Annotated in this window: 49 protein-coding genes (1 of these 49 running past the window's edge); 26 read left to right on the forward strand and 23 right to left on the reverse strand. The window is 62.3% G+C overall.

Going from position 1 to position 57,671, the window contains the following annotated elements:
* Positions 1-48: 48 nt before the first annotated feature.
* A complete protein-coding gene (gene ccoO, locus KEC16_RS10705; RefSeq protein WP_211548683.1) occupies positions 49-780 on the reverse strand; it encodes a cytochrome-c oxidase, cbb3-type subunit II in 732 nt (243 codons plus the stop codon).
* A 12-nt stretch (positions 781-792) separates the two neighbouring features.
* Positions 793-2,268, reverse strand: coding sequence for a cytochrome-c oxidase, cbb3-type subunit I (gene ccoN / locus KEC16_RS10710; protein WP_211548684.1), 1,476 nt, complete (start codon positions 2,266-2,268; stop codon positions 793-795).
* Between the two features lie 270 nt (positions 2,269-2,538).
* Here ccoN and KEC16_RS10715 point away from each other — a divergent pair, with 270 nt between their 5' ends.
* Complete coding sequence (locus KEC16_RS10715; RefSeq protein ID WP_211548687.1) at positions 2,539-3,759, forward strand: ABC transporter substrate-binding protein; 1,221 nt, start codon at positions 2,539-2,541, stop codon at positions 3,757-3,759.
* Here the strand turns inward: KEC16_RS10715 and KEC16_RS10720 are convergent, their stop codons facing one another.
* Entirely contained in the window at positions 3,760-4,692 is a 933-nt protein-coding gene (locus tag KEC16_RS10720; protein ID WP_211548689.1) for a LysR family transcriptional regulator, read from the reverse strand.
* Between KEC16_RS10720 and KEC16_RS10725 the strand changes: the two genes are divergently transcribed.
* Positions 4,679-5,341: a CatB-related O-acetyltransferase gene (locus tag KEC16_RS10725; protein ID WP_211548691.1), complete on the forward strand. Its 663-nt coding sequence runs from the start codon at positions 4,679-4,681 to the stop codon at positions 5,339-5,341. The genes KEC16_RS10720 and KEC16_RS10725 overlap by 14 nt on opposite strands.
* Here the strand turns inward: KEC16_RS10725 and KEC16_RS10730 are convergent.
* Positions 5,301-7,307 (reverse strand): YgiQ family radical SAM protein, encoded by a 2,007-nt coding sequence (locus KEC16_RS10730; RefSeq protein WP_211548692.1) that lies wholly within the window; start codon positions 7,305-7,307, stop codon positions 5,301-5,303. The two genes, KEC16_RS10725 and KEC16_RS10730, sit on opposite strands and share 41 nt — an antisense overlap.
* Positions 7,308-7,406: 99 nt before the next feature.
* On the reverse strand, positions 7,407-8,588 hold the full coding sequence (locus tag KEC16_RS10735) for a GGDEF domain-containing protein (RefSeq protein WP_211548694.1): 1,182 nt from the start codon (positions 8,586-8,588) through the stop codon (positions 7,407-7,409).
* Between the two features lie 159 nt (positions 8,589-8,747).
* On the opposite strand from KEC16_RS10735, the gene KEC16_RS10740 reads away from it, so the two are divergent.
* The 8 genes from KEC16_RS10740 to KEC16_RS10775 all read left to right on the forward strand — a co-directional run bounded on the left by KEC16_RS10740 (position 8,748) and on the right by KEC16_RS10775 (position 19,241).
* Positions 8,748-9,377, forward strand: a complete 630-nt coding sequence (locus tag KEC16_RS10740) for a TetR/AcrR family transcriptional regulator (RefSeq protein WP_211548696.1) — start codon at positions 8,748-8,750, stop codon at positions 9,375-9,377.
* Between the two features lie 103 nt (positions 9,378-9,480).
* Positions 9,481-11,565, forward strand: a complete 2,085-nt coding sequence (locus KEC16_RS10745; protein ID WP_211548698.1) for an adenylate/guanylate cyclase domain-containing protein — start codon at positions 9,481-9,483, stop codon at positions 11,563-11,565.
* A 10-nt stretch (positions 11,566-11,575) separates the two neighbouring features.
* On the forward strand, positions 11,576-12,595 hold the full coding sequence (gene dctP, locus KEC16_RS10750; RefSeq protein ID WP_211548700.1) for a TRAP transporter substrate-binding protein DctP: 1,020 nt from the start codon (positions 11,576-11,578) through the stop codon (positions 12,593-12,595).
* A gap of 96 nt (positions 12,596-12,691) precedes the next feature.
* Complete coding sequence (locus KEC16_RS10755) at positions 12,692-13,855, forward strand: isovaleryl-CoA dehydrogenase (RefSeq protein WP_211548702.1); 1,164 nt, start codon at positions 12,692-12,694, stop codon at positions 13,853-13,855.
* Complete coding sequence (locus KEC16_RS10760; protein ID WP_211548704.1) at positions 13,855-15,462, forward strand: carboxyl transferase domain-containing protein; 1,608 nt, start codon at positions 13,855-13,857, stop codon at positions 15,460-15,462. Before KEC16_RS10755 ends, KEC16_RS10760 begins: the two co-directional genes overlap by 1 nt.
* 5 nt (positions 15,463-15,467) lie before the next feature.
* The gene (locus tag KEC16_RS10765; RefSeq protein WP_211548706.1) at positions 15,468-16,337 is read left to right on the forward strand and encodes an enoyl-CoA hydratase/isomerase family protein; all 870 of its coding nucleotides are present in this window, start codon (positions 15,468-15,470) and stop codon (positions 16,335-16,337) included.
* Between the two features lie 19 nt (positions 16,338-16,356).
* Positions 16,357-18,351, forward strand: coding sequence for an acetyl-CoA carboxylase biotin carboxylase subunit (locus KEC16_RS10770; RefSeq protein WP_211548708.1), 1,995 nt, complete (start codon positions 16,357-16,359; stop codon positions 18,349-18,351).
* On the forward strand, positions 18,348-19,241 hold the full coding sequence (locus tag KEC16_RS10775; protein WP_211548710.1) for a hydroxymethylglutaryl-CoA lyase: 894 nt from the start codon (positions 18,348-18,350) through the stop codon (positions 19,239-19,241). Before KEC16_RS10770 ends, KEC16_RS10775 begins: the two co-directional genes overlap by 4 nt.
* 119 nt (positions 19,242-19,360) lie before the next feature.
* Here the strand turns inward: KEC16_RS10775 and aspS are convergent, their stop codons facing one another.
* Positions 19,361-21,148, reverse strand: coding sequence for an aspartate--tRNA ligase (aspS, locus tag KEC16_RS10780; RefSeq protein ID WP_211548712.1), 1,788 nt, complete (start codon positions 21,146-21,148; stop codon positions 19,361-19,363).
* Positions 21,149-21,227: 79 nt separating this feature from the next.
* Positions 21,228-22,154: a hypothetical protein gene (locus KEC16_RS10785; RefSeq protein ID WP_211548714.1), complete on the reverse strand. Its 927-nt coding sequence runs from the start codon at positions 22,152-22,154 to the stop codon at positions 21,228-21,230.
* 171 nt (positions 22,155-22,325) lie between these two features.
* Between KEC16_RS10785 and rnd the strand changes: the two genes are divergently transcribed.
* Both rnd and KEC16_RS10795 read left to right on the forward strand, forming a co-directional pair.
* On the forward strand, positions 22,326-23,534 hold the full coding sequence (gene rnd, locus KEC16_RS10790; RefSeq protein WP_211548716.1) for a ribonuclease D: 1,209 nt from the start codon (positions 22,326-22,328) through the stop codon (positions 23,532-23,534).
* Between the two features lie 272 nt (positions 23,535-23,806).
* The gene (locus KEC16_RS10795; protein WP_211548718.1) at positions 23,807-24,412 is read left to right on the forward strand and encodes a hypothetical protein; all 606 of its coding nucleotides are present in this window, start codon (positions 23,807-23,809) and stop codon (positions 24,410-24,412) included.
* 30 nt (positions 24,413-24,442) lie between these two features.
* Here the strand turns inward: KEC16_RS10795 and KEC16_RS10800 are convergent, their stop codons facing one another.
* Positions 24,443-25,924 carry a Ppx/GppA family phosphatase gene (locus KEC16_RS10800; RefSeq protein ID WP_211548720.1) on the reverse strand — a complete coding sequence of 494 codons (1,482 nt, stop codon included), beginning with the start codon at positions 25,922-25,924 and terminating at the stop codon, positions 24,443-24,445.
* Between the two features lie 3 nt (positions 25,925-25,927).
* Positions 25,928-28,078: an RNA degradosome polyphosphate kinase gene (locus KEC16_RS10805; RefSeq protein WP_211548722.1), complete on the reverse strand. Its 2,151-nt coding sequence runs from the start codon at positions 28,076-28,078 to the stop codon at positions 25,928-25,930.
* A 134-nt stretch (positions 28,079-28,212) separates the two neighbouring features.
* On the opposite strand from KEC16_RS10805, the gene KEC16_RS10810 reads away from it, so the two are divergent.
* Entirely contained in the window at positions 28,213-28,743 is a 531-nt protein-coding gene (locus KEC16_RS10810) for a SixA phosphatase family protein (protein WP_211548724.1), read from the forward strand.
* A 33-nt stretch (positions 28,744-28,776) separates the two neighbouring features.
* Here the strand turns inward: KEC16_RS10810 and KEC16_RS10815 are convergent, their stop codons facing one another.
* Together KEC16_RS10815 and KEC16_RS10820 are read right to left on the reverse strand one after the other, a co-directional pair.
* On the reverse strand, positions 28,777-30,060 hold the full coding sequence (locus tag KEC16_RS10815) for a hypothetical protein (RefSeq protein WP_211548726.1): 1,284 nt from the start codon (positions 30,058-30,060) through the stop codon (positions 28,777-28,779).
* A complete protein-coding gene (locus KEC16_RS10820; protein WP_428846057.1) occupies positions 30,053-31,933 on the reverse strand; it encodes an ABC transporter ATP-binding protein/permease in 1,881 nt (626 codons plus the stop codon). Before KEC16_RS10820 ends, KEC16_RS10815 begins: the two co-directional genes overlap by 8 nt.
* Before the next feature lie 151 nt (positions 31,934-32,084).
* Between KEC16_RS10820 and KEC16_RS10825 the strand changes: the two genes are divergently transcribed.
* Positions 32,085-33,893 carry an O-acetylhomoserine aminocarboxypropyltransferase gene (locus tag KEC16_RS10825; RefSeq protein WP_211548730.1) on the forward strand — a complete coding sequence of 603 codons (1,809 nt, stop codon included), beginning with the start codon at positions 32,085-32,087 and terminating at the stop codon, positions 33,891-33,893.
* Positions 33,894-33,969: 76 nt separating this feature from the next.
* Here KEC16_RS10825 and KEC16_RS10830 read toward each other — a convergent pair whose 3' ends face one another.
* From KEC16_RS10830 to purM, 3 genes are all read right to left on the reverse strand, one after another.
* A complete protein-coding gene (locus KEC16_RS10830) occupies positions 33,970-35,589 on the reverse strand; it encodes a methyl-accepting chemotaxis protein (RefSeq protein ID WP_211548732.1) in 1,620 nt (539 codons plus the stop codon).
* Positions 35,590-35,671: 82 nt separating this feature from the next.
* Positions 35,672-36,316 carry a phosphoribosylglycinamide formyltransferase gene (purN, locus tag KEC16_RS10835; RefSeq protein ID WP_211548734.1) on the reverse strand — a complete coding sequence of 215 codons (645 nt, stop codon included), beginning with the start codon at positions 36,314-36,316 and terminating at the stop codon, positions 35,672-35,674.
* The gene (purM, locus tag KEC16_RS10840; protein WP_249209109.1) at positions 36,316-37,365 is read right to left on the reverse strand and encodes a phosphoribosylformylglycinamidine cyclo-ligase; all 1,050 of its coding nucleotides are present in this window, start codon (positions 37,363-37,365) and stop codon (positions 36,316-36,318) included. The genes purN and purM overlap by 1 nt, the downstream gene beginning before the upstream one ends.
* Before the next feature lie 133 nt (positions 37,366-37,498).
* Between purM and KEC16_RS10845 the strand changes: the two genes are divergently transcribed.
* The 5 genes from KEC16_RS10845 to KEC16_RS10865 are packed head-to-tail and all read left to right on the forward strand — an operon-like array spanning position 37,499 to position 41,872.
* On the forward strand, positions 37,499-38,578 hold the full coding sequence (locus KEC16_RS10845) for a DUF2066 domain-containing protein (protein ID WP_211548736.1): 1,080 nt from the start codon (positions 37,499-37,501) through the stop codon (positions 38,576-38,578).
* Positions 38,579-38,580: 2 nt separating this feature from the next.
* Positions 38,581-39,642: an AI-2E family transporter gene (locus KEC16_RS10850; RefSeq protein ID WP_211548738.1), complete on the forward strand. Its 1,062-nt coding sequence runs from the start codon at positions 38,581-38,583 to the stop codon at positions 39,640-39,642.
* Positions 39,639-40,337: an HdaA/DnaA family protein gene (locus KEC16_RS10855; protein ID WP_211548740.1), complete on the forward strand. Its 699-nt coding sequence runs from the start codon at positions 39,639-39,641 to the stop codon at positions 40,335-40,337. Before KEC16_RS10850 ends, KEC16_RS10855 begins: the two co-directional genes overlap by 4 nt.
* The gene (locus tag KEC16_RS10860; RefSeq protein WP_211548742.1) at positions 40,328-41,107 is read left to right on the forward strand and encodes an SDR family oxidoreductase; all 780 of its coding nucleotides are present in this window, start codon (positions 40,328-40,330) and stop codon (positions 41,105-41,107) included. Before KEC16_RS10855 ends, KEC16_RS10860 begins: the two co-directional genes overlap by 10 nt.
* Positions 41,108-41,110: 3 nt before the next feature.
* A complete protein-coding gene (locus KEC16_RS10865) occupies positions 41,111-41,872 on the forward strand; it encodes a cobalt-precorrin-6A reductase (protein WP_211548744.1) in 762 nt (253 codons plus the stop codon).
* On the opposite strand, the gene KEC16_RS10870 is transcribed toward KEC16_RS10865, so the two are convergent.
* The 9 genes from KEC16_RS10870 to KEC16_RS10910 all read right to left on the reverse strand — a co-directional run bounded on the left by KEC16_RS10870 (position 41,842) and on the right by KEC16_RS10910 (position 49,154).
* Positions 41,842-42,927: a cobalt-precorrin-5B (C(1))-methyltransferase gene (locus KEC16_RS10870; protein WP_211548746.1), complete on the reverse strand. Its 1,086-nt coding sequence runs from the start codon at positions 42,925-42,927 to the stop codon at positions 41,842-41,844. The two genes, KEC16_RS10865 and KEC16_RS10870, sit on opposite strands and share 31 nt — an antisense overlap.
* Positions 42,928-42,983: 56 nt before the next feature.
* Positions 42,984-43,847 carry a universal stress protein gene (locus KEC16_RS10875; protein ID WP_211548748.1) on the reverse strand — a complete coding sequence of 288 codons (864 nt, stop codon included), beginning with the start codon at positions 43,845-43,847 and terminating at the stop codon, positions 42,984-42,986.
* 14 nt (positions 43,848-43,861) lie between these two features.
* Positions 43,862-45,346 (reverse strand): SulP family inorganic anion transporter, encoded by a 1,485-nt coding sequence (locus tag KEC16_RS10880; RefSeq protein ID WP_211548750.1) that lies wholly within the window; start codon positions 45,344-45,346, stop codon positions 43,862-43,864.
* 128 nt (positions 45,347-45,474) lie between these two features.
* Entirely contained in the window at positions 45,475-46,500 is a 1,026-nt protein-coding gene (gene arsB / locus KEC16_RS10885) for an ACR3 family arsenite efflux transporter (RefSeq protein WP_211548909.1), read from the reverse strand.
* 14 nt (positions 46,501-46,514) lie between these two features.
* Entirely contained in the window at positions 46,515-46,964 is a 450-nt protein-coding gene (locus KEC16_RS10890; RefSeq protein ID WP_211548752.1) for an arsenate reductase ArsC, read from the reverse strand.
* Between the two features lie 3 nt (positions 46,965-46,967).
* A complete protein-coding gene (locus KEC16_RS10895; protein WP_211548754.1) occupies positions 46,968-47,465 on the reverse strand; it encodes an arsenate reductase ArsC in 498 nt (165 codons plus the stop codon).
* Positions 47,462-47,878 carry an ArsR/SmtB family transcription factor gene (locus tag KEC16_RS10900; protein ID WP_211548756.1) on the reverse strand — a complete coding sequence of 139 codons (417 nt, stop codon included), beginning with the start codon at positions 47,876-47,878 and terminating at the stop codon, positions 47,462-47,464. Before KEC16_RS10900 ends, KEC16_RS10895 begins: the two co-directional genes overlap by 4 nt.
* 117 nt (positions 47,879-47,995) lie before the next feature.
* On the reverse strand, positions 47,996-48,679 hold the full coding sequence (locus KEC16_RS10905; RefSeq protein WP_211548758.1) for a hypothetical protein: 684 nt from the start codon (positions 48,677-48,679) through the stop codon (positions 47,996-47,998).
* Entirely contained in the window at positions 48,672-49,154 is a 483-nt protein-coding gene (locus tag KEC16_RS10910; protein ID WP_211548760.1) for a hypothetical protein, read from the reverse strand. The genes KEC16_RS10905 and KEC16_RS10910 overlap by 8 nt, the downstream gene beginning before the upstream one ends.
* Before the next feature lie 291 nt (positions 49,155-49,445).
* On the opposite strand from KEC16_RS10910, the gene KEC16_RS10915 reads away from it, so the two are divergent.
* From KEC16_RS10915 to KEC16_RS10945, 7 genes are all read left to right on the forward strand, one after another.
* On the forward strand, positions 49,446-51,452 hold the full coding sequence (locus tag KEC16_RS10915; RefSeq protein WP_211548762.1) for a TonB-dependent receptor domain-containing protein: 2,007 nt from the start codon (positions 49,446-49,448) through the stop codon (positions 51,450-51,452).
* A gap of 20 nt (positions 51,453-51,472) precedes the next feature.
* Entirely contained in the window at positions 51,473-52,465 is a 993-nt protein-coding gene (locus KEC16_RS10920; protein ID WP_211548764.1) for an ABC transporter substrate-binding protein, read from the forward strand.
* A gap of 3 nt (positions 52,466-52,468) precedes the next feature.
* The gene (locus KEC16_RS10925) at positions 52,469-53,305 is read left to right on the forward strand and encodes an ABC transporter permease (protein WP_346344067.1); all 837 of its coding nucleotides are present in this window, start codon (positions 52,469-52,471) and stop codon (positions 53,303-53,305) included.
* An 11-nt stretch (positions 53,306-53,316) separates the two neighbouring features.
* On the forward strand, positions 53,317-54,084 hold the full coding sequence (locus KEC16_RS10930) for an ABC transporter ATP-binding protein (RefSeq protein WP_211548765.1): 768 nt from the start codon (positions 53,317-53,319) through the stop codon (positions 54,082-54,084).
* Complete coding sequence (locus tag KEC16_RS10935; RefSeq protein WP_211548768.1) at positions 54,081-55,232, forward strand: NnrS family protein; 1,152 nt, start codon at positions 54,081-54,083, stop codon at positions 55,230-55,232. The genes KEC16_RS10930 and KEC16_RS10935 overlap by 4 nt, the downstream gene beginning before the upstream one ends.
* Positions 55,233-55,331: 99 nt before the next feature.
* Positions 55,332-56,495 (forward strand): efflux RND transporter periplasmic adaptor subunit, encoded by a 1,164-nt coding sequence (locus tag KEC16_RS10940; protein WP_211548770.1) that lies wholly within the window; start codon positions 55,332-55,334, stop codon positions 56,493-56,495.
* A 9-nt stretch (positions 56,496-56,504) separates the two neighbouring features.
* Positions 56,505-57,671 carry the beginning of an efflux RND transporter permease subunit gene (locus tag KEC16_RS10945; protein ID WP_211548772.1) on the forward strand. Its footprint extends 1,980 nt past the window's final position, so 1,167 of the gene's 3,147 nt are visible here — the first part of the coding sequence; it begins with the start codon at positions 56,505-56,507; the stop codon falls past the right edge of the window.

Raw genomic sequence — 57,671 nt, forward strand, 5'->3', positions numbered from 1 at the left:
AGGGAGCGGAAAAACTCCGAGATGGTCTCGAGAGTCATGCTTCCGCTCCTAGCGCTGGATCTTGGTGTGATCCACGGCCGTGAAATCGACCATGGTGCCGAGAACCTGCAAATAGGCGACAACGGCATCCATTTCGCTGACTTGAGCTGGATTACCGTCGAAATCCCCCACCCGCGCCCCCGGATACCGGGCGAGCAATGCCGCATTGGCATCGGCATCGGGCTTGGCTTGTTCGGCCAGATCCGCCTTGGCGTTGCTGATCTGGTCATCGCTATAGGGAACGCCGACCACCTTCAGGGTGCGCAGATGCGCGTCCGGATCGGTGAAGGCCAATTTGCGGGCCAGATGCGGGTAACCGGGCATCACCGATTCAGGCACCACGTCACGCGGATTGATCAGGTGACGAACGTGCCAATCATTGGTGTACTTGTTACCCACACGGGCCAGATCGGGGCCGGTGCGCTTGGACCCCCACTGGAACGGATGGTCGTATTTGGACTCGGCCGCCAGACTGTAATGGCCGTAACGCTCCACCTCATCCTTGAACGGGCGGACCATCTGGCTGTGACACAGATAGCACCCTTCGCGGATATAGATATTGCGCCCAGCCAGTTCCAGCGGCGTGTAAGGACGAACTCCACCAACCTTTTCGATGGTGGTTTCGATGGTGAACAAGGGGGCGATTTCAACCAGACCGCCGACGATGACGGTTAGCAAAATGCCGACGGCGAGCAGGAATACATTGGTTTCCAGCTTGGCGTGATGTTTGAAGATTGACATGAATTCCCCCCCTTAGCGCGCCATGGCCGCATTCGGTTCGACTTCGCTTGCGCAAACGTCGCCCCGGATGGTGCGGATCATGTTGTAGGCCATGATCAGGGCGCCCAGGACGAACAGAACGCCGCCAATGGCCCGGATCACGTAATAGGGATGCATGGCCTCGACGGTCTCGATGAACGAGTACTGCAAGAAGCCCAAATTGTCATAGGCACGCCACATCAGGCCCTGCATGATCCCCGAAATCCACATGGCGGTGATGTAGAGAACGACACCGACAGTAGCGACCCAGAAATGCGTCCCGATCAGCTTGAGCGAGTACATTTCCCGACGGCCCCACAGCTTCGGAACCAAGTAGTACAAAGCGCCGAAGGAGACGAAGGCGACCCAGCCCAAGGCACCGGAATGCACATGGCCAATGGTCCAGTCGGTGTAGTGCGACAACGAGTTGACGGCCTTGATCGACATCATCGGACCTTCGAAGGTCGACATGCCGTAGAACGCCACCGAGGACACCAGGAAACGCATGACCGGATCGGTCCGCAGCTTGTCCCAGGCACCCGACAGGGTCATCAGACCGTTGATCATGCCACCCCAAGACGGCATCCACAGCATGACCGAGAAGGTGGCGCCCAGGGTCTGGGCCCAATCGGGCAGCGCGGTGTAATGCAGATGGTGGGGACCGGCCCAGATGTACAGGAAGATCAGCGCCCAGAAATGGACGATGGACAACCGGTACGAATAAACCGGACGTTCGGCCCGCTTGGGCACGAAGTAATACATGATGGCCAGGAAGCCGGCGGTCAGGAAGAAGCCGACAGCGTTATGGCCGTACCACCATTGGGTCATGGCGTCTTGGACGCCGCCAAACAGCGAATAGGACTTCATCCACGAATCGCCGCCCATCAGCGCCACCGGCACCGCCAGGTTGTTGCCCAGATGCAGCATGGCAATGGTCAGGATAAAGGCCAGATAGAACCAATTGGCGACATAGATATGCGGTTCGGTCCGCTTCATGATGGTGCCGGCAAAGGCCATCAGATAACAAACCCAGATGACCGTCAGATACAGGTCGATCCACCATTCCGGCTCGGCATATTCGCGGCCTTGCGAAAAACCCAGCACATAGGACAGCGCGGCCATGACGATCAGGCTTTGGAACATCCAGAAGATGGCCTTGCCGAAACCGGCGCCGCCGAACAGCTGTGCCCGACAGGTGCGTTGAACCACATAGAACGAGGTTCCCATCAGCACGTTGCCGCCAAAGGCGAAGATCACGGCAGAGGTATGGACCGGGCGCAGACGGCCGAAAGTGGTCCATTCCAGATCAAGATTCAAAGCCGGAAAGGCTAATTGCCAAGCGATGAAATCGCCGGCGAGGAAGCCGATAATTCCCCAGAAAACGGAAGCCAGGACGAAATTCTTGATGACGTCGTCGTAATACGGCGTCGCCCCCCCTTGCGTCCCCACGGCAGCATTTGCAGCGGACATGCGAAACTCCTTATCAGGTGTCGCGCCGCCGGCCTGGATACAGTGTCCCCCGACCCAAGACGGCAGCCATGTCAACGGATTGATCCGATAACGGCGGCCAGCCTAGGCGTCCGACCGACTTGGAATCATTGTGAATTGTCAGTGGGGTGAAAAAATAGCCGCGCCGTCTTTGCATAATTGCAAAGCCATACCGGCCAATACGCCATTGATAAGGCAGTTTCGTTTCCCCCATTATCAACGGACAAAAATTCCACAGGGAGGAATATAACCATGAGCAAACGGACGCTCGTTTCCATCGGTCTGGCCACCACGGCTTTGTTGGCCGCCGCACCGGCTCAGGCCCAATACGCCGATGGCGGCATCAAGATCGGTGTGTTGACCGATATGTCCGGCCCCTATTCCGCCATGGGTGGTCCGGGTTCGGTGGTCGCGGCGCAGATGGCTATCGATGATTGCCTGGCAGCCGAATGCAAGGGCATGAAGATCGAACTGGTCCAAGCCGACCACCAGAACAAGGCCGATGTCGGCGCCGCCACCGCTCGCCAATGGCTGGACCAAGACCATGTGGACGCCATGGTCGATCTGACCAATTCGTCAGTGTCGTTGGCGGTGCAAAAGCTGATCAAGGAAAAGGGCGGTATCGCCATGTATTCCGGTCCGGCCACCACCCGGCTGACCAACGACGATTGCGCCAGCAATGGTTTTCACTGGATGTTCGACACCTATTCCCAAGCGGCGGTGGGAGCCGCGGCGCTGACCAAGCTGGGCTTCAAGAACTGGTATTTCATCACCGTCGATTACGCCTTTGGCCATTCCTTGGAAAAAGACGCCAGCGAACAGGTGATCGCCAATGGCGGCACCGTGCTGGGCTCGGTCCGCCATCCGCTCAACAACAGCGATTTCTCGTCGTTCTTGTTGCAGGGCCAGGGGTCGAAAGCGCAGGTCATCGGTCTGGCCAATGGCGGCCAGGACACCGTCAACGCCATCAAGCAGGCCAAGGAATTCGGTGTCGGCGGCAAGGACCAAAAGCTGGCGGCGTTGCTGGTTTTCCTGTCTGACGTCAACGCCTTGGGTCTGCAAACCGCCCAAGGCCTGTCTTATGCCGATGGCTTTTATTGGGATGCCGACGACGACGCCCGCGCCCTGTCCGCCCGTTTCGAAGCCAAGGTCAAGGGCACCAAGCCGACCATGGTTCAAGCCGGCGTCTATTCCAGCACCCTGCATTACCTGCGCTCGGCCGCCGCCGCCGGCACCGATGATTGGCAAAAGGTCTCGGCGACCATGCGCCAGCTGCCGATCAAGGATCCGGTGATGAAGAACGCCTCCATCCGCCCCGATGGCCGTGTCATCCACGACATGTATGTCTATGAGGTCAAATCGCCGGCCGAATCCAAGTATTCCTGGGATTATCTGAAGAAGGTCGGCACCGTGCCGGCGGCCGAGGCATTCCAGCCGCTGGCCAAATCCACCTGTCCGCTGGTCAAGGGCTGATTATTGCGGTGACGCCGGTCGATCCGGCGTCACCATTTCCCGGCTTTCCCCCAACAAGAACGCCCGGTTGCGCTCGGCCGCGTCCTTGACGAACAGGCGCAGCGCCTTGATGCGGGCCAAGTTGTGGCGCTCCTCGGGCAAGACCAACCAGAACGAACGCCGAAACAGCACCTGATCCTCCAAGACCGGCACCAGATCGGCAAAGGGCGAAGCCAGGAAGCACGGCAGCACGGCTAATCCGGTCCCTTGGCGCACCGCCGAACATTGCGCCACCACATTGGTCGAGCGATAGCCCACCCGTTCGGCCGGCACGATCTGTTCCAGGTAACGCAGCTCGGCCGAAAACACCAGATCGTCCACATAGCCGATGAAATTATGATGGTGCAGGTCCGAAGCCGAGACGATGGGACCATGCGCGGCCAGATAATCGGGGCTGGCGTATAGTTTCAGGTGATAGTCACACAGCTTGGCGACGGCGTAATTACCGCTGTCCGGGCGTTCGATGGTAATGGCCATGTCGGCTTCGCGCTTGGGCAGATTGACAAAGCGCGACAACGGCAACAGATCCAAAGTGATATGCGGATGGCGGGCGCAGAAATGGGCCAATTGCGCCGCCAGGAAATGGGTGCCGAAGCCTTCGGTGCAGGCCAGTCGGATCTGGCCCGACAGCGCCGCGTTATGGCCGGTCAGCCTTTCTTGGGCCAGATGCATGGTGGCTTCCACCGTCTCGGCGTATTCCACCAAGTGCAGGCCTTGCGCGGTCAACGTGTAGCCCTGATTATTGCGGTCGAACAGCTGGGTTCCCAATTCCCGCTCGAACCGGCGGATGCGCCGCGACACGGTGGAATAATCGATCCCCAACCGTTCCGCCGCATCCATCAGCCGCCGCCCGCGCGCCAGTTCCAGAAAGATTCGCAGATTGTCCCAATCCATCCTGACCTGTCCCGATCCCACCCGCCTGCATCCACTGGATGGCTTCACCAACACTGTCTTCTTGAAACCGCTGTTGGAGCACGAAAGCGCCACCAACATCACTGTCGGCGCCTATAGCTATTACCATGACTTCGACGACCCCAGATCGTTCTTTCGCCGCAACGTCCGCTATAATTTCGGCTTTTCCGGCACCCGGCTGAGGATTGGCAAATACTGCGCCATCGGCCATGGCGCCACCATTTTGATGGCCGACGCCAACCACCCCATTGGCGGCGTCACCGGTTTCCCCTTCGCCATCTTTGGCCAAGACTGGGCCGACCCGCCGCTGAGCGAATACCCCCGCGGACCCGTTGGCGATATCGTCATCGGCAACGACGTGTGGATCGGCTACGAAGCCACCATCCTGCCCGGCGCCCAGATCGGCAATGGCGTCATCATCGACGCCAAGGCGGTGGTCGGCGGCACCATCCCCGATTATGCCGTGGTGGTTGGCAATCCCGGACAAGTGGTCAAGATGCGCTTTGACGACGCCACCATCACCCGGCTGAACCGGCTGGCGTGGTGGGATTGGTCGGCCGAGACTGTCGCCTTGGCCCTTCCCGCCCTGATTAAGGGCGACGTCGCGGAGCTGGAGAGCTTTTGCCCTTGACCGGCCCCCGCGTGTGCTGGGTGCGAAACGGGGTGCCGCCGCTTTTGCCCACCGGGGCGTAATTGCCCGATGGGATCAATTGGTGCTGGCCTGGCCCGATCAGATCGGCGCGGCCCATGTTTTTCAACGCCTCGCGCAGGATCGGCCAGTTTTCCGGGTCATGATAGCGCAGGAACGCCTTGTGCAGCCGGCGTTGCCGCAAGCCCTTGGCCGAGACCACGTCCTCGGTGCCGTTGCGCCGCACCGGGGCCAGCGGGTTCTTGCCGGAATGGTACATGGCGGTGGCCAACGACATGGGGGACGGCAGAAAAGTCTGCACCTGATCGGCCTTAAAATCGTTGCGCTTCAGCCATAGGGCCAAATTCATCATGTCCTGGTCGCTGGTGCCGGGATGGGCGGCGATGAAATAAGGGATCAGGTAATATTTCTTGCCCGCCGCCGCCGCCGCTTTCTCGAACATCTGCTTGAAGCGGTCATAGGCGCCCATGCCCGGCTTCATCATCTTCGACAACGGCCCGGCTTCGGTGTGTTCGGGGGCGATCTTCAGATAACCGCCCACATGATGGGTGACCAGTTCCTTGACGTATTCCGGGCTTCTGACCGCCAGATCGTACCGCAAGCCCGAACCGATGGTGATGCGCTTGACCCCTTTGACCGCACGCGCCTTGCGATAAAGCTGGATCAGCGGCCCGTGATCGGTGCCCAAATTCTTGCAGATATCGGGATAGACGCAGGACAGCCGTCGACAAACCGCCTGAATTTTGTCGTCGTTGCAGGCCAGCCGATACATGTTGGCGGTGGGGCCGCCAAGGTCGGAAATGGTGCCGGTGAAGCCGGTGGTCTTGTCGCGAATGGCCTCGATCTCTTTCAAGATCGAGCCTTCGGAACGGCTTTGGATCACCCGCCCCTCGTGCTCGGTGATCGAGCAGAACGAACAACCGCCGAAACAGCCGCGCATGATGTTGACGGAAAAGCGGATCATCTCCCACGCCGGCAGCTTGGCGTCGCCATACAAGGGATGGGGGGCGCGGGCGTAAGGCAGGTCGAACACCGCGTCCATTTCCACCGTTTCCAGCGGAATCGGCGGCGGGTTCAGCCACACCTCGCGATCACCGTGACGCTGAACCATGGCATGGGCGTTGGAAGCGTTGCTTTCCAGATGCAGGGTGCGCGACGCATGGGCATAAAGCGGCGGATCGGCGGCCACCTCTTCATAAGACGGCAACCGCACCACCACCTGCTCGCCCTTGGGGATGCGCGGGGTATCGTCCATATCCGACCAATCGGCCACCTGCCAGCCATCGGGCACCCGGTCGCGGATAATGACGGTGCCGCGAATATCGGTCATCGCCTTGACCACCTCGCCCGCCGCCGCCCGCCGGGCGATATCGATAATCGCCCGCTCGGCGTTGCCATAGACCAAGATATCGGCCTTGGCATCCAGCAGCAGCGAACGCCGCACCTTGTCCGACCAATAATCGTAATGGGCGATGCGCCGCAAACTGGCCTCGATGCCGCCCATGACGATGGGCACATCCTTGAACGCTTCGCGGCAACGCTGGGCATAGACCAGGGCGGCGCGATCGGGCCGCTTGCCGCCTTCGGCCCCCGGCGTGTACGCGTCGTCGGAGCGGATGCGCCGGTCCGAGGTATAGCGGTTAACCATGGAATCCATGTTGCCGGCGGTGACGCCAAAGAACAGCCGCGGCTTGCCCAGAATTCTGAACGGCTCGGCCGAGCTCCAGTCCGGCTGGGCGATGATGCCGACGCGCCAGCCTTGGGCTTCCAGCAGGCGGCCGATGATGGCGGCGCCAAAGCTGGGGTGATCGACATAGGCGTCGCCGGAAACGACGATGATGTCGCACTGATCCCAGCCGAGACGATCCATCTCGGCCCGCGACAATGGCAGGAACGGGGCGGCGGTATGGCGCGGCGCCGGGGCGGAAACAAGGAGCGATGCGGTCATGTCCCTTACATAGTCGTTCGCACTCGATCTGACGAGGGGGGATGTTGACGATCTCAGGGACGATCACAGGGATGATCGGGGGACGATCGGGAGGGATCGTCAGGAAGCCAGCACCACCACGCGATTGCGCCCCAGATCCTTGGCCTGATACATCGCTTGATCAGCCTGCTTGAGCAAACTCTCCAAGCTGCAATCGCCATCTCGTTCAGCCAGACCGATGCTGACCGTCAGCTTGACGCGGAAACCATCATCGGCGAGGACTTCCTCGGCCTCGCAGGCGGCGCGGATGCGCTCGGCGATCTCGGCCGCCTGATCCGCCTGCGCCCCGGGCAGGATGATGGCGAATTCCTCGCCGCCCATGCGCCCCAGCAAGTCGTCATGACGCAAGGCCTCGCGCAGCAGGCGGGCAAAGGCAATGATCACCCGGTCGCCGGTGGGGTGGCCATGACGGTCATTGATGGATTTGAAGCGGTCCAGGTCCAGCATCAGCACCGATAAAGACCGCTGGTCTTGCTGACGCGACGACAACAAGACCTCGGCCCGTTCGAAAAAGGACCGACGGTTCAAAACCTCGGTCAGCGGATCGACCGAGGCCAAATGGCGCAACGTGTTTTCACTACGGGTAAATTCTTGCAAAGGCAGGCCATAAATCTGCGTGCTCAGGCAAAACAACGCGATCAGCAACGTATAGGACAGCCAAACCGCCAAAGACGGCGCCATCGCCGCCGGCGCCACCCCCATATCCATGACCAGCCCCACCCCGGCACGCCCGAACAGCGTCACCGCCAACACCAGATTTGACGCCAAGGTCATGCGCATGCTGGGTTCGTTCAACGGCAGGTAACGGGCGGTGAAGCCGGCGACCGCCAGATAGAACAAGCCGTTGATGGCCGAAGCGACGATAACCACCAACAGACCGTCCTGCATATGGACGCTGCAAACATATAACAACCCGGCAATGCCCGGTAACGCCCACAACACAGCGCGGTACGCCTGGGGAATGGCATAACATTCCATCAAGGTGATCAGCAAAAAAACCGGGTAGACCAAGATCAGCAGGTTGGCCACCGGCACGCTCAGCCAATTCAAGCCGATATAAGGGCGCAGGAAATAGCAGACGAAACCGGTAGAAAAGGCGGCGCAGCCCAAGGCCAGAATGGCGAAGGCCCGCCGACGCTTGATGCGGTAAAGCTGGAACAGGAAAAAGCCCTGGATGGCGAAGACGAAAATCGTCATCACCATAATGGTCCGCAAATCCGGTACGAACATCAGTTCGGTCATGAAACGATCCCTGGCTTTCCCGCACCCTAACCTCACACCTTTGGCGGGTCAATATATGCATTTATGCCACCACTTATACGCACACCCATCTCCTCGCTTGCGTCGACGGCGTTCCGGGTGGATATACAATGGCTTGTTTATTTGATCGGACCCCGAAGCATGGCGCGCACTGTCGGTTCCAACGGCCCCAAGACCATGGAGGCCATCCGCAAGGCCGGGCTGAAACTGATTCATGAACATGGCTACGAAGCGATGACCTTGCGCCAATTGGCGGCCGAGGTCGGCGTCCAGGTCGGATCGCTGTACAACCACATCGACACCAAGCAGGACCTGCTCTACGACCTGATCAAGACGCATATGGAGGATCTGTTCGCCGAATTGGCCAAGGTCGAAAGCAAAAGCGCCGATCTTGGTCCGGTCGAACGGTTAAAGGCGTTTATTTTCTTCCACGTCACCTATCATATCTTGCGAAAGCGCGAGGTGTTCATCGGCGCCTCGGAATTGCGCAGCCTTGACCCTAATCACTACGAGGACATCGTCGGTCTGCGCCGCCAATATGAAAAACGGCTGATGGCCATCTTGGAAGACGGCCGCGCCCAAGGAGTCTTCCAGATCACCGACATCGCCGTCGCCGCCTATGGCATCCTGGCGATGCTGACCGGAGTCTGTAATTGGTTCCGCCCCTCGGGCCGCCTTAGCCGCGAAGACGTCGCCCAGGTTTATTCCGACATGGTGATGCGCGGATTGGTGCCTGACGCGCAATTGTCGGCAACCTGCACCTTACGTTAGAAACCGCGAAAGTTTCGCTTTACCATACTTCGGAATTACCACATTCTTCCTATGGCTATTTTCCTTTGGATCAGGGGGAAAGCAGGCTTGCTGGAAGGTGCTCATGGATCGGGTTCGCATTCGCCTGCGGTTGGGCATCACCGTGATGTTTTTGTTGATCGTGGTGCCGCTGTCATCGGCGATGATCGGCTTCATCTACAGCCGCAACGCCACCTTGGCCCGGCAAATGGCCGAACAATCCATGGACTTGGCCGCGCGCGAGGTGACCATCAAGGTCAGCGGCGTCATCGACGGCATGGCCCGCGCTTTGGATATGGCCGTGGCCTTCGGCAAGGGCCAGCAAAACGAACTGCGCCGCCCCGAATCGCTCCGCCCCATGCTCGAACAATTGCAGCAAATGCCCGGCGTGTTCAGCCTGTATTTCGGCATGCACGAAGATGGCGCCTTTTATCAGGTCGCCCATCCCGAGGCGGATGACAGCTTCATCAGCCCCAATGGCAACAAAGCGCCAAAAGACGCCAAATGGGCCATTCGCATCATCGACAACAGTTCGGGGCAATGGCGCGATACCGTATTGTATCTGGCCAAATGGGCCAAAGTCGTCGGTCTGGAACGCGCGCGCCCCGCCTATGACCCGCGCCAACGCCCGTGGTACAAGGCGGCATTGACCAGCGACGACATCGCCGGTTCACCGGTCTATATGTTCGCGGGCTCAACCCAGCCGGGCCTGACCTTGTCGCGACGACTGACCACTTCGGATGGGGCCCGTCTGGCGGTTTTCGGCGCCGACATGACAATAGCCGCCTTGTCGGCGTTTCTGCGCGAGCAAAAAGTTGGCCAAGCCGGCCGCGTCTTCATCTTGGACGGTGATGGCCGGATGATCGGTTATCCTGACGAGCACCGGATCATCAAGGCCGATGGCGCGGCGCTCAGGGTCATCGACGCCGCCGAAATCGACGACCCGGTGGTCGCCCAGGCGGTCAAGGGCTTACGCGCCGGAAACGGCCAGCATTTCGCCGTTCGCTCGGCTGCCGACGACAGCGATTGGCTGGTCAGCTTCACCCCCTTCGCCAATCGCTTCGGCAGCACCTGGACCATCGGCGTGGTCGTCGCCGAGGATGAATTCACCGGCCCGATCAAACGGGCCAGCTTGATGATCTTGGTGGCGGGCGGCCTGTTTCTGACCCTGGCCGCCCTGGCCATCTTGTGGGCATCGCGCATGCTGGTGCGGCCGCTGGAAGCGTTGATCCGCGAAACCGACAGCATCCGCCGGCTGGAACTGGACACGCCGGTCAGGGTGCTTTCTCCGGTCATCGAGATCGATTCATTGGCCTCGGCCATCGCCTCGATGAAGACCGGTCTGGCCAGTTTCGGCACCTATGTGCCGAAAAGCCTGGTGCATGACATCATCCGTTCCGGCGCCGGCACCCTGGTCGGCGGTCAACGCCGGCCGCTGACGGTGATGTTCACCGACCTGCAAGGCTTCACCGCCGCCACCGAATCCATGCCGCCCGAACAGGTTCTGCCGTGGCTGTCGTCTTATTTCGATGCCATGTCCAGCGCCATCCATCTGCATCACGGCACCATCGACAAATATATCGGCGATGCCATCATGGCCTTGTGGAATGCGCCGCTTGATGACGACCACCACGTCGCCAATGCGTGCCGGGCCATGCTGGCCTGCCGCGAGGCGGCGATCATGAGCAGCGGCGACACCGCCCTCAAGACACGCATGGGCCTGCATACCGGGACCGCCGTGGTCGGCAATGTCGGCGCCAGCGACCGGATGCAATACACCGCGCTGGGGGCCATGGTTAATCTGGCGGCACGGGTCGAAGGCCTGAACAAACAATTGGACACCCAGTTGCTGATCACCGGGGCGGTGGCCCAAGCGGTGGCCGGCCGCTTCACCTTGCGGCCCATGGGAAAAGTGCTGGCAGTGGGCACCAGCCAGCCCATCGAGGTGCATGAATTGCTGGGCGAAGGCAGCCTTGCCGCCGCAGATGTCCAGATTTGGGGACAAGCCATGGATCTGATCGGGCAACGACGCTGGACCGAAGCCGCCGCCGCCTTTCGCGCGTTCAGCGCTCTGCGTCCGCATGACAAGGCCGCGGCGCTGTACCTTAAGGCGTTGCAAACGGCAGAAGCCGACCATTGGGATGGTGTTTTGCGTTTTGTCAGCAAATAAGGCGATGACAATGGCCCTGGGACGCATTCTTTGCTTTGCCGCGGCGCTGTTGGCCGCCTTGCCGGCGCTGGCGCAGCCGGTCCAAATCTTTCTGGCCCATGCCCAGCCGCAAAATCCGGAAAATGACCCCGTGGCGGCGGTGGCCGAGGAATTCCGCCGCCTGCTGGCGGAAAAGAGCCAAGGTCGGCTGGAGGTGGAAATCGTTGCCGAAAGCCTGCTGGGCGGCAATCGCGACATGACCAATCTGGTCGCCAAGGGGGTGATCCACTCCGCCTTGGTCACCGTTGGCGGCGTCACCCCCCTTTATCCGCCGCTGATGACAACCCAACTTCCCTTCGCCTTCAACCGCGTCAGCGATGCCCGCAATGTCTTGGACGGTCCGTTCGGCCAGGACATGGCCGCCGACATGGCGGCGCGGACCAAGCTGACCCTGTTGGGCTTCGCCGATCCCGGCGGCTTTCATGTTTTGACCAATTTCGATCGCGATATCGTCACCCCCGACGACATGTGGGGCTTGCGCCTGCGCGCCATTCCCGGCTTCGCCCCCTTGGACGCCATGATCACCGCCGTCAATGCCCGCCCGGTTCAGGTGTCGTCACGCGACGAACTGGCCATGCTGTCGGCCGGGGCCATTGATGGTCAAATGAGCCCATCGGCAGTGATCTTGGCCCGTAATTTCGACATGGCCCAACACCATGCCACCTTGCTGGACGCCTTGTATTCCCCCTATGTCTGGCTCTTCAACAGCGCCAAGCTGAAGGCGCTGTCGGCCGCCGATGCCCAAGCCGTGCGCGAAGCCGCCAGCGCGGCGCTGAAAAAGGGCCGGGCCCTGGTCGACACCATGGATCAGTCCGAACGTGGCCGCTCAGGCTTAGCCAAGCGCATGCAGGTGCGCACCTTGTCGGCAGCGGAACGCCAAGCCTTTCGCCAGACCATGCAGCCGCCGGTCGAAGAAGCCATCATCCAGGCTTTGGCCGACGACCATGCCTGGATGGAAAAGTTCAAGGCGGCGCTGCCCTCTATCCGTTAGCCTAAACCCTGGGCGAAGGCATAAAAGCCGCTTGCACTCCGATTAAAAAAACGTATGTTCGTTTTTAGACAAGAAGACCTGACCGGGAGCCGTCCGATGTTCAATGCCACCATGAATTTCGACCTGGGCGAAACCGCCGACATGATGCGCGATCAGATCGCCGCCTTCGCCGCCGCCGAGATCGCCCCCTTGGCCGCCGAAATCGACCACAGCAACGAATTCCCCAATCACCTGTGGAAGAAGATGGGCGACATGGGCCTGCTGGGCCTGACGGTCGAGGAAGAATACGGCGGCGCCGGCATGACCTATTTGGAACACGTCATCGCCATGGAGGAAATCAGCCGCGCCTCGGCTTCGGTCGGCCTGTCCTATGGCGCCCATTCCAATTTGTGCGTCAACCAGATCCGCCGCAACGGCAGCGAGGCGCAAAAGCGCAAATACCTGCCCAAGCTGATTTCCGGCGATCATATCGGCGCCCTGGCCATGTCCGAACCCAATGCCGGTTCCGACGTGGTGTCGATGAAGCTTAAGGCCGAGAAAAAGGGTGACCGCTATATCCTGAACGGCACCAAGATGTGGATCACCAACGGTCCCGACGCCGACACCTTGGTGGTCTATGCCAAGACCGATATCAATGCCGGCCCCAAGGGCATCACCACCTTCATCATCGAAAAGGATTTCAAGGGCTTTTCGGTGGCGCAGAAGCTGGACAAGCTGGGCATGCGCGGCTCCAACACCGGCGAGTTGGTGTTTCAAGATTGCGAAGTGCCGGAAGAAAACGTGCTGGGCACGGTCGGCAAGGGCGTCAACGTGCTGATGAGCGGCTTGGATTACGAACGCGCCGTGTTGGCCGGCGGCCCCATCGGCATCATGCGCGCCTGCATGGACATCGTCGTTCCTTATGTCCACGAACGCACCCAGTTCGGCCAAGCCATCGGCACCTTCCAGTTGATGCAGGGCAAGCTCGCCGACATGTACACCACCATGAACGCCTGCCGCGCTTACGCCTATGCGGTAGCCAAGGCCTGCACCCGTGGCGAAACCAGCCGCAAGGACGCCGCCGGCGTCATCTTGTACACCGCTGAAAAGGCCACCTGGATGGCGCTGGAAGCCATCCAGACCCTGGGCGGCAACGGCTATATCAATGAATACGCCACCGGGCGCTTGCTGCGCGACGCCAAGCTGTACGAAATCGGCGCCGGCACCAGCGAAATCCGCCGCATGCTGATCGGCCGCGAACTGTTCGAAGAGACCAAGTAATGTCCGTCATCAAAAGCGCCATCAACCCCCGCTCGGACGAATTCCGCGCCAACGCCGCCGCCACCACCCAGGTCATCGACGACATGCGCGCGGTGGTGGCCGGGATCAAGCAGGGCGGCGGCAAGGTCGCCAGCGACCGCCACGAAGCCCGCGGCAAGCTGCTGGCGCGCGAACGCATCCGCCGCCTGCTCGACGTCGGTTCGCCCTTCCTGGAACTGTCGCAACTGGCCGCCCACGGCATGTATTCCGGCGATATCGCCGCCGCCGGCATCATCACCGGCATCGGCGCGATCCAAGGCCAGGAATGTATGATCGTCGCCAACGATCCCACCGTGAAAGGGGGATCGTACTACCCGATGACGGTGAAAAAGCACCTGCGCGCCCAGGAAATCGCCCGCGAGAACAACCTGCCCTGCGTCTATCTGGTCGAATCCGGCGGCGCCAACTTGCCGCAGCAAGACGAGGTCTTCCCCGACAAGGAACATTTCGGCCGCATTTTCTATAACCAGGCGCAGATGTCGGCGGACGGTATCCCGCAAATCTCGGTGGTGCATGGTTCATGCACCGCCGGCGGCGCCTATATCCCGGCGATGAGCGACGAATCGATCATCGTCAAGAACCAGGGAACCATTTTCCTGGGCGGCCCGCCGCTGGTCAAGGCCGCCACCGGCGAGATCGTCACCGCCGAGGAATTGGGCGGCGCCGACGTCCATTGCCGCACCTCGGGCGTCACCGATCATTACGCCCTTGACGATGGCCATGCCCTGGCCATTGCCCGCCGCATCATCGGCAATCTGAACCGCTCCAAGCCGGTATCCTTGGATATCGCCACGCCGGAAGAGCCGCGTTACGACCCCAAGGAAATTTACGGCATCATCCCCGCCGACCCGCGCAAGCCCTATGACGTGCGCGAAGTGATCGCCCGCATCGTCGACGGCTCGCGCTTCGACGAGTTCAAGCAATTCTATGGCGCCACCCTGGTGTGCGGCTTCGCCCGCATTTGGGGCTACCCCGTGGGCATTGTCGCCAATAACGGCATCTTGTTTTCCGAATCGGCGCAAAAGGGGGCTCATTTCGTCGAATTATGCGCCCAGCGCGGCATTCCCTTGGTGTTCTTGCAAAACATCACCGGCTTCATGGTCGGCAAGAAGTACGAATCGGGCGGGATCGCCAAGGATGGCGCCAAGATGGTCACCGCGGTGGCCTGCGCCAACGTGCCCAAATTCACCGTGCTGATCGGCGGCTCGTTCGGCGCCGGCAATTACGGCATGTGCGGCCGCGCCTTTCAGCCGCGCATGCTGTGGATGTGGCCGACCGGCCGCATCTCGGTCATGGGCGGCGAACAGGCGGCCGGCGTCCTGGCCCAGATCAAGAAAGATTCCATGGCCGCCAAGGGCGAAGAATGGGATCCGACCGAAATGGAAGCCTTCAAATCGCCCATCCGCGCCCAATACGAAACCCAGGGCCACCCCTATTACGCCGGCGCCCGGCTGTGGGATGACGGCCTGATCGATCCCGCCGACACCCGCACGGTGCTGGGGTTGGGGATTTCAGCGTCGCTCAACGCCCCGATCAAGCCGACCAAATTCGGCGTGTTCAGGATGTGATGGCCATGAGCGAAGCCCTGATCATCCGCCAAGATGGCCCCACCCGCTTCATCACCATGAACCGGGCGGACCGCCACAACGCCTTTGACGACATCCTGATCGGCGAATTGACGGCGGCGTTCAAAGCCGCCGCCACCGACCCCGCCACCCGCGTCATCGTCTTGGACAGCACCGGCAAAAGCTTTTCCGCCGGGGCCGACCTGAATTGGATGCGGCGTATGGCCGAATACGATCACGCCCAGAACCTGGCCGATTCCCAAGCCTTGGCCGGATTGATGGCGGTCATCGATTCCAGCCCCAAGCCGGTGATCGGCGTGGTTCAGGGGCCGGCCTATGGCGGCGGCGTCGGGTTGGCCGCGTGCTGTGACATGGTGGTCAGCGCCGAAACGGCCAGTTTCTGTCTGTCGGAAGTCAAGCTGGGCCTGATCCCCGCCGTCATCAGCCCTTACGTGGTTCGCGCCATCGGCGGCCGCGCCGCCCGCCGCTATTTCCAAACCGCCGAGACCTTCAGCGCCGCCAAGGCCGCCGTGCTGGGCCTGGTCTCCGAAGTGGTGCCGGCGGAGCACTTGGAGGCGGTGCGCGACCGCTGGATCAAGGCGCTGTCCGCCAACGGCCCCATCGCCATGGCGGCGGCCAAGGAACTGGCCGTTCGCGCCACCGAACAAGAACTCAACGACGATCTGCGCGCCTGGACGGCCGAACGCATCGCCTCCATCCGGGCCTCGGACGAGGGACGCGAGGGCGTGCGGGCCTTCTTAGAAAAGCGCAAAGCCGGCTGGATCGGAGCGAGTGAAGCGAGGGACTGGCCCATTGAGGGCCCGCGAGCTGATGCGAGCGCGAGCCAAGCACGCGGAACGCGTGCGCCCGGCGACTGAGGGGCAGAAGGAAAAGACGATGTTTGACAAAATTCTGATCGCCAATCGCGGCGAAATCGCCTGCCGGGTCATGCGCACCGCCCAACGCCTGGGCATCCGCACCGTCGCCGTCTATTCCGAAGCCGACGCCAATGCCATGCATGTGGCCATGGCCGACGAAGCGGTGCTGATCGGTCCGGCCCCCGCGGCGGAAAGTTACCTCAAGGCCGACCTGATCATCGACGCGGCCAAGCGGACCAATGCCCAAGCCATCCACCCTGGTTATGGCTTTTTGTCGGAAAACGCCGATTTCTCCGAAGCCTGCGCCGCCGCCGGCATCATCTTCATGGGACCGCCGGCCCCGGCCATCCGCGCCATGGGCTCGAAGGCCGAATCGAAGCGGCTGATGGAAGCGGCCGGGGTGCCGCTGGTGCCGGGCTATCACGGCCAAGGCCAATCCGAGAGCGAACTGGTCGGCGCCGCCAACGCCATGGGCTATCCGGTCCTGGTCAAGGCCAGCGCCGGCGGCGGTGGCAAGGGCATGCGGGTGGTGCGCCAGCAATCCGAATTGCTTGACGCCATCGCCGGAGCCAAGCGCGAAGCCAAGGCGGCGTTTGGCGACGATTCGCTGTTGCTGGAACGGTACCTGGATCACCCCCGCCACGTTGAAATCCAGATCTTCTGCGATTGCTTCGGCAATGGCGTCTATCTGTTCGAGCGCGATTGCTCGGTTCAACGCCGCCATCAAAAAGTCATCGAAGAAGCCCCCGCCCCCATGCTGGCCGACGAAATCCGCCAGGCCATGGGCGAAGCGGCGGTCGCCGCCGCCAAGGCGGTGAACTATGTCGGCGCCGGCACGGTGGAATTCCTGTACGAGGATGGTCAGTTCTTCTTTATCGAGATGAACACCCGCCTTCAGGTCGAACATCCGGTCACCGAAATGATCACCGGCCAGGATCTGGTCGAATGGCAATTGTTGGTCGCTTCCGGCCGGCCGCTGCCCCTGGGCCAGCATGAATTGGTCCGTCGCGGACACGCTTTCGAGGCCCGCATCTATGCCGAGGATGCCGATCGCGACTTCCTGCCGGCCACCGGCACCTTGGTGCATTTGCAGCCCCCCGCCACCAACGCCCATGTCCGCGTCGATACCGGCGTGCGCCAGGGCGACGCGGTCACCGCCTATTACGATCCGATGATCGCCAAGCTGATCGTCTGGGACGAAGACCGCGACCGCGCCTTGCGGCGAATGCGGCGGGCCTTGGCCGATTATGAAATCGCCGGCATGACCACCAATGTCGCCTTTCTGTCGGCCATCGCCGGTCACCCGGCCTTTGCCGCCTTTCAGGTCGATACCGGTTTCATCGGCCGTCACCGCGACGACCTGCTGAAACCGGCGCAGGCCGTGCCCAGCAATGCCTTGGCCTTCGCCGCCGCCGCCTTGTTGATGGACCGCGAAGCCGCGCCGGCCCGTCGCGACGACCCCCATTCCCCCTGGCGGCTGACCAATGGTTGGCGGATGAATGACGACAACCACCATGATTTCCGCCTGATCGACAACGAGATCTTGCGTCTTGTCACCGTCCATTTCCGCCGCCTTGGCTGGGACATGGATATGCCCGACGGTCAATGCGTGGTACGCGGCGCCAGCCGCCAAGGCCGCACCGTCACCGCCGAAATCAATGGCGAACGCAAATCGGCCACCGTGGTCATCTTGGGCTTTGACATCACCGTTTTGGAAGCCGGCAATGCCTGGAAGCTGAAACTGGACGATCCCTCGGCCAAGGCCGCCGATCAGGACGCCGATGCCGGCGGCAGCTTGACCGCGCCGATGACCGGCACGGTGGTGCAGGTTTTGGTGCGTGCCGGCGACGCGGTGGAAAAAGGCCAAGTGCTGATGGTGGTCGAGGCCATGAAGATGGAACATTCCATCAAGGCCCCCACCGACGGCATCGTCAAAGAGGTTCTGTTCGCGGCCAGCGATCAGGTCTCGGACGGGGCGCAATTGGTTACCTTCGAAGCGGCGGAAGACAAATGACCCTGCCGTCTTACGTCAAAATGGTCGAGGTCGGCCCCCGCGACGGCTTGCAGAACGAAGCCAAGCCGGTCGCGCTGGCAACCAAGATCGGCCTGATCGACCGCCTGAGCGCCGCCGGCCTGCCGGTGATCGAATCGGGCAGCTTCGTCAGTCCCAAATGGGTGCCGCAGATGGCCGCCAGCGCCGAGGTCCTGGCCGGCATCGTCCAAAAGCCGGGCGTGATCTATCCGGTGCTGACCCCCAACCTTCAGGGGCTGGAAGCCGCCTTGGCCGCCGGCGCCCGCGAAGTGGCGGTATTCGGCGCCGCCTCGGAAAGCTTTTCGCAAAAGAACATCAACTGTTCCATCGCCGACAGCCTGGACCGCTTCGCCCCCGTCATCACCCGCGCCCTTGCCGAGGGCGTCAAGGTGCGCGGCTATGTCTCTTGCGTGCTGGGCTGCCCCTATGAAGGCGCCATCGCCCCCGCCGCCGTGGCGCAAGTGGCGAAAAGACTGGCCGACATGGGCTGTTATGAAATCTCGCTTGGCGATACGGTCGGCGTCGGCACGCCGTTGAAGGCGCAAGCCATGCTCGACGCGGTCGCCGCCCATCTGCCGATTTCCATGCTGGCGGCGCATTTCCACGACACCTATGGCCAAGCCCTGGCCAATATCTTGGCGGTGTTGGAACGCGGCATTGCCGTTATCGATTCGTCGGTGGCCGGATTGGGCGGTTGCCCCTATGCCAAGGGCGCCGCCGGCAACGTCGCCAGCGAAGACGTGGTCTACATGCTGCACGGCATGGATATCGACACCGGCATCGACCTGCCCAAGCTGATCGAAGCCGGCGCCTATATTTGCGACGCCATCGGCCGCCCCACCGGTTCAAAGGTGGCCCGCGCCCTCGGATGACCCCAGCGCCGTCTGGTTCACGGCACCGGGCGATCCCCCGGCAACGGGGGAGGATGTCTCCCAAGAACCGAAAACTTGAAGGGCCGGACGAGTGATCGTCCGGCCCCTTCTTTTGCGCCTCAGCCTTCTTTTTTCGGCTTGGGCAGGTCGGGCTTGATGTGCAATTCCTTCCAGCGCAAGGCTTCCACCTCGGCCGGCGCCCCCATCAGCAGGTCTTGAGCCTGCTGGTTCATGGGGAACAAAATGACCTCGCGGATATTGGGCTGATCGGCCAGCAGCATGACGATACGATCAACGCCGGGAGCCGAACCACCATGCGGCGGCGCGCCATAGCGGAAGGCGTTCAACATGCCGCCGAACTTTTCTTCCACCACTTCCGGGCCATAACCGGCAATGCCGAAAGCCTTGATCATGATATCGGCGCGGTGGTTGCGGATAGCCCCCGACGACAGTTCGACGCCGTTGCAGATGATGTCGTACTGATAGGCGTTGATGGTCAGCGGGTCCTGGTTTTCCAACGCGTCCATGCCGCCTTGGGGCATGGAGAACGGGTTGTGGCTGAAATCGATCTGGCCGGTTTCCTCGTTCATTTCGTACATGGGGAAATCGACGGTCCAGCAGAACTTGAACACGTCTTTTTCCAACAGGTCCAGATCGTTGCCGACCTTGGTGCGGACCAAGCCGGCAAACTTGGCCGCCGGCAATTCCTTGTCGCAGGCGAAGAACACGGCGTCGCCGTCATTGAGCTTGGCGGCGTGCTTGATGGCGGCAATCCGTTCGGGCTCCAGGTTCTTGGCGATGGGGCCCTTGGCGCCATCGGCGGCGAACTGGATATAGCCCAGACCGCCGGCACCGTTCTCACGCGCCCATTCGTTCAACTTGTCGAACCACGAGCGCGGCTGATTGGCGGCGCCAGGGGCCGGGATGGCACGGACCACCGCGCCCTTGTCCACCAGCTTGGCGAACAGGCCGAAGCCCGATCCGCGGAACGGCTCGGTCACGTCGGCGATCTCGATGGGGTTGCGCAGATCGGGCTTGTCCGAACCGTATTTCAGCATGGATTCGGCATACGGAATGCGCGGGAACGGCGCCGGCGTCACCTTGCGACCCTTGCCGAATTGCTTGAACACGCCTTCGAGCACCGGTTCAATGGCGGCGAAGACATCGTCTTGGGTGACGTAGCTCATCTCGAAATCGAGCTGGTAGAATTCGCCCGGCGAACGATCGGCACGGCCGGCTTCGTCGCGGAAGCACGGCGCGATCTGAAAGTATTTGTCGAAACCGGCGACCATCAACAATTGCTTGAATTGCTGCGGCGCCTGCGGCAAAGCGTAGAACTTGCCGGGATGCAGACGCGCCGGCACCAGATAATCGCGGGCGCCTTCCGGCGACGACGCGGTCAGGATCGGGGTCTGGAATTCGGTGAAGCCCTGGTCCAGCATGGACTTGCGCAAATAGGCGATGACCTGCGAGCGCAGCATCATGTTGGCGTGCACGTCTTCGCGACGCAGATCAAGGAAGCGATACTTGAGCCGCATATCCTCGGGGTATTCCTGATCGCCGGCCACCTGAATGGGCAGCACGTCGGCGATGGACTGAATCTCGATCTCGGCCACCTGCAATTCGATCTCGCCCGTGGGCAGGCGCGCATTGATGGTGTCGCCGCTCCGGCTGACCACCTTGCCGGTGACGGTGATGACACTTTCCGGCCGCGCCTTTTCCAAGGTGGCGAATACGGCGCTGGAAATGTCGATGACGCATTGGGTCAAACCATAGTGATCGCGCAAATCGACGAACAGCAGGTTGCCATGGTCACGCTTGCGATGGACCCAACCGGACAGGCGGGCGGTGGTGCCGGAATCGCTGGCGCGAAGCTGGCCGCAGGTGTGCGTGCGATACTGATGCATGGTCAAAACGATCCCCGGTGGGTGCGCGAGAAACGGGAAAAGACACATGCCACCGGGGTGTTGTCAAGATGGAAAGCGGTTACTTGGTTTTAGCCGTTTCAGATGTTGGACTGCCCTCGGCCGCCGACGGCACCGAACCCGAGCGCGATTCGACCACGCCAAGCTGGATCGTCAAATGGTTCAAACTCTTCAACAAGGCATTGTTGGTCGACGTCAAGGCTGTCGCCGCGGCGGGCGATTTGTTCGCCAGATCATCATTTGCCTTAATCTGAGACCGCAAGCCATCAATCCGACCACGTAAAGCATCCGCCGTTGTCGGTGCGGTATCATTACGAGCGAGATTCATAATGCCAGAGTAAAATGAACAAGCGTCATGATAGCGATAAACATCGGCCAGCATGGCATCGACGCTGTAAACGACATCCTTATTGCTGCTCGTCACCATCATCTTTTGCCGCAATGAATTTCGCATATCGTCGATTTTGCCAACAATGGCGGCAGCGACATTTTTTTGGTAAATGCTTTCATTCCAATTGGCATGCACGCCACTGGTTGCGCCCGCCGCGCCCGCCAAAGCCCGGGCGGCGTCCGCCCCGGTGACGATGGCCCCCGCCCCCCCCAACAAGGTGGTGACGGTGGAAAAAACGAAATTCGAACCGGCGGCATTAGCCTCGATGGCCGCCTTGTGGGCGGCACAACGCTGATCCGACAGCATGATCAAGTGATCCATCAGACGATTGCGACATGCCGCAGCATCGGCGGCGGCCGTGACGTCGGAGCCGGAGCCGGAGCCGGCGGCAACGGCATAACCACAATTGCCGCCGGGCAACGTGTCTGTCTCGATATTAAAGGCCTTGAAAACAACCTTGCCATCAACTTCTTGGGCGCCATCAGGCCCGATGACGACTGGATTGACTTCGTAGCTGTCCTTGATCCGGCTGCACGCGGAGACGGATACGGTCAAAGCAACGGCAAGCGCCGCCAGTTGAACAGATTTGTATTGCATGACCACTCCCAGAACATTACCTCTGGGAAAAATACGACTTTTACAAATCATTTTCCACAAAGATATCACCTTAGGTTGCTTTTGGCCACGTCATTCCCCATTCCATTCAAAGTGGATTAAGCCGACGCCCAGCCTTGCCGAAAAAGGCTGAAGGGTGTATCACTTCACCCCATGCCCATGATCGCCGATACCGCCGAACTCGCCGCCTTTTGCCAGCGTCTTTCCTCGGCCCCCTACGTCACCGTCGACACCGAATTCATGCGGGAGAAGACCTATTATCCGCAACTGTGCCTGGTGCAGTTGGCCGGCCCGGATGAAGCGCGCGCCGTTGACCCGCTGGCACCGGGGATGGATCTGTCGCCGCTGTTCGACTTGCTGGCCAATCCCAACGTCTTGAAGGTCTTCCACGCCGCCCGCCAGGACGTGGAAATCTTCTTGCACCTGTCCGGCGCCGTGCCGATTCCGCTCTTCGACACCCAAGTCGCCGCCATGGTCTGCGGCTTTGGCGATTCGGTCGGATACGAGACCTTGGCCAGCCAATTGGCCAAAGCCCGCATCGACAAATCCATGCGTTTCACCGATTGGTCGCTGCGGCCGCTGACGGAAAAGCAAATTCAATACGCCCTGGCCGACGTCACCCATCTGCGGGTCGCTTATGAAAAGCTGGTGCGCAAGATGGAAAAGAACGGTCGCATCGGCTGGTTGGTCGATGAAATGGCCGAACTGGCCTGTCCCGACACCTATCGCACCGACCCGGAAAACGCCTGGAAGCGGTTGAAGCCGCGTTCCAGCAGCCCGAAATTCCTCGCCGTGCTCAAGGAACTGGCCGCTTGGCGCGAGCGCGAGGCGCAAGAACGCGACATTCCGCGTCAACGCATGTTGCGCGACGAAACCTTGATGGAAATTGCCGCCCATCACCCTGCTTCGGTGGATGAATTGGCCCGCACCCGTGGCATGGGCAAAGGCATGGTCGAAGGCCGCATGGGCACCGCCATCTTGGAGGCGGTCAAACGCGGCCTCGCTTTGCCGGAAGACCAGATTCCCAAGCCGCCCGACCGGGTGGAATTGCCGCGCGGCCTTGGCCCGGTGGTCGATCTGCTCAAGGTTTTGTTGAAAATGAAATGCGATGCCGAAGGCGTCGCCAGCAAATTGGTGGCCAATTCCGCCGATATCGAGGCCATTGCCGCCGACGACAACGCCAATGTTCAAGCCCTGCAAGGCTGGCGCCGCGACCTGTTCGGGGCCGATGCCCTGGCGTTGAAGCACGGTCGCCTGGGCTTGGGCTTTTGCACCGATGGCCGCCGCCTGCGTCTGGCGCCGCTGGAACCGGTTGAGCCGGTTGAGCCCCAGTGCACCCCAGCCATGGCTGACATGGATTAAGACCAGCCGTGAAATGCCGGCCGTGAAATGATCGTGATCCAACGAATCAGTTCATGCGCCGCGTGGTCTCTGACCAAATCCCGCGATCTCTGCCGGGATATGGGGTCCCCTTTCCGCTGAAAATGACCGCCCGAATTGCCCGGACTCCCCCTTGGCGTGCTCATACGCAGGATGATTACTGCAACTATTTATTGTTACTGATGGCGATATAAAACTATGATTAGCGATCGCCACTGAGTGCATTTGCACCAATGATTGCACGGAGACTCGCCATGATTTCGAAGAAAATGCTGTTTGCCACCGCTGCCGCCGCCGCCGCCGCCGCCATCGTCGCCCTCCCGGCTCTGGCCGCCACCCAGCACGACAATGAAGTTTTTTTCGCCATTGCCGGGGTTACCCAGTTCCAATTTAGCGAAACCGCCCATTCCATCACCAGCGGCCAACCCTATGGCGGCACCACCTCCAATGTCAGCAAATCGGGCGCCCAAGCCCGCATCGTGGTCAAGGCCGGCCGCAAGGGCTCGTCTTCCGTTGCTAATTGGTTCAAAACCCAGGTGGCCGCCGGTCAGACGCTGGCCTGCGACAGCAAGGGGACATTTCCCGACGCGTTGAATTTCGCCGTCCAGGGCACCTTAACCATGACCGTTGGCGATAAAACCATCACCTGTCAGGACGTCCTGGTCGCTCAGGGCCATTTCGGCACCACCAATAATTGGTGGATGGGCGGCCCCAACATGCAAGGCGCCCATGTTTCGCTGTCCGGCATCACCCTGCAAAGCTGCAAGGCCGCCGGCTCTGTTTTGCCGATTGAAGTTACCTTTAGCCCGCAGACACCCTGCGTCAACAACTTCAATATCAGCGTGATTGAGCTCAAGTAAGGCCATGGGGGGGCGCCTGAGAGCGCCCCCTTATATCTTCCGAAACACCAGATTGGTGCAATCCAGCGTCTTGGCCAGCTTGTCGAAGGTGCGGTCGTTATCGATGGCAAAGGCCGGATTAATGGCCGGCACTTCGATGATGACATCGCCGCCATCGAACAACAGCCGGGTCTGCTTCAACAGATTGGGCGCGCCGCCGGACAGAGTATGGGCCAGGCGTAGCGCCACCCCTGTCACCCGACAACGCTTGAGGTCGGCTTCGTCCAGCAGGCCAATGGCCATCTGCGCATATGATGCGTCATCATCCCCCTGATACCGCTGATAGACCGTATAGGCGATGGCGGCGCGGTCACGGTGCGGCACCCCCATGAAGGGCAACCGCAGCAGGCGGTGAAAGGCCTGCTCGGCCCGATAATCCGGGTGCTCGTTCCAAAAGATATCGGACACCAGACAGGCGGCGTGGCGCAACCGGGCGTCATGGATGGTTTCACCGGGAAACAACGGCGCCATCCACGACATCAGTTCATCGCCATGTTCGGGAAAACGGGCATTCATCAGCGCCATTTGCCGACAGACCGACAACAAAGGATCTTGCTGGCGCAGCCGGTCGGGCAGACGGCGATAGAACTGCCCTTCGCGCATGCCGTAAATGGAAAACACCAGATTGGATGGGTTGGAGGCGCGGATCACCCGATCCAACAACAGCGCCGCCAGCGGCAAATTCCCCACCCGCTTTTTTGATACCCCCGGAACCTTTTCCAGGGATTTCTTACTTTGACCGGCGATCAAATCAATGATGCGCAGGGCTTCTTTGGGGTCGATGGCGAAATTGTCCAGAACCGTCAGCGGATGGTGAGTCTGGGCGATACAAATCCGGGCAATGGCCCGCCAGGCGCCGCCAACGGCATAAAGGCTGCGCCCTCGCCCTTGCTCGAGGAACGGCACGTCTTTCAGATGCTTGGAGATCACCTCGTCGGCCTTGGCCCGGTCGTCGCCCGAAGCCTCGGCCAGACGCAGGACCCCCAGCGGCATGGTCACGTGGGCGCCAAAATCACCATCTTGCACGGTGACCAGTTCCAGCGAACCACCGCCCAAATCGGCGACGATGCCATCGGCATCGGGCGTCCCGCACAACACCCCCATGGCCGCCGCCTTGGCTTCCTGCCCCCCGGACAGCACCTTGACCTCGACATCGAAGCGGGCCTCGATCTCGGCGACGAAATCGGCCCCATCGCTGGCATCGCGCACCGCCGCCGTCGCTAAAATATCCAGGCGTTCGACTTCCATCGCCCGCGACAGGGCAACAAACCGGCCAACCGCCGCCAGCGCCCCATCGACGCCATCGGGATTAAGCTGGCCGGTCTTCCCCAGCCCCCAGCCCAAGGCGCAGACAGCCTTTTCGTTGAACAGCGGCACCGGCACGCGGGCGGCACCGTCATAGACGCATAAACGGATGGAATTAGAGCCGATATCAATGATGCCGACGGGTTCCTGGCGGCGCTTGATCTTCATGGTTTAATCCAGCAACAGCTTTGGCGTCCGCACCTTTTCGCCGGCGCTGCCCCGACCAGACAGGCTGGGATTGGTCATGAAATAAGTGTGGGCCGAGAACCCCGAACCATCCGGCGACACCCGGCGATAAACCCCATCGGCCCCCAGCACCCAACTTTGCGCCATGTCCTTGAGATTGGCCACCATGATCTGTTCCAGAATCTGACGATGCACGGTGGCGTTCTCGATGGGCACCAAGGTTTCAACCCGCCAATCCATATTGCGCTGCATCCAATCGGCCGAGGAGATATAGATCTTGGCCTGACGGCTGGGCAAGCGGCTGCCATTGCCGAACACCACCACGCGGGTGTGTTCCAGGAAACGGCCGACGATGGATTTGACCCGGATATTGTCCGATAGCCCCGGCACGCCCGGACGCAGACAGCAGATGCCGCGAATAACCAAATCGACCTGCACCCCGGCTTGGGATGCGCGATACAAGGAATCGATCAGCTTGGGATCAACCAGCGAATTCATCTTGCCCCAAATGGCCGCCGGCTTGCCGGACTGGGCGAATTCAATTTCGCGGTCGATATTGGCCAACAGCGATTTTTTCAGGAACAAGGGGGCGATGGCCAGTTTTTCCATCTTTTCCGGCACCGCGTAGCCGGTCATGTAGTTGAAGGCCTTGCTGGCGTCCCGCGTCAGATTCTCGTCGCACGTGAAGAACGACAGATCGGTGTAAACCTTGGCGGTGATCGGATGATAATTGCCGGTGCCGTAATGGACGTAAGACACCAGCCCGCCGCCTTCGCGCCGCACCACCAGGGAAATCTTGGCGTGGGTCTTCAGCTCCATGAAGCCGAACACCACGTTGGCGCCGGCCGCTTCCAGATCGCGAGCCCACCGGATATTGGCTTCCTCGTCGAAACGGGCTTTCAGCTCGACCATGCAGGTCACCGATTTCCCCGCCTCGGCCGCCTCGATCAGCGCCTTGACGATGGGGCTGTCCTTCGAGGTGCGGTACAGCGTCTGCTTGATCGCCACCACATTGGGATCACGCGCCGCCTGACGCAGGAACTGCACCACCACGTCGAAGCTTTCGAACGGGTGATGGACGATGATGTCCTTCTTGCGAATGGCGGCGAAGCAATCACCGCCGAAATCGCGCACCCGTTCGGGGAAGCGGGCGTTATAGGGAGGGAACAGCAGATCGGGACGTTCATCGACGATGATTTGCTTGGTATCGACCAGCCCGATCGTCTCGTCGAATTCATAGACGTCGCCTTCGACCGCATGCATCTCGGCGACCACCAGATTCTTCAGTTCCTCGGGAATCCCCGAGCTGAAGGTCAGGCGAATGACGTGACCGCGCCGACGGCGCTTGAGCGCGCTTTCGAACACGCGGACCAGATCCTCGGCCTCTTCATCGATATCCATTTCCGAATCGCGGATGACGCGAAACAAGCCGTTTGCTTCCATGCGAAAGCCAGGGAACAGCCGATCCAGGAACAGCAGCACCAGCTTTTCCAGCGGCAGGAAGCGAATGGCCTCGCCCGGCAGGCGGATAAAACGTTCCAATTGCGGCGGCAATGGCACCAAGGCGCGCAGAACCTCGCCGTCATCAAGACGGAACAGGTGCAGCACCAGGGCGATGCCGGCATTGGGCAGGAACGGGAACGGATGGGCCGGATCAATGGCCAAGGGCGTCAGCACCGGAAAGACGTGTTCCATGAAGCGCGAATCCAGCCACTTCATATCCGCCTTGGTCAGCTCGTTTTGTTCAAGCACGCTGATGCCGACCTCGCGCAATTCCACCTGCAACGACCGCCAGCAATCCTTTTGCGCCCGCAGCAATTCCGAAGCCATACCGTTGATGGCGACCAATTGCTGGGCCGGGGTTAGACCGTCTTCCGAGGTGGTCATGACCCCGGCTTCCACCTGCCCCTTCAGGCCGGCGACGCGCACCATGTAGAATTCATCCAGGTTTGACGCCGAGATGGACAAGAAACGCAGCCGCTCAAGCAAGGGATGGCGGTGGTTCACCGCTTCTTCGATAACCCGAAGATTGAACGCCAACCACGACAGCTCGCGATTGATGAAGCGGTCTTTCGAATCCATGGCGATGGTCGGGGTGTCGATGGCCTGCACGGTGGTCAAGGGGGTCTCTCCCATCTGAATGGACACCCTTTATATATCCTCAACCGCTCCCTGTCATGATCCCCTGGCGCGCTGTCACGGATGCTTCATCCTGAGCGACGGCGACACGCGCCATAGTGGCGCCGCCACAGTGAAACGGGATCACCTGAATGAAACGCATCTATCTGTTGCGCCATGCGAAATCCAGCTGGGACGACGTCACCATGGACGATTTCCAACGCCCCCTGAATGGTCGAGGCCGCAAGGCCGCCCGCCGTATGGGGAAATATCTGAGCGAACAAGGCATCCGCCCCAACATGATCTTGTGCTCGGCGGCGACCCGCACCCGCGCCACCTATGACATCTTGGAAAGCAGCCTGGAAGGCGTTCCGGTCAGCTTCGAGGATGGATTGTACGAAGCCAGCCGCGGCGATTTGCTGCACCGGCTGCAACGCCTGGACGGTCATTTGCAATCGGTGCTGCTGATCGGTCACAATCCGGGGCTGGAAAAGCTGGCGCTGGCCCTCAGCAACGGTCACGGCGATGCCGTCGCCATGAAAAAGCTGGAACAGAAATATCCCACCGGGACCCTGAGCATTCTGGAAACCCCGGCCCCGCATTGGCCGGAACTCGATGCCGGCACCTGCCGCCTGATCGACGTCATCCGCCCCAAGGACCTGGACCCCGAAGACGACGATTAGGGCGACGACAGCCAAAGCCAAGGCCGGCGGCTTTTACCCCTGTCCGGCGGCGCGGATCAAGGCCGCCTTGTCATCCTCGTCACCCAGACATTGCAGGTAATGCAAAAAAAACTGACCGGTGACCGTATTCATTTCGGCCCGCGCCGCAGCGGGGCGGTGACGCCGCAACCAGCGCCGCGCGGTCATCAAGGCCGCCTGATCCAGCATCCAATTATGCGGCCAGGCAATATCGAGCTTGGACAACAGCGTCCGCCGCAGCGCCGCCAACATGGCCACGCCATCATCCCCCTGGAACCACGTCCACACTGCCGGCAGGCGTGAGCACGGCCCCACCCCGTCATGAACGAACGAGGCGAATGCGTAAGGCCGCGCCGCCTCGGCCAGTTCGGACGGCGGGCGCAGGAAGCGGATATCGATATCGGTGATCATCACCGGCCTGCCGCCATGGGCGGCCATGACCTCGGCCGCAACCAGAAAGCGGGCCGAGGCGTAATAGGCGCCGCTGCGCCAGGGATTGGCCGCTTCTTGGGTCAAGGTGACGCTGTTGCGGCACAGGGCGGCTTGTTGCGCCACCTGCTCCATCCCCGTCGGCATCGGTTCAACCACATGCAGATGCACGGCCATGCCGCTTCCCATCTGGTCGGCCGAACGCAAGAAATCGGCGCCAAAGCGTTCCAGGTAACGCCCATCGCACGCCGCCAGCAAAACGAAACCGGCTTCGGCCTGGGGATTCCAGCGCCCGACCTCGGACATCGCCGGCACGGATTGGGCGATGGTGGCCAGCCGGCCATCGTCCAGACCATCGGGATAATCACCGTCCTCGATCAACGTCGCCTGGCGATAGGCGACGTTGAAACGATCCTCGGGACCGATGGGCAAATCCTGACGGCGTGCCGCCAGCAGCGGTTTAAGGCGACCAAACAAGGCAAAGGCGCCATCCTCGTCGCCAGCCAACAGACGGGCGCAACCGGCGTAATAAAGCTGTGACGGCGCATAGGCGGAATCAGCCGGCAGATGGGCGCCCAATTCCTCGATCAGCGAATGCAGGCCATAGCCGGCGATCACCGTCAGCACGTCGTGGAAATAGGCGAAACCATCGCCGGCCATAAGCTGCCGGCGGTCGGCCACTTGCTCGAACAATTCCCATTGCCGCCGCAACAGCGCCGTCATCCCCAGCCCCAACCATGCCTGGGCATTGCCCGATTCGGCCTGCACCGCCGCCATGTAGCTGTTCCAGGCATTGACCAAATCGCCGGCATTGACTTGTGCCGCCGCGATTTTCAGCCAAGGCTCGGCTCCCGCCTCCATGTCAGTCACGCGGTTTTTCGCCCGCGCGGCGCAAGGGATGGATCAGCCAATGGCGCAGATCCAGCGGCGTCATCCGACGGCGGCGATCTTCCGATTTCAGCGAGGTCTCCCGCAGGAAGGCCGGGCCGTTGGCGGTCGTCTCCAAAGTCAGTTTGCGTTGATGAAAGGCGTCCAGTGCCGGGTTATGGCCGATGGTCAGCACGGTGGCGCCGGGCAATTCCAGTTCCAGCAAATGCATCATCGCCTCTTCCACCTTGGGCGACAGCGACGAGGTGGCGTGTTCCAGAAAAACCCAATCCGGCCGACGCAGCAACAGCCGGGCAAAGCCCATGACCTGCTGTTCCGCCGCCGTCAGGATCTGTTCCCAGGCCGTCTGCTCGCGCAGGCGCGCCTCCAGATAGCCCAAGCCGACGCGATGCAGGACGGCGCAATATTGCTCGATCGTATAGGTTTCCGGGTCGGACGGGTAACTGAGCACGCCACGCAGCGAGCCGATGGGGGTATAGGGCCGTTCCGGCAAAAAGGCGATGGAGGCATCGGCCGGCAGATCAACTCGGCCCGACCCCCACGGCCACAACCCGGCCACCACCTTGAACAATTTGACCGAACCACCAGAATCGCCGGAGATCAGGACTTTTTCGCCTTGCTCGATCTCGGCGTCCAGCCCCCGCACGACCACGGTGCCATCGGGATTGGCGATGCATAAGTGACGGAAAGCCAAGCGCGCATGATCGGTCGGCGACAGACAGATGCGGCCATCTTCCATACAGGCCAGGTCCCGCTTGAGGGCGGTCAGATCGTTTTCCAGCGACAGCACCCGCTCGACCGAGGCTTTCCACTCCGCCGCCTTGGACAGATTGTCCACCGGCCAGGATAAAGCGGCGGTCATCTGTTGAAAGGCCTGGGCAATCTGCATCACCTCGCCCAGGCTGATGGAACCGGTGATATAACGCGGCGCCGTGATCAGAATGGGAAAGCCGGTGGCCAGAACCGAATAACCGCTGGAAAACAGGAAAACCCGCGCCAAGGCCGAGGTCTGACGATCCCAGGCGGTGATGACGCCGGTAAACAGATTGCGCAAACGGCGCCGTTCATCGGTCTCGCCATGCATCAAGGCGATGGATTCCGAATTTTCCCGCACCCGTACCAAGCCAAAACGGAAATTGGCCTCGTTGGTCTGGCGCTTGTTGGCGGCCTTGACCAGCGGCCGGCCGATCAGCAAGGCGGCGGTGGTGCCAGCGCCGGCATAGACGAACGAGATGAACACCATGTGGCCGGGAACATCGAAAACGCCGCCAAACATGTTGACCTGCACGATCCCCGACAAGGTCCACAGAATTTGGGTGAAACTGACCAGCAGCAAAAAGCTGTACAGCAGCGAATGGGCCAGATCGATGGCCGATTCGGTGGCGTTGCGGATATCCTCGGCGATGCGGCCATCGGGATTGTCGTGCTCCCCCGGAAGATACGACAATTGATAATGGCGCCCTTCGCTCATCCAATTGTCCAGCAGACGCCGGGTCAGCCATTGCCGCCACCCCACCTGAATGCGCCGCTTTACCGCCATATGGGTGGCGGTCACCGCCATGGCGAAGGCCAAGATCCCGGCCAAGGCCATGATCATGGTGAAAAACTGATCAAGATTGCGCTGCTCCAGCGCATTGAACAATTGCTTGCTCCACAGATTGATCAGGATCGGCGACACCACCTGGCACACGGTCAGCACCACCAGCAGCATGGTCATGCCGCGTACTTTCAGCTTTTCCTCTGAATTCCAGTAAGGCGCCGAAAGTTCGATGAACTGGCGAAAAAAGTTTACGGCGCGGCGCGGCGCCCCAGGCGCAGCGGCAGGTATCGGGGCAGATGGCGGAACCGCATTCATGGTAAGGAACAAAGACCTGAACAGCCGTAATGACAGTCACTTAAGCATGCTTTCGCATGGTGTTCCAGTGACCTTGTGAAACCGCGATTCACTTGACCGTCCGCCGACCAGCCGCCACCATCCAAACTCAGCAAAGCCGGAGAACCACCTCGTGTCCACGTCCCCCGCCCTTGACTACACCGACGATTTCCTGCGCCACATCCTGCGCTCGGTCCGCACCATCGCCGTGGTCGGGGCCAGCGCCAATTGGAACCGGCCCAGCTATATCGTCACCAAGTATTTGCAGGAAAAAGGCTATCGGGTGATTCCGGTCAATCCGGGTTTGGCCGGCCAGCAATTGTTGGGCGAAACCGTTTACGCTGATCTGGCGTCAATCCCGGTGCCGGTGGACATGGTCGACATCTTCCGCAATTCCGAAGCCGCCGGCCCGATCACCGATCAGGCGGTGGCCATCGGCGCCAAAGTGGTGTGGATGCAACTGAGCGTCTGCAACGCCGCCGCCGCCGCCCGCGCCGAAGAAGCCGGGGTCAAGGTGGTGATGGATCGCTGCCCCAAGATCGAATTCGGCCGCCTGGGCGGCGAGTTGAGCTGGTCCGGCGTCAATTCCGGCATCATCACCAACAAAGCCAAGGAAGCGCCTCGGCCCAAGCGCGACAAGACGACGCAAGAGGATGTGGAAAATCTGGAATATGGCTTCGCCACCAAGGCCGTGCATGCCGGCGCCGCCCCCGATGCGGTGACCGGGGCGCGGACCACCCCCATCTATCAGACCGCGTCTTATGTGTTCGAAGACACCGACCACGCCGCCAGCCTGTTTAACTTGCACACCTTCGGCTACATCTATTCGCGTCTGACCAACCCGACGGTCAGCGTGCTGGAAGAACGCATCGCCGCCCTGGAAGGCGGCCGCGCCGCGGTCGCCGCCGCCTCGGGCCATGCCGCCCAATTCATCACCTTCTTCACCTTGCTGGAGCCCGGCGATCATTTCGTCGCCTCCCGCAATCTTTACGGCGGCTCGCTTACCCAGTTCGGCCTGTCGTTCAAAAAACTGGGCTGGCACTGCACCTTCGTCGACCCGCACGATCCCGACAATTTCGCAGCCGCCATCACCGCGACGACCAAGGCCATCTTCATCGAAAGCCTGGCCAATCCCGGCGGCATCGTCGTCGATATCGAAGCCGTGGCCAAAGTCGCCCACGATGCCGGCATTCCGCTGATCGTTGACAACACCCTGGCGACGCCGTTCCTATGCCGGCCGTTCGAATGGGGGGCTGACATCGTCGTGCATTCGACCACCAAATTCCTGGCCGGGCATGGCAATTCCCTTGGCGGCTGCGTGGTCGAATCGGGCCGGTTCGACTGGTCGGCCAATGCCAAATTCCCCAGCCTGTCCCAGCCCGAGCCGGCCTATCACGGCCTGACCTTCCACGAAACCTTTGGCGATTTCGCCTTTACCACCAAGGCCCGCGCCGTGGCGCTGCGCGATTTCGGCCCGGCGATGGCGCCGATGAACGCCTTTTTCACCATCACCGGCATCGAGACCTTGCATGTGCGCATGGAACGTCACTGCGCCAACGCGCAAAAGGTCGCCACCTTCCTGGCCGGCCATCCGGCGGTGGAATGGGTGTCCTATGCCGGGCTGGCCGACAGCCGCTATGCGGATTTGCGTGACAAATACCTGCCCAAGGGGGCTGGCGCGGTCTTCACCTTCGGCGTCAAGGGCGGCTTTGAAGCCGGCAAGAAGGTGGTGGAAGGGGTCAAATTGTTCAGTCACCTTGCCAATATCGGCGACACCCGGTCATTGATCCTGCATCCGGCCAGCACCACCCACCGGCAATTGACGCCGGAACAGCAAGTCACCGCTGGCGCCGGCCCCGAAGTGGTCCGCCTGTCGATCGGTCTGGAAGATGCCGACGACCTGATCCGCGATCTCGCACGGGTCTTGAACAGCTTGGGTTAAAGCTCAGGGTGGTGAAAATCTTCCCGATGGATAGCACAGCATCGCGCAAGGTTTTCACCACCCTTCAACACGTTGACTAAGCCTGCTTCACCGCCGACAAGAAACCATCGACCGTGTGGCGCAGGGTTTCCGCCTGGGATGACAATTGCCGGGCGGCCCCCAGCACGGTGCCGGCAGCGGAACCGGTATCGGCGGCGGCCTGCTGCACGCCGTTGATGGTGGCGTTGACCTCGGCGGTGCCGGCGGCGGCCTGCTCGACATTGCGGGCGATTTCGGCGGTGGCGGCGGCTTGCTGTTCCACTGCCGCCGCGATCGAACCGGCGATCTCGCTGACTTCCTCAATCACCTGACCGATGGTGTTGATGGCGCTGACCACGGCGCGGGTCTGTTCCTGCACGGCGCTGATCTGGCTGCCGATTTCCTCGGTCGCCCGCGTCGTCTGGTTGGCCAGCGACTTGACCTCGTTGGCGACCACGGCGAAGCCCTTGCCGGCATCGCCGGCGCGCGCCGCCTCGATGGTGGCGTTGAGCGCCAACAAATTGGTCTGGCTGGCGATGTCGTTGATCAGCTTGACCACCTCGCTGATGCGGCCGGCGGCTTCCGACAAATGACGGACTTCGCCATCGGTGCGCTTGGCCTCGTCGGCGGCGCGGCGAGAAATGGTGTTGGAATGGGCGACTTGGCGCGAAATCTCGGAAATCGACGCCGCCAATTCCTCGGCCGCCGAGGCCACGGTTTCCACATTGGTCGAGGCCTGGGTCGAGGCGGCAGCCACCGCGGTGGCCTGCGCCGAAGTCTGATCCGCCGCCGCCGACATGCCCGTCGCCGTATCCGACAAGGTGCCGGCGGCGCCGGCCACCGCGCCGACCAGTTCCGCCGCCTTGGCGTCGAAACCGGCCGTGAGTTCATCGACCCGGCGCTGGCGGGCCAGCCGCTTTTCCATTTCCGCCTTGGCCGCATCCTCCAGACGCTGACGCTCTTGGCCATTGCTTTTAAACACGGCCAGGGCCTGAGCCATGGCGGTAATCTCGTCCTTGCCTTCGGCGGCGGGAATAGCGGCCTGCAAATCGCCCTGGGCCAATTTTTCCATGGCTTGGGTCATGGCCTTCAACGGCCGGGCAATGCCGCTGGCGATCACCCAAGACGCCGCGACCCCCAAGACCAAGGCCAAGGCCGACAAGGCGATATCTTCGGCCTGATGCAAGGCAGCATCGTCCTTGGCCTGTTTTTCCAGGTTGGTCAAGGCGGTGATCTGGCGATCCTCGATGGCGTCCATCTGACCACTGATCTGATCGCCAACCTTGGCCAGATCCTCAATGGCTGATTGATCCTTGCCGATCGCATCCAAGCCGACCTGATAATTGCCCAACAGCGCCACCAGCTTTTTCAGCTCGGCCTCCAGCGCCGGATCAGTGATGGCGGTTTGGGCCGAGCTAATGATGACCTTGATCTCGTTGAGCACCTGCACGGCATTCACATGATCGCCACGGCTGACATGACGGCGCAGAGTCTCGAACTTGCTGTCGGCTTCCTTGAGCAGCAAGGCGCTTTCCGCTTGATCGGAATAGGTATCCAAAGCTTGGCGGGCCGAATTGATGCCGATCGCGCCAATCACCGCAACAGCCAGCAACAGGGCCAGCACCAGGGCGAAACCGCCACCAATGCGCTTGGGGATGGACATCGTGTTCAGCTTCATGGTGGGCTCCCGCTTGCCGCTGTTGAACCAACTCGTGGATTTGAGTCGTCAGACCTAATGCTGCACTGCGATTAGGGCAAGATCAGGGCGTGGGATTGACCAATGCGCCAAAGCCGGGCGCTTCTACCTTGGCGCGATTACCATCGACAGCAACACGTCCTTCTGCGATCAGACGCAGGGCCAGCGGATAGGCTTTGTGTTCCTGTTCCAGGACGCGGGCGGCCAGGGCATCCTCGGTATCATCGGCCAGAACCGGGACGGCGGCCTGGACGATGATCGGGCCGTCATCAAGATCGGGGGTGACCAGATGGACGGTGCAGCCGTGCAGCTTGACCCCGGCCTCAAGGGCGCGGGCATGGGTATGCAGGCCCTTGAAGCTGGGCAACAGCGACGGATGAATATTGATCATCCGCTGGTCCCAGGATTGGACAAAGCCCGCGGATAACAGCCGCATGAAACCGGCCAGGCAGACGATCTCGACCCCGGCCTGACGCAAATGCGCATCCATGGCGGCGTCGAAATCCTCGCGGCTGGCGAAGGATTTGTGCGAAAGGGTCACCGACGGCACCCCGGCCGTGGCGGCACGTTCCAGCGCATAGGCATTGGCGACGTTGCTGACGACCAAGACAATCTCGGCCGGAAAGGCCGGATCGGCGCAGGCATCGAGCAAAGCCTGGAGGTTGGACCCCCGGCCCGAAACCAAGACGCCGACCCGCTTTTTCGCCATTACAGCCAGCCCTCGGTCCCCCGGACCTGGCTTTGGGCTTCGTCACCCTGACGGGCGCGCAGCGTGCCGATGGTAAACACCGTCTCGCCGCCCTGACGCAGGATATGGGCTGCTTCCTCGGCCTTGTCGGCGGCGACCACCACCACCATGCCGATACCGCAATTGAAGGTCCGGGCCATTTCGTGGGCAACGACGCCGCCCTCGGCGGCCAGCCACGTGAACACCGGCGGCAAGGTCCAGGTCTTGGCGTCGATGTCGGCGACCACGGTGTCGGGCAGCACGCGCGGCACGTTCTCGATCAGACCACCCCCCGTGATGTGGGCCATGGCCTTGATCGTGCCAGCCTTGACCGCCGCCATGCACGATTTGACATAGATGCGGGTCGGAATCAGCAACGCCTCGCCCAGGCTTTTCGACGGATCGAACGGCGCCGGCGAATCATAGGTTACGCCACCCTTGGCGACGATGCGGCGCACCAGCGAATAGCCGTTGGAATGCACACCGGTCGAAGCCAGGCCCAGCAACACGTCACCGGGGCCGACATCAGCCGACGGCAACAACGCCCCGCGTTCGGCCGCGCCGACCGAAAAACCGGCCAGATCGTAATCGCCATGGCTGTACATGCCGGGCATTTCCGCCGTCTCGCCGCCGATCAGGGCACAACCGGCCTGACGACAGCCTTCGGCGATACCGGCGATGATCGCCGTGCCGGCGGCCACGTCCAGCTTGCCGGTGGCGAAGTAATCCAGAAAGAACAAAGGCTCGGCGCCTTGGACCACCAGATCGTTCACGCACATGGCCACCAGATCGATGCCGACGCCATCGTGGCGGCCGGAATCAATGGCGACCTTCAGCTTGGTGCCGACACCGTCGGTGGTGGCCACCAAAATGGGGTCCTTAAACCCAGCGGCCTTGGGGTCGAACAACGCGCCAAAGCCACCCAGACCGGCGGCGGTGCCGGAACGGACGGTGGATTTGGCCAGCGGCTTGATGGCCTCGACCAGCGCTTCACCGGCATCGATATCGACGCCCGCGTCGCGGTAGGTCAGGCCCTGCTTTTCATCATGAGCGGGAATGGTCTTCCTCGTCGGCTTGCCTGTGATATGGTTGGCGGCGCTTGCGCCCGGCTCTCAGGGGTCGACGCCACGCGGGCCGAAGATACTCCAACACGGACGGTTTGCAATGCCTTCTCTTCGCCTTGCCGGCGCCATGGCCCTGGTGGCGGCGCTTCTGGTCTTTTTTAACAGCCCCGACAGCCGAGCCCAGGTCAGCTTTGACCCCTTCACCGTCGATGGCGTCGAGGTCGATGTCAGCGCCGCCAATGCCCAAGTGGCCAAGGATCAGGCCATCGTCGCGGCGCAACGCCAGGGCTTCGCCACCTTGCTGGAACGCCTCACCGCCCCCGAGGACCGCGCCCGCCTGCCCAAGGCCGACGGCGTCGAATTTGTGCGCGATTTCAGCGTCGAGCAGGAACGCAGCCTCGCCAGCCGCTATATCGCCTCGTTGAGCGTGCGCTACAACGGCTCGGCCGTAAAGCGCCTGCTGCAAGCGGCCGGCATCGCCGTGACCGAAGCCCGCACCCGCCCGGTGGTGGTGGTGCCGGTCTTCGTCCCCGAAGATGGCCGCGCCGCGCTGTGGGACGACCCTAATCCCTGGCGCAACGCCTGGGGCAACCTGCATGGCGGCGGTCTGGTGCCGCTGTTGCTGCCGTTGGGCGACTTGGGCGACATCCAGGCGATCACCGCGGCCCAGGCCTTGGCCGGCGACGCCTTGGCCATGCAAAGCCTGGGCGCGCGCTGGCGCACCCCCGATGTGCTGGTCGCCGCCGCCACCCTGCGCGGCAAGGTCCTTGACGTCGCCTTGCATGCCGGACCAACCACGCCCAAGCCATTCGAGGCGCTGTCTTACCGGCAAAATGACGGTGAAAGCCTTGACGCCCTGCTGAGCCGCGCCGTCAAGGACATCGCGCGCGCCATTGAAACCACTCATAAGCAAAATGCCGCACATGGCGGCGAGTCCGGCACCGTATCGGCGCTGGTGCCGTTGTCGGGCATGCCCCAATGGCTGGCCGTACGCGAACGTCTGGGCCGGGTCCCCCAGGTCAAGAGCTGGGAATTGGTATCGCTATCGCGAACCGAGGCGGCGATCATCATGCATGTGGTCGGTGATTCCAACCAGTTAGCCGAGGGAATGAGCACCGGCGGCCTGAGCCTGAAATGGGCCGACAGCTTCTGGACCGTGCAGCCGGTCGGAGTGAACTGACCATGACCCAGGGACAACGGTTCAAGATTTGGCTGGCCGGACTGGCGGCGGCCCTGGTCTTTTTATACCTGCTGCGCGGCGTGCTGCTGCCCTTCGTCGCCGGCATGGCCCTGGCCTTCTTTCTCGATCCGTTGGCCGACCGGCTGGAACGGGCGGGATTGTCGCGCACCGCCGCCACCGCCACCATCACCGGCGTCTTTTTTCTGCTGGTGGTGACGTTGGCGGTGCTGTTGCTGCCGATCCTTCAAGAACAGGTGGTCGCCTTCGTCCAGCGCATCCCCACCTATGTGGACACCTTGAACGAACGCCTGCATCCGCTGATCCTTGAGCTCAAGCGTAAATTGTCCAAGGGCGACATCGACAAGCTGCGCACCTCGGTCGGCGATCACGCCGGCGAGGCGGTGACCTGGCTGCTGGGCGTCGCCAAGGGCCTGCTGACCGGCGGTCTGGCCGTCATCAACGTGCTGTCGCTGCTGTTCATCACCCCCATCGTCACCTTCTACATGCTGCGGGACTGGGACATCATGGTCGCCAAGGTGGATTCCTGGCTGCCGCGGGAACACCGCGAAACCATCCGCCAGCAAGCGGCCGAGATCAACCGCACCCTGGCCGGCTTTTTGCGCGGCCAGGCCAGCGTCTGTCTGGCGCTGGGGGCCTTTTACGGCATCGGCCTGTCCCTGGTCGGCCTTGACCTTGGCCTGGTCATCGGCCTGGGCGCCGGGCTGATCTCGTTCGTGCCATATCTGGGGACCATTACCGGCTTCGTCACCGGGATGGGACTGGCCCTGGCCCAAAGCCAAAGCTGGGAATTGCCGGCCATGGTCGCCGCCGTCTTCGCCGCCGGGCAATTGCTGGAAGGCAATTTCCTGACGCCAAAACTGGTCGGCGACAAGGTCGGCCTGCATCCGGTGTGGATCATGTTCGCCCTGTTGGCCGGCGGTGGCCTGTTCGGTTTCGTCGGTTTGTTGCTGGCGGTGCCGATCGCCGCGGTGATCGGCGTATTGTCGCGCTCGGCCCTGAAACGGTATCTGCGCTCGTCGCTTTATCATGGGCATATGCCGTGAACGATGGGCAATTGACCTTGGATCTCGGCCACCGGCCGGCATTGGGGCGCGACGATTTCCTGGTCGCCCCCTGCAATGCCGAGGCGGTGGCGTGGCTGGAGCGCTGGCCCGCCTGGCCCCAGCACGCCCTGGCCCTGTTCGGCCCGCAAGGCTGCGGCAAGACCCATTTACTGGCGGTTTTCGCCCAACATCACGGTTTGGCAACGAATATCATTCCGGCAGCGGAACTTACCGCCGCCGACTCGCTGCGCATGCAGTTAGGCCCGGTCACCATCCTTGACGACCTCGACGGCTTGACCGACGAGACCGCGCTTTTTCATCTGTGGAACCGCACCAAGGAAGCCGGCCGTTACCTGCTGCTGGCCGGGCGCACCGCGCCGGCGCGGCTGCCCGTCGCCTTGGCCGATTTGCGTTCACGCCTGGGGGGGCTGCACGCCGTCGGCATCGGCGCCCCCGATGAAAGCCTGCTTGCCGCCGTGCTGATCAAACTTTTTTCCGACCGCCAATTGCGGGTCGGCGAAGACGTCGTCACCTTTATCTTGGGCCGGGCCGAACGCAGCTTTGCCGCCATGGGCCAATTGGTCCAACAGCTTGACCGGGAATCGCTGGCGCGGCGCAAGGCGGTCACCGTCAAGATGGTGCGCGAGGCCTTGACCGGACACGACGACAGACAGGGAGAATTGTCATGGAATTAGGCATTCGCGGTAAAAAAGCCTTGGTCTGCGCCGCCAGTCGCGGCTTGGGGTTGGCTTGCGCCACCGCCTTGGCCGAGGCAGGATGCGAGGTGGTCATGGTCGCCCGCCGCCCCGACGTGCTGGCCCAGGCCGCCGATGACCTGCGGCTGGCCAGCGGCGCCCATGTCATCGCCATCGCCGCCGACATCGCCACCCCCGAAGGACGGGCCGCCGCCCTGGCCGCCATGCCCGAACCCGACATCTTGATCAACAATGCCGGTGGCCCGCCGCCCGGCGATTTCCGCGATTGGGACCGCGAAGCGTGGATCAAGGCGTTGGATGCCAACATGCTGACCCCGATCGAGCTGATCAAGGCGGTAATCGACCCGATGATCGGCCGCAAATGGGGCCGCATCGTCAACATCACCTCGGGCGCGGTCAAGGCGCCCATCGACGTGCTGGGACTGTCCAACGGCGCCCGTTCAGGCTTGACCGGCTTCGTCGCCGGGCTGGCCCGCAACGTCGCCCGCCACGGCGTCACCATCAACAACCTGCTGCCCGGCTTGTTCGACACCGACCGCATTGCCCAAGTGGTCGGCGCCCAAGCCAAATTGCAAGGAATAAGCTTCGACGAGGCCAAGACCCTGCGCGCCAAATCCATCCCCGCCGGACGGCTGGGCGAGCCCAGCGAATTCGGCGCCATGTGCGCCTTTTTGTGTTCGACCCAGGCCGGCTATGTCACCGGTCAGAACATCTTGCTGGACGGCGGCGCCTATCCCGGCACGTTTTAACCCGTGCGCCGCACCATCCTGATCCTGGGCGGCACCACCGAGGCCAACGCCTTGGCCGCCGCCCTGGCTGAGCACCCCGGCCTGCGGGTGATCGTCTCGCTGGCTGGCCGCACCGCAGCGCCGCACCGACCGGCCGGTGAAATCCGCAGCGGCGGTTTTGGCGGCGCCGATGGGCTGGCCGCTTATCTAACCGCCCGCGCCATCGATCAGGTGATCGACGCCACCCATCCTTTCGCCGCCCGCATGGGCTGGAATTCCGCAATCGCCTGCACCCAGGCGGCAATTCCGTTGCTGCGCCTGGAACGGCCGGCCTGGGTGGCACAAGCCGGCGATTACTGGACCGAAATTGACGACTGGTCCGAAGCCGCCGTTCTTTTGACCGCGGGATCCCGGCGGGTGTTGCTGGCCTTGGGGCGCCAGGAACTGGCCCCGTTCGCCCATTTGGATGCGCTGTGGTTTCTGATCCGCTCGGTCGATATGCCCGATCCCCTGCCCGCCTTTGGCCACAGCCAAACCCTGCAAGCGCGCGGGCCGTTCACTCTGGCCGACGAATGCCGATTGCTGGCGGAATATGACATCGACACCATCGTCTGCAAGAACAGCGGCGGCGACGCCGCTGTCGCCAAGTTGACCGCCGCCCGTCAAATGGGTCTGAGGGTGGTCATGCGCAAGCGCCCCTTACGCCCGCCAACCCCCACGGCGACCACCCTGGCCGAGGCGATAGCTTGGCTGGATCAACCGCTTTCACCCACCGGATTGCCCTGACGGTCAAGGACCAGCACGTCCACGCTGACCGGAACGTCGCCCAACACCTGACGGGCCTGGATAGCAGCGGCGGCGGCGATGACGTCGCCCAAGGCTAAACCTTGAGCCTGGGCCAGTTCCAGCACCTCAAGGGCGGTATTGGCGACGCCAGCCCGGCGGATGGTTTCGGCATCAGCGCCCAAATCGCCCAGATATCCGGCCAGCGCCTTTACATCCACCTGCGAGCGCTTGGAATGCAAATCCATGTGACCGGCTGCCAGCTTGCACATCTTGGCGAAACCGCCGGCAATGGTGAGCTTGGCGATGGGATGACCACGCAGATATTTCAGCATGCCGCCGACAAAATCGCCCATGTCGATGATGGCATCCTCGGATAAGGAACGCAGACGCAGCACCGCTTTTTCCGACGTATTGCCGACACAGCCGGCCACATGGCCGATGCCGGTCGCGCGGGCAACGTCGATACCGCGCTGAATAGAATGAATCCAGGCCGAACAGGAATAGGGCACCACCACCCCAGTGGTGCCCAAAATGGAAATACCGCCCAAAATTCCCAGACGTGGGTTCCAGGTGCGATGCGCAATTTTCTCGCCGCCGGGGACCGAGATTTCCACCTCGATATCGGCGCTGACGCCGTGAGCGGCAGCCAAAGCGGTAATCTCGGCGGTGATCATCTGGCGCGGCACCGGATTGATGGCCGGCTCTCCCGGCGGCAACGGCAAACCAGGTTTGGTCACCGTGCCGACACCTTCGCCGGCGCGAAAAACGATACCGGAACCGACCGCGCCCCGGCGCAAGGTGGCGATGATGGTGGCGCCATGGGTAACATCGGGATCGTCACCGGCATCCTTGACCACCCCGGCCCGCGCCCAATCCGCGCCGGCTTCGCCCAACGCCAAGGCAAAGGCCGGTTTCTCGCCACGCGGCAAGGTGATGGTCACCGGGTCGGGAAAGCCCTGGCCCAGCATCGCCGTCCAGGCGGCCTTCGCCGCCGCCGTGGCGCAAGCCCCGGTGGTCCATCCCGACCGCAACGGCTTTTCCACCATGTCGCTCATCTCGATTGTTCCACCGTCCCAAATGCGCCGATCAATTCAGATCGTACACCGCCACCTTAGCGCAGCAACAGCGTCGGAATAGTGGCTGAACGCAGCAGATCCGATGTCTTGCTGCCAAACAACCATGTCCGCAACGGCGAATGTGAATAGGCCCCCATGATCAGTAAATCAATCGCCCGATCGCGCACGGTTTCGGCGATGACGGTTTCGGCATCGCCGGCAATCGTCTCGGCCGACACCTCGAAGGCCGCCGCCTCCAGCGTCGCTTTCGCGCTTTCCAATTGGTGGCCAGCCTCGCGGCTTTCCCGTCCCGACATCAGCAGATGAAGCGGCAGGCCGCGCAGCAAAGGCGACGCCGCCACCGTCTCGATACCGCGTCGGGCAACGGCGCCGCCGTCAAAAGCGATCATCACTCGCTGAGGGGCAGAAAAGTCGCTGCTAACGGTCAGAATCGGCTTGTGCAGGGCACGGACCAGACGTTCGACATTGCCGCCGATGGCGCGGTTATCGGCCTCGGCCGCCTCGCCCCGGCGCCCCAGAACCAGCAGACGGACATCGTGTTCCTGTCCAGCCAGGGTTTCTTCCAGATTGCCGTAACGCTGGCGGGTGTCCACCGGTTCAGCCCCGGCGGCGGCGGCGCGTTGCCGCAGGGCGTTCAGGAACAGGCGTCCTTGCTCGCGCGCGGCCTTGGTGCGGATTTCCTCTTCCGCCGACAATTGCGCCAGCAAGTTTTCCTGAGCATCGACGCCAATGGCGCCGCTGTGATCGGCGCCGCTGGCAATTTCCGGGTGGCGGTCGATGACATGCAGGAATTCCAGCGGCGCCTGCATGCGGGCAGCCGCCCAGGCGGCGTAATCGGCAACGTGATCGGCGAAGCGGGACTGATCGACACAGGCCAGCACCTTGTTTTCGGTCTTCATGGCGCGTCCTTCCCTCAATGGCCCAACAGCAGATCTTCGCCGCCATCCTTGTCATGCACGGCGAATTTGTCGACCATGGTGGCGCTGGCTTCGTTCAAGCCGACGATTTCGACCTCGGCGGCTTCGCGGCGGAAGCGCACCACCACCTTGTCCAAGGCGGCAATGGCGGTGATATCCCAAAAATGCGCCCGGCTGACGTCGATGCGGACCGTGTCGATCACCTCGTCGAAATCAAAGGCCTTGATGAATCGCTCGGCCGAGGCGAAGAACACCTGACCGGTCACCGTGTAGACGCGCATGCGGCCTTCGTCTTCGCCACGCGAACGGACATGGAGAATCTGGCCGACCTTGTGGGCGAAGAAAAATCCCGACAGCAACACCCCGACCAGCACGCCTTGGGCCAGATCATGGGTGGCGACCACCACCGCCACGGTCGCGATCATCACCACGCTGGAGCTTTTGGGGTTATGGCGCAAATCGCGGAGCGAGGCCCAGTTGAAGGTGCCGATGGAAACCATGATCATCACCGCCACCAGCGCCGCCATGGGGATACGCCCGACCCAATCGCCGATGAACACCACCATCACCAGCAGCAACACCCCCGCCGTCAAGGTGGACAAGCGCCCGCGCCCGCCTGATTTGACGTTGATGACCGACTGGCCGATCATGGCGCAACCGGCCATACCGCCGATGAAGCCGGTGACGATGTTGGCCAGCCCTTGGCCGACACATTCGCGATTCTTGTTGCTGGGACTGCCGGTCAGGTCGTCAACGATGGAGGCGGTCATCATCGATTCCAGCAGCCCGACCACCGCCAAGGTGGCCGAAACCGGAAAGATGATTGAAAGCGTTGCCCAATTCAGCGGCACGTCAGGCAACAAGAACACCGGCAGGCTGTCGGGCAATTGGCCCATGTCGCCGACGGTGTGGATGTCGAGGTTGAAATAGATGGCCACCGCGCTCAGGCCGACAATGGCCACCAGCGGCGACGGGATGGTCCTTGTCACCAGCGGGAACAGATAGATGATGGCCAAACCGGCCCCGACCATGGCGTAAGCGTGCCAGCTGACATTGATCAGCTCGGGCAATTGCGCCATGAAGATCAAAATGGCCAGGGCATTGACGAAGCCGGTGATCACCGAGCGCGAGACAAAGCGCATCAGCGCCCCCAGCCGGACCCAGCCGGCGATGATCTGCAACACCCCGGTCAGGACGGTTGCCGCCAACAGGTATTGCAACCCGTGTTCCTTGACCAAACTCACCATCACCAAGGCCATGGCGCCGGTCGCGGCCGAGATCATCCCCGGCCGACCGCCGGCAAAGGCGATAACCACCGCCATGGAGAACGACGCATACAAACCGATCTTGGGATCGACCCCGGCGATGATGGAAAAGGCGATGGCTTCGGGGATCAGGGCCAGGGCGACCACCGTCCCGGCCAGTAAATCACGCGATACATTGGCGAACCATTCGGCCCGCGACCGGGAAAAAAACGACATGCACAATCCTTGACCCTGGCGGCAAACCACACAGGCTTGGTCTGAAAAATCGGGAGGCGTGGCCCGGCATTACGCCCACCCCGATCCCTGGGGTCAAGATAAATGCCGCATGCGCGAACAGCGCCGGATCAGGATGGTTTGCGCTCGTACCAGGATTTGGATGCATTGACGATGCGCACCACCGACAGCATCACCGGCACTTCGATCAGCACGCCGACCACGGTGGCCAGCGCGGCGCCAGAGTTAAAGCCGAACAGGGATATGGCGGCGGCCACCGCCAATTCAAAGAAATTCGAGGCCCCGATCAATGCCGCCGGCCCGGCGACGCAATGGGCGATTCCCAATTTCTTGGCCAACAGATAGGCCAAGCCGGAATTGAAATAGACCTGAATGGTGATAGGCACCGCCAGCAGCAAAATGACCAGTGGCTGGGCGATGATCTGCTCGCCCTGAAAGGCGAACAGCAACACCAAGGTGGCCAACAACGCCAGCAACGACACCGGCCCCAACACCGCCAGGGTCCCGGCCAGGGCTTGCGCTCCACCGGCCAGCAAAACCTTGCGCCAGATTTGCGCGACGATCACCGGCACGACGATATACAGCACCACCGACAGCAGCAGCGTTTCCCACGGCACGGTGATTGACGACAGCCCCAACAGCAAAGCGACGATGGGGGCGAAGGCGAAAACCATGATCAGGTCGTTCAGGGCCACCTGGCTTAGGGTGAAGTGCGGTTCGCCATTGGTCAGGTTGGACCAGACGAAAACCATGGCCGTGCACGGCGCCGCCGCCAGCAGGATCAGCCCGGCGATATAGCTGTCGATCTGGTCGGCCGGCAATAGCGGCCGGAACACGGTGCTGATGAAGATGTATCCCAGCAGCGCCATGGAAAACGGCTTTATCGCCCAGTTGATGAACAAGGTCAGGCCGATGCCCTTCCAGTGTTCCTTGACCTGATGCAGGGCGGCGAAATCGATCTTCAGCAGCATGGGAATGATCATCAGCCAGATCAGCACCGCCACCGGCAAATTGACTTGGGCGATTTCCAGCCGGCCGATGGCCTGGAATGGCGCCGGCAGGAAATGCCCCAACGCCACGCCGGCGACGATGCACAAGGCCACCCACACGGTCAGATAACGTTCGAAAACACTCATGGCGGGTTTCGTCATCAGACTTCTCCGGCACGGTCGGGGCCAAGTTCGATCAGCTTGGCCACCTTGGCCTTGATCATCTGGTACACGTGGCGAAACACCGCCAATTGTTGCTCGGGGCTGCCCTCGGCCGCCGCCGGATCGGGGAAACCAACGTGAAGCTTGGACGGATGACCGGGCCAAATCGGGCAAACCTCGCCAGCGGCGTTGTCGCAGACGGTGATGACCAGATCCATCTTGGGCGCCGCGGGCAGAGCGAACTCGTCCCACGATTTCGACCGCAGGCCCTCCACCTCATGGCCGTTTTCTCGCAGCACCGCGATGGACAAAGGATTGACCTTTCCGGTGGGATTGCTGCCGGCGCTGTACGCCTTCCATCTTCCACCGCCAAGATCGTTGATCAAGCATTCCGCCAAAACCGAACGGGCCGAATTGCCGGTGCACAGCACCAGAACGTTTGTGGTCATGACTCAGGCCTTCTTGCCGATGTCGTTGAGGCGTTTTTGCAGCGTCAGCTTATCGAGCGAGCGAATGGGCAGCGCCGTGAAGATATGGATACGGTTGGACAGCATGCGCATGACCTCTGCCGTGTGGGCGGCCTTTTCCACATCCGAGCCGGCAAAGCCGACCGGATCGGGAACCCCCCAATGGGCGGTCATCGGCTGGCCCGGCCAGATCGGACAGATCTCTCCGGCGGCGTTGTCGCAGACGGTAAAGACGAAATCCAATTGGGGGGCACCGTCCTTGGCGAACTCATCCCACGATTTCGACCGCAAGCCCTCGGTGGGGTAATTGGTCTTCTTCAGCAGGGCCAGCACGGTCGGATCAATCGCGCCCTTGGGATGACTGCCGGCGCTGAAGGCCTTGAACTTGCCGGAAAGATCGGAGTTCAAGATGGCTTCAGCCATGATCGAACGGGCTGAATTGCCGGTGCACAGGAACAAGACGTTATAGGCTTTGTCGCTCACGATGGTCTCCCGCAGCAGATGGCTTCCGCTTGAGGCATCGTCGTCAACGCCGCCCGTCCCTCGTCGCACAACACCTGCAACGGCACCGCATTGACCTGAACCAGCACCACGCGATCGGCGGCGATGGTCGGATCGTCGCCCAGCGCCGCCGCCAGCAGATCAAGGAAAGGCCGGGCATGGGCATTGAAATCGCGTTCGGCCAGCCGGTAATACACCCACTTGCCGTCGCGGCGGCTTTGCGCCAACCCCGCCGTTTTCAGCGCCGCCAGATGTTTGGAAACCGTCGCCGCCGCCAATCCCAGGACGGTGGTGATCTGACAGACGCACAATTCACCGCCTTCCAGCAGCTTCAAGATGCGTATCCGAGTCGGGTCGGCGACCGCTTTGGCGGTGATTTCGAAAGTCTCAAGCATGGCGGGACGCTATCATCATTTCGCTGATATGGAAAATGACAAAATGATGATCACCCAGACCTGCGGCTCGCCGGACGCAAGCTTGCGTGGCGCAAAGCTTGCGTCCGCATCAAACCATCAGGCGCAACACCCGCCGGACACGGCACGCACCACCTCAATGGGATGATCCGCGCTGATCGGAGCCATGGCATCGCCAAGCGCGCCTTCGGCCAGCCATTCCATCAGCCCGTACAGCAGATGGGTGGCGTTGGGCATGAAATTGCTGCCGTGGTGGAACACCGGGTCCAAGGTCGAGACGATCAGCCGACCAGCGGTGCTGGCGCGGTCGATATACAGCAAGGACCCTTCCCCCTCGACATCGACCAGCGATATGGCGCCTGGGGGTGGGGTCAGTACGCCGTGATAATGCCAGATCACGTGACCGGCGCCGACATGGGCGAACAAGGGATGGCTTGGCCGCATGATCCGGATGCCGGGATCAACGCCCCCGTCCAACCACCACCAGAAATTCACTTCGGTCGAACGGTTGACGATTCCGGGCAGGAATTCATCGGCCGCATCGGCATTCAGCGACACCACCGTACCGCCGCCATCAAGATAGGCGCGCAAGGCCCCGGCAAAGGGAATCAGGCTGTCGGGATCAATGCGGCAGGGCAATAGCACCACATCGAAATCGTCCAGCCGCGTCGCCCCCAGATCACCGACATGAACGCGGCGATCAATGAAGCGGGCCACCCGAGGATCGGCATAGGAAAAATGATGGAAGTAGGTGCCGCCATCGACAGCAAGGATCTTACGCATCGCAGGTCTCTCCGCGCATTTCGCTTTTCAGCCAGTTCAGCAATTGCGGCGCCATCCGCGCCGCCGAGGTGGGGTCGCCGGCATAGGCCCATAAATCCAGACCGCCATGCATGAATACGGTGCCGCCCTTGGGCCGCCGCCACAGCCAATCCAACGCGACCTTGCCGGCCCCTAAGCCATTCAGGGCGATAGCCCCATCCGGCGGCGGGTTGTGGCCGCGCCCGTAAAAGCCGGCGACGCCACGGCGAAAGGTCAGATCCTCCTCGGCGACGCCAGCGAATACCGGATGATCGGCCAAACGATGCACCGCCAAGGCGTCGGTGCCGTGTCCGCTCTGCGGCAGGAATGGCGCCACATCGGCCAGCAGCGGATAAGCCATATGGCCATTGACCACCAGCAATCCGCCGCGATCGAGAAAGGATTCCAGCTTGTCCGCATGGCGGGACAAGCTGGCCTGATCGGTCAGCATGGACATGATAATCGCCCCATACGGGCTGAGGTCCAGCTCGGGAAAACGGCTCTGATGCACGTTTTCCACCATCCCCGCCCAGAGCGGGGCATCGAATATTTTCGGCGCGTGATCACGCTTACAACGAAGGAATAAGCACCGTTTCATGACAGAGGTTTCCTGTTGGGTTGACGAAAGTCAATGATTCTCATTCGCATAACCTATTGCATATGCGAAGAGAAGATAATGAGAATCACTTGCATATATTGTATGCAGAATATAGCGTCTCCCTACCACTCTGCCTAGAGGAAAACCTGCATGAGATTGCGCCGTATCCCTGTTTTGCTGGCCGGAGCCGCCTTGATATCAACCTCGGCCGCCGCCCAGGAAAGCGCCGCCATCGCCCCGACCTTGCCGAAGACCGCGGTGATTCCGGTGTTGACCCAGCACGACAAGCCCAGTCCGTTCCCCTTGCTGCCGCTGTGGGAACTGGGATGGGCGCCGGCCGAGATGGCCTATCGTCGCGACAAGGTTCACCCCACCGCCGGGGTCTTGGATTCGGTCGCCAATTCCACCGCCCCGATCAAGCTGGGCGCTGGCTACACCAGTGCCGGCAGCGCCAAGGAAGTGTTCGGCCAAACCGCCATCCGCACCGCCCTGGCCACCATCCAGGCAAGCGTCAATTACGAAAATGCCGGCCAGTTTGCCGATGGCAACGGCGACGAAGTGCGCAGCGGCTATGACCGCCACACCGAACAACTGGCCCTGGTGCTGCGCCCCAATGCCGACAGCACGCTGCGCGCCATGGTCCTGCACGACCGCATCGACGATCAGATGCTGCCCATGCCGGTCACCGTCAACCAGAACGGTGTCGCCCTGCCGGAAGGCTTTGGCGCCGATCCGATCAAGACCGAACGCACCTTGGGCCTGTTGGCGGCGGAAACCACCAAGCCAATCACCGGCCTGGACAAGCTCAAGCTGGAACTGCGCTATGTTGGCCTTGAACGCGTCGCCAACAACTTTTCCTTGCGGCAGGAAACCGCCGCCGCCAACCGCAACATCGCCAAACCCTCTCGGTACGAGTTCGGCGGCAACCTTTCGGGTGAAGCCGCCCTGGCCGCCGACCTGGCGGCGCGGATGACGGTATCGACCAAGCGCATCTGGCACGATGCCACCCGCTGGGGCGGCCCCGGCGTCAATAACCTAAGCCAGATCACCGGTTTCCAGTATCCCGGCATCGAGATGTGGGAAAGCGCCGCCGATGTCGATCTGGCATGGAAGCCCGGCGCCGCCACCGACATCAATCTGGGGGTGCGCTACGATTACGTCACCGCCGACGCCACCAAGGCCGACAATCTGATGCGCATCGGCAATTACAGCGGTACGGCACGCAGCCTGTACCAAAGCTATTTCGGCGATGTCGACACCAGCGGCGAGGATCATCTGATCAGCCTGAAGCTGGACGGTGAACACAAGATGGTCGGTGACCGCCTGTCGCTGACGGGTTCGATCGGCCGGATCATGCGCGCCGCCGATTCTCAGGAACGCTATTTCGCCCTGCCTTCGGCCAACAACGCCACCGCCGCCGGCACCGCCACCCGGCAGGTCGGCAATCCCAACCTCAACCCGGAAGTGCATTACCGGGCCGAAACCGGCATCGCCCTGAAAGGCGCGGACTGGCTGGATTACGGCCGCAAACGCCCCGGTGGCGACAATTTCCTTGGCAGTCAGTCGTGGCGGGTATCGCTGAGCGGCTATGTCGATCAGGTCGAGGATTTCATCAGTCGCGACCGCGCCCACGGTCAAAGCGGCGTGTTGCTCAATGACAACGCCTTCATCTGGCGCAATGTCGATGCCCGGCTGGCCGGCACCGAGGCCGAAGCCGCCATCAATCTGACCCGCAATCTGTCGACCAAGCTGGCGCTGTCTTATCGCTGGGGCGAGAACACCTCGGATGGCCGCGCCCTTTATGGCATCGACCCGCTGGAAGCCAATTGGCTGGTGGATTACCAAGACAGCCTCAGCGAAATCGGCTCGTGGAATGTCGGATTCAAGCTCCGCGCCGTCGCCAGCCAGACCCGGCTGGATGCCGATGCATCCACCGGCAGCGGTTTCGATGCCGCCAATGGCGGGGGCTTCGGTCTGTTCGATCTTTATGCCGGGGTGCAGTTCCTTGACACCGTCGGCGTCCGTGTCGGCATCGACAACGTCTTCGACAAGACCTATGCCGAACACAATCCCGCCAACACCACCGACGACCCCAATCCCAGCGCCGTCAATGGCCCCGGCCGCAGCTTCTATGCCCGCGCCATCGCCACGTTCTGACCACAAAGGATAGCTCTCTCATGCACGATTTTTCCCGCCGCGCCCTGCTGGCCGGCATCGGCGCCACCGCTAGCCTGAGCCAGCTGCCCCGCGCGGGCCGCGCCGCCGCCCTGGACACCCTGACCATCAGCGCCATGCCGGCGACGCCGTCGGTGGTTATCGCCCATCTGGTGGAAACCGGGGCGCTTTCCGCCCATGTGGCCAAGACGGTGATGAAGGTCTGGCGCACCCCCGACCAGATGCGGGCCGGCGTGTTGTCGGGCGACATGAAGGTGTTCGGCACGCCGTCTTATTCCTGCGCCAATCTGTTCAATCGCGGCGTTCCAATCCGCCAGCTCAACATCCTCACCTGGGGCTTGCTTTATGTCATGAGCCGTGATCCGGCGGTGACCAGGATCGAAGATCTTGCCGGCCGTCAGGTCTTGCAATCGTTCCGGAACGACGCCCCTGACCTGATTTTCCGCCTCGTGCTCAAACGCAAGGGCATGGACCCGGACAAGGACGTCAAACTGCACTATGTCGGCACCCCCACCGAAGCGACGCAATTGTTCCTGGCCGGCAAGACCGACATCGCCGTGCTGCCCGAACCGGCGGCCAGCGCCGCCATTTTACGCGGCATGCAGACTGGCGTCGCCGTCCATCGCGCCCTCGACCTGACCGCGATCTACGGCGAGATCACCGGCCGGGGGCCGCGTCTGCCTCAGGCCGGTATGGGCGTGTCCGAGGAACTGGTGCAAAAGCAGCCCGAACTGGTCAAGGCGCTCCACCAGGCTTGCGTCTCCAGCGCCCGTTGGGTGATGAACAACCCCGCCAGCGCCGGCAAGTTAGGCGCCGATTATCTGGATCTGCAACCGGCCATCGTTCAGCAATCGCTGCCGCATTTCCGCCTGGGCGTCGCCTCGGGCCAGGAAGCCAAGGCCGACATGGAGGCGTATTTCACCGACCTGATGGAATTGTCGCCCGACATCGTCGGCGGCAAACTGCCAGACCCTCGCTTTTATTGGGGATCGTAGACAGTGACCATACCGATCGGGACGGCGGCTCGCGGCCGCGCTTTGCGGGCGTTGGATTACATCTGGGGCGGCTGGGGCGCGGCCGCCAGCCTGTTGTTGCTGGTGGCGCTGTGGGAGGCCGGACATGCCGCCTATGGCACCTTGGTGCTGCCCTCGCCCCGCGATTCCTTCGTCGCCCTGTGGACGATGAGCGCCGCCGGCCGGGTGTTGCCGGCGGTGCTGGAAACCAGCGCCAACGCCTTGGGCGGCTTTGCCGCCGCCGCCCTGATCGGGGGGATATTGGGGGCGATGGCCGGCGCCTCGGACATGATGCGCCGGCTGTTGCAGCCGATCGCCACCCTGATGCTTGGAATCCCGGCCATCGCCTGGGTGGTGCTGTCGCTGTTATGGTTCGGCGGCACAGGCTTGGCGGTGTCGTTCACCGTCTTGGTCACCACCGCCCCCATCGTCTTTGCCGGTTCGGCCCAGGGCGTGCGGACCTTGGACGGCGCGCTCAGGCGCATGGCCCAGGCCTTCCGCATCCCCCGCCCCGCCCTGGTCTGGGACGTCTACCTGCCGCACATGCTGTCCTATTTGTTCCCCGCCTTGGCCACCGCTTTGGCGTTGTCGTGGAAAGTCACCGTCATGGCCGAATTGCTGAGCGGCGCCGGTGGCATCGGCGACGGTCTGGCCACCGCTCGGGTCCAGGTCGATACGGTCAAGGCCATGGCCTGGGTGGTCATGGTCGTCACCCTGCTGCTGGCGCTGGAATATCTGCTGCTGGAACCGATCCGCCGGCACTTGCAGATCTGGCGTCGCGAAATGCCGGGGGGTCCGCCCTCTTCCTCCGGCGGTTTTTAGGAATAATCCGCATGAATGCCCTGTCTTCTGGCTTGACCGTCACCGGCCTGCGCCATGCTTTCGGCCCTCACGATGTCCTGGCCGATATTTCGTTCAACCTGCCGCGCGGCCGTATCGGCTGCCTGATCGGTCCGTCGGGCTGCGGCAAAAGCACGTTGCTGGCGATGATCGGCGCCTTGGCTCACCCCACCCACGGCCACATCCATCACGATTTCCGCCATCCGGTGTTTGTCTTTCAAGACCCCTGTCTGCTGCCCTGGCGCAACGCCGCCGACAATATCGCCTTCGCCCTTAAGGGATCGCGGATCGAACGCCGCCAGCACCAGCAGCGCGCGTGCGATCTGCTGCGGGTGGTCGGGCTGGAGCCAGACGATGCCGGCAAGTTTCCGCACGAGCTTTCCGGCGGCATGCGTCAGCGCGTCGCCCTGGCCCGCGCCTTGGCGGTCGAGCCTGATTTGCTGCTGCTGGACGAACCATTCAGCGCCCTGGATGTCGGCTTGCGCCGGCAGATGCAGGCTTTGGTCCGGCGCTTGATCAGCGAACACGGACTGACCGCCCTGCTGGTCACCCACGATCTGGCCGAGGCCGTGCGCATGGCCGACCGGATCTTGGTGCTGACGGCCAAGCCGGCGCGACTGGCCGCCGGCCACGACATCGCCCGCCCCTTCGCCCAGCGCGACGACGGTTTCGTTCATGCCGAAGTCGGCCGCCTGCTGGCCAACCCGGCCATCGCCGCCGCCTTGGCCGTCGAGGACATGGGCCACGGGGAACCGACATGAGCATTGTTCTGGCCTATGGCTTCCGTCCGTTCTTCCTGCTGCTGCCGCTCGCCGCCATCGGCGCGGTGCTGCCCTTGCCGGTGTTGTGGCTGGGCTGGGGCGGCGGGACCAGCCTGCCCGCCGGATTGTGGCATGGACATGAACAGATTTTCGGCTTTCTCACCGCCGCCCTGGCCGGCTTTCTGCTGACCGCCTTGCCCAGTTGGAGCGGAGGACCGCCGGTAACCGGGCGGCCCCTGGCTCTGCTGGTCGGGCTGTGGCTGCTCGGCCGCATCGGTTTTTGGCTCGATGGCTTGTTGCCGCCGTCGCTGGTGGCTGGGTTGGATTTGTTGTTTTTGCCGGCTTTGCTGCTGGCCATTGCACCGTACCGCCGGCCCTGGGAATTTGCCGCCGCCGTGATCTTGCTGATTGGCGCCAACACCGTCTTTCACCTCGGCCGGTTGGGCCTGCCGACCCCGCCGGCCGAGCAAAGCCTGCATGCCGGCCTTAATCTGTTTCTGATCCTGATCGCCCTCGCCAGCGGCCGCATCCTGCCAGTGGCCTTGCGCTCGGCACTGCTGGAAACCGGTCAGGCGCCGACGGTTCGGCTGGCCCCCGGCCGACGCCATCTGGCCGCCGCCACCTTGGCCCTGTTCGCCTTGGCCGACCTGCTGGCCCCTGACAACCCGGTCACCGGCTGGATTGCCCTGGCCGCCGCTTGCGCCCAGGCCGACCGCATGGTCGAGCTGCATCACGGCCCCGCCTTGCTGCGTCCCCAGGTCTTTTTGTTCTATCTGGCGCAAGGATGGATGGTATTGGGTCTGGGCGGATTGGGCTTGGCCATTCTGGCGATCGACCTCGACCCCATCGCCATCCGCCACGCCCTGGGACTGGGCGCCGCCACCACCGCCGCCGTGGCGGTCATGTCCATCGTCGCCCTGCGCCATAGCGGCCGCGCCTTTCCCCTGCCCACGGCGATCTGGGCGATCATGGCGCTGATCAGCCTTGCCGCCTTGTGGCGCATCGCCGTGGCGCTATGGTGGCCAAGCTCCATGGCGCTCTGGGGCGTCACCCTGCCCAGCATCTTGTGGGCGACAGCATTCCCGCTTTGGCTGCGCTGCTTCGCCCCTTGGCTGCTGACGCCACGGGCCGACGGTCAGACCGGCTGATTCCCCCCTCATCCTGTCTCTTGAAATGGCGGACGTTTTATGTAATGTAATGGACATTACGCTTAATCGCCGATGCGTCTTATCCGCAAGAGGAACACCATGCCCAAGCAATTCGCCCTTCTTCGCGCAGCCACCTTCGTGGCGCTGACGGCTGTCCTTGCGGCCTGCGACGACAAATCGGCGGCAGCCCCAACGGCGCCGCCGCCGCCGGAAGTCAGCGTGGTGTCGGTGCAGCCGCAACGCATGGCGGTCAGCACCGAATTGCCGGGACGGACCGCGGCGTTCCGCGTCGCCGAAGTGCGGCCGCAAGTCAGCGGCATCATTCAAAAGCGCCTGTTCGTCGAAGGCGGCGAGGTCAAGGCCGGACAGCAACTTTATCAGATCGACCCCGCCCCCTATGCGGCCGCCCTGCAAAGCGCCCGAGCCGAGCTGAACAAGGCCGAAGCCACAGCCAGGGCGGCGCGGACCAAGGCCGGACGCTATAGCGAACTGGTCAACCGCGACGTGGTCAGCCGGCAATCCTTTGAAGACGTCGTCGCCGCCAACGAACAGGCGGCAGCCCAGGTCGGCATCGCCAAGGCGGCGGTCGAATCGGCCCGCATCAATCTGGATTACACCAAGGTGCTGTCGCCCATCGCCGGCCGCATCGGCGGCTCGGTGGTCACCGAGGGGGCCTTGGTCACCGCCGGACAGACGGCGTCATTGGCGACGGTGACCCAGCTTGATCCCATTTATGTGGACGTCACCCAATCCAGCGCCGATCTCATGCGCCTGCGGCGCGACATCGCCGACGGCAAGTTGCACGGCGCCGACGACACCCAGGCTCCGGTCGCGCTGAAGCTGGATGGCGGCCAAATCTATTCCGAGCCGGGCAAGCTGCAATTCTCGGAAGTTACCGTCGATCCCAGCACCGGTTCGGTCCGGCTGCGCGCCGTGTTCCCCAATCCGCGCAACGAATTGCTGCCCGGCCTGTTCGTGCGCGCCACCATCGATCAAGCGGTCAAGGATGACGCGCTGCTGGTGCCGCAACAAGCCTTGACCCGCCGCCCCGATGGCAGCGCCCTGGTTTGGGTGGTCGATGGCGAAAACAAGGTTGCTCCGCGCCCGGTCACCGCCCCCCAGGCCCTGGGTGACAAATGGCTGGTGACCGCCGGCTTGCAGCCCGGCGAGCAGGTCGTCGTCCAAGGTTTGCAAAAGATCAAGCCCGGCATCAGCGTTCGTGCCGTCCCGGCCCAACCGGCCGCCGCCGCCGTCGCGAAGTAAGGAACAGCCATGTCGCGCTTTTTCATCGACCGCCCGGTTTTCGCCTGGGTCATCGCCATCATCATCATGATGGCCGGCGCCCTGGCCATCCTCAAGCTGCCCATCTCTCAGTACCCCAGCATCGCGCCGCCAGCGGTGTCGATCAACGCCAGCTATCCCGGCGCCTCGGCCAAGACGCTGGAAAACACGGTGACCCAGGTCATCGAGCAAAAGATGAACGGCATCGACGGCCTGCGCTATCTATCGTCCACCAGCGATTCGACGGGCACCGTCACCGTCACCTTGACCTTTGATGCCGGCACCAACCCCGACATCGCCCAGGTGCAGGTGCAAAACAAGCTGCAACTGGCCATGCCGCTGTTGCCGCAAGAGGTGCAGCAACGCGGCGTCACCGTGACCAAGGCGGTCAAAAGCTTTCTGATGGTCATCGCCTTTGTTTCCGGCGACGGCAGCCTCAGCCAATACGACATCTCGGATTTCGTCGCCTCGAACATTCAAGATTCCATCAGCCGGGTCGGCGGCGTCGGCGAAGTCACCTTGTTCGGCCAGCAGCATTCCATGCGCGTCTGGCTTGACCCCAACAAACTGACCAGTTACGGCCTGACCACCAGCGACGTGGTCAAGGCGATCACCGCCCAGAACGCCGAAGTCTCGGCCGGTCAGCTGGGGGGAGCCCCGGCGGTGCCTGGCCAGCAGATCAACGCGACCATCATCGCCCAGACCCGCCTGCAATCCACCAGCCAATTCGGTGAGATCTTGGTGCGCGTCAATTCGGACGGATCGCTGTTGCGGTTGTCCGACGTCGCCCGCATCGAATTGGGGGCGGAAAACTATGACATCGTCAGCCGCTACAACGGCAAGGCGGCGTCGGGTCTGGCCATCAAGCTGGCCGCCGGCGCCAACGCCCTCAATACCGCCGATGCGGTGCGCGCCCGTCTGGCCCAGTTGCAGCCCTTCTTCCCCCAGGGGATGGAAGTGCATTACCCCTATGACACCACTCCCTTCGTCAAGCTGTCGATCAAGGAAGTGGTCAAGACCCTGGTCGAGGCCATCGTCCTGGTCTTCCTGGTGATGTACCTGTTCTTGCAAAACTTCCGCGCCACCCTTATCCCCACCATCGCCGTGCCGGTGGTGTTGCTGGGCACCTTTGGCGTGCTGTCCGCCTTTGGCTTTTCC

Source organism: Magnetospirillum sulfuroxidans (assembly GCF_018224925.1).
GTDB classification, from domain to species: Bacteria; Pseudomonadota; Alphaproteobacteria; order Rhodospirillales; family Magnetospirillaceae; genus Magnetospirillum; species Magnetospirillum sulfuroxidans.

Excerpts from the sequence above, each read along its gene's own strand:
- ccoO (WP_211548683.1), bottom strand. The coding sequence starts at position 780 with ATGTCAATCTTCAAACATCACGCCAAGCTGGAAACCAATGTATTCCTG.
- ccoN (WP_211548684.1), bottom strand. The coding sequence starts at position 2,268 with ATGTCCGCTGCAAATGCTGCCGTGGGGACGCAAGGGGGGGCGACGCCG.
- KEC16_RS10715 (WP_211548687.1), top strand. The coding sequence starts at position 2,539 with ATGAGCAAACGGACGCTCGTTTCCATCGGTCTGGCCACCACGGCTTTG.
- KEC16_RS10720 (WP_211548689.1), bottom strand. The coding sequence starts at position 4,692 with ATGGATTGGGACAATCTGCGAATCTTTCTGGAACTGGCGCGCGGGCGG.
- KEC16_RS10730 (WP_211548692.1), bottom strand. The coding sequence starts at position 7,307 with ATGACCGCATCGCTCCTTGTTTCCGCCCCGGCGCCGCGCCATACCGCC.
- KEC16_RS10735 (WP_211548694.1), bottom strand. The coding sequence starts at position 8,588 with ATGACCGAACTGATGTTCGTACCGGATTTGCGGACCATTATGGTGATG.
- KEC16_RS10740 (WP_211548696.1), top strand. The coding sequence starts at position 8,748 with ATGGCGCGCACTGTCGGTTCCAACGGCCCCAAGACCATGGAGGCCATC.
- KEC16_RS10745 (WP_211548698.1), top strand. The coding sequence starts at position 9,481 with ATGGATCGGGTTCGCATTCGCCTGCGGTTGGGCATCACCGTGATGTTT.
- dctP (WP_211548700.1), top strand. The coding sequence starts at position 11,576 with ATGGCCCTGGGACGCATTCTTTGCTTTGCCGCGGCGCTGTTGGCCGCC.
- KEC16_RS10755 (WP_211548702.1), top strand. The coding sequence starts at position 12,692 with ATGTTCAATGCCACCATGAATTTCGACCTGGGCGAAACCGCCGACATG.
- KEC16_RS10760 (WP_211548704.1), top strand. The coding sequence starts at position 13,855 with ATGTCCGTCATCAAAAGCGCCATCAACCCCCGCTCGGACGAATTCCGC.
- KEC16_RS10765 (WP_211548706.1), top strand. The coding sequence starts at position 15,468 with ATGAGCGAAGCCCTGATCATCCGCCAAGATGGCCCCACCCGCTTCATC.
- KEC16_RS10770 (WP_211548708.1), top strand. The coding sequence starts at position 16,357 with ATGTTTGACAAAATTCTGATCGCCAATCGCGGCGAAATCGCCTGCCGG.
- KEC16_RS10775 (WP_211548710.1), top strand. The coding sequence starts at position 18,348 with ATGACCCTGCCGTCTTACGTCAAAATGGTCGAGGTCGGCCCCCGCGAC.
- aspS (WP_211548712.1), bottom strand. The coding sequence starts at position 21,148 with ATGCATCAGTATCGCACGCACACCTGCGGCCAGCTTCGCGCCAGCGAT.
- KEC16_RS10785 (WP_211548714.1), bottom strand. The coding sequence starts at position 22,154 with ATGCAATACAAATCTGTTCAACTGGCGGCGCTTGCCGTTGCTTTGACC.
- rnd (WP_211548716.1), top strand. The coding sequence starts at position 22,326 with ATGCCCATGATCGCCGATACCGCCGAACTCGCCGCCTTTTGCCAGCGT.
- KEC16_RS10795 (WP_211548718.1), top strand. The coding sequence starts at position 23,807 with ATGATTTCGAAGAAAATGCTGTTTGCCACCGCTGCCGCCGCCGCCGCC.
- KEC16_RS10800 (WP_211548720.1), bottom strand. The coding sequence starts at position 25,924 with ATGAAGATCAAGCGCCGCCAGGAACCCGTCGGCATCATTGATATCGGC.
- KEC16_RS10805 (WP_211548722.1), bottom strand. The coding sequence starts at position 28,078 with ATGGGAGAGACCCCCTTGACCACCGTGCAGGCCATCGACACCCCGACC.
- KEC16_RS10810 (WP_211548724.1), top strand. The coding sequence starts at position 28,213 with ATGAAACGCATCTATCTGTTGCGCCATGCGAAATCCAGCTGGGACGAC.
- KEC16_RS10820 (WP_428846057.1), bottom strand. The coding sequence starts at position 31,933 with ATGAATGCGGTTCCGCCATCTGCCCCGATACCTGCCGCTGCGCCTGGG.
- KEC16_RS10830 (WP_211548732.1), bottom strand. The coding sequence starts at position 35,589 with ATGAAGCTGAACACGATGTCCATCCCCAAGCGCATTGGTGGCGGTTTC.
- purN (WP_211548734.1), bottom strand. The coding sequence starts at position 36,316 with ATGGCGAAAAAGCGGGTCGGCGTCTTGGTTTCGGGCCGGGGGTCCAAC.
- KEC16_RS10845 (WP_211548736.1), top strand. The coding sequence starts at position 37,499 with ATGCCTTCTCTTCGCCTTGCCGGCGCCATGGCCCTGGTGGCGGCGCTT.
- KEC16_RS10850 (WP_211548738.1), top strand. The coding sequence starts at position 38,581 with ATGACCCAGGGACAACGGTTCAAGATTTGGCTGGCCGGACTGGCGGCG.
- KEC16_RS10860 (WP_211548742.1), top strand. The coding sequence starts at position 40,328 with ATGGAATTAGGCATTCGCGGTAAAAAAGCCTTGGTCTGCGCCGCCAGT.
- KEC16_RS10870 (WP_211548746.1), bottom strand. The coding sequence starts at position 42,927 with ATGAGCGACATGGTGGAAAAGCCGTTGCGGTCGGGATGGACCACCGGG.
- KEC16_RS10875 (WP_211548748.1), bottom strand. The coding sequence starts at position 43,847 with ATGAAGACCGAAAACAAGGTGCTGGCCTGTGTCGATCAGTCCCGCTTC.
- KEC16_RS10880 (WP_211548750.1), bottom strand. The coding sequence starts at position 45,346 with ATGTCGTTTTTTTCCCGGTCGCGGGCCGAATGGTTCGCCAATGTATCG.
- arsB (WP_211548909.1), bottom strand. The coding sequence starts at position 46,500 with ATGAGTGTTTTCGAACGTTATCTGACCGTGTGGGTGGCCTTGTGCATC.
- KEC16_RS10890 (WP_211548752.1), bottom strand. The coding sequence starts at position 46,964 with ATGACCACAAACGTTCTGGTGCTGTGCACCGGCAATTCGGCCCGTTCG.
- KEC16_RS10900 (WP_211548756.1), bottom strand. The coding sequence starts at position 47,878 with ATGCTTGAGACTTTCGAAATCACCGCCAAAGCGGTCGCCGACCCGACT.
- KEC16_RS10905 (WP_211548758.1), bottom strand. The coding sequence starts at position 48,679 with ATGCGTAAGATCCTTGCTGTCGATGGCGGCACCTACTTCCATCATTTT.
- KEC16_RS10910 (WP_211548760.1), bottom strand. The coding sequence starts at position 49,154 with ATGTCCATGCTGACCGATCAGGCCAGCTTGTCCCGCCATGCGGACAAG.
- KEC16_RS10915 (WP_211548762.1), top strand. The coding sequence starts at position 49,446 with ATGAGATTGCGCCGTATCCCTGTTTTGCTGGCCGGAGCCGCCTTGATA.
- KEC16_RS10920 (WP_211548764.1), top strand. The coding sequence starts at position 51,473 with ATGCACGATTTTTCCCGCCGCGCCCTGCTGGCCGGCATCGGCGCCACC.
- KEC16_RS10930 (WP_211548765.1), top strand. The coding sequence starts at position 53,317 with ATGAATGCCCTGTCTTCTGGCTTGACCGTCACCGGCCTGCGCCATGCT.
- KEC16_RS10935 (WP_211548768.1), top strand. The coding sequence starts at position 54,081 with ATGAGCATTGTTCTGGCCTATGGCTTCCGTCCGTTCTTCCTGCTGCTG.
- KEC16_RS10940 (WP_211548770.1), top strand. The coding sequence starts at position 55,332 with ATGCCCAAGCAATTCGCCCTTCTTCGCGCAGCCACCTTCGTGGCGCTG.